Genomic DNA, 52,403 nt, shown 5'->3' on the forward strand with positions numbered 1-52,403 from the left:
GGATGCCCGCCACACTTCCGCGTGGCGGGCATCCGCCGCCGGTCCGATCGCGCAGGATCCGACGCGTGCGTCCGACGTCTATCCGGCGACTAGGGAACGACGACGAGGACGTCGCACTTCGACTTGCGGAGCACCTGGACGGAGACGGCTCCGAAGATGCGGCCGAACAGCGAATCGACGCCTTTGGATCCGACGATGACGAGGTCCGCCTCGGTCTCCAAGGCGACGAGGGTGACGGCATCGACCGCCGTGCCCTCGACGACGACGCCCTGGGCGAGGGCGACGCCGCGCTCAACGGCGGTATCACGCGCCTTCTCGACGACGGCGTAGGCCTGGTCCTCGGTGAGCCCGACCCGCACATCGGCGACGGGGGCGGACTCGTTGATGCGAGCCTTGTCCCGCGCCGAGACGGGGTCGAAGCCGGCGACGAGGAGAAGAGCGGCGTCGCACAGGAGAGCCATCTCGCAGGCGCGATCGATGACGTGGGTGTTCGCCTCGACATCGCCGACTCCGGCGACAATGGTGGTATAGGTCACGGATGACATCCTTTCGTGGGGCACCCGGTCAGGCCACGGCAGTCTCAGTGGCGGACACGGCGGCGGCGCGCACCCGCGGGTCCGCGTCCTTGACGGTGTCGATCCACTCGATGAGCAGACCGGCGATGATGAGGAAGACTGCGACGAAGAGCAGGGCGTTGACCGGGTGATCGCCGAGCAGGTGCTTGTAAATGGGACCGAAGGTGAGGGTCTGGATGAACTGGGGGATGACGATCATCATATTGATAACGCCCATGTAGACGCCTCGGCGCTCCTTGCGGATCATCTCAATGGCCATGATGTAGGGTACGCCCGTAATAGAAGCCCAGGCCACACCAATGCCGATCATGGGCAGGTAGAGGACCACGGTGTGGCCGGGGCTGCCGATGCGGGTGAGCAGGACCAGGCAGACGGCGGCGAGGCACAGCGCCGCGGTGTGGACGTGCTTGGGGCCGATGCGGTTGGACAGTCGCGCCAGGAAGAGGGCGACGACCGTGCAGGAGACGTAGTAGACGACCATGAGCCCGGTGGCGAAGCCGGAGGCGTTGTTGAAGGCCTCGGTCTTGGCGTACCCCGGGTCGGACAGGTTCACGCCGAAGTAGGTGACGGCGCACATGAGGCCCAGGTACTGCCAGAAGACGTTCATGGCGTACCACTGGAAGAGGTAGACCAGGGCCATCTTCTTCAGGCCGCGGGGCATCTCGACGATGGCGACGCCGATGTCCTTGACGAAGCCGAAGGGGCCCTCCTCCCGCTTCTTGCGCTCGAGCTCGACCAAGCCCTCCGGCGTGGGCGGCAGCTCCTTGGTGGAGAGCACCGAGATGAGCACCGAGCCGATGGAGCACACCGAGCCCACCATGAAGGCGCCGAAGACCCAGTAGGGGATGCCGGCGGCGGTGGCGCCCGCCAGGGTCTTCTCCAGAACGACGAGGGTCCCGGCGGCCAGAGCCGAGCCGGCGCCGATGAACAGGGACTGGGCGAGGAAGCCCTTGGCGAGCTGCTTGGAGGGCAGGCGGTCGCCGATGAAGGCCCGGTAGGGCTCCATGGCCGTGTTGTTCGAGGCGTCCAGCAGCCACAGGCACAGCACCGCCATCCACACGGCGGTGACGAAGGGCATGAGGAACAGGAACACGGAGCAGCCGACGGCCCCGATCAGGAAGAAGGGCTTACGGCGTCCCCACTTCTCGCTCCAGGTCCGGTCCGAGAGCGCCCCGATGAGCGGTTGGATGAGCAGGCCGGTGACGGGTCCGGCCAGATTGAGGATGGGGATCTCGTCAGCGGAAGCCCCGAGGAACTGGTAGATGGGCGACATGGCGTTCTGCTGCATGCCGAAGGAGTACTGGATGCCGAAGAATCCGACGTTCATCAGCAGGATCTGAGCAGTGCTCATCATGGGCTTGTGCGCGATGTCCGCCGCGCTATTCTGGGAAGTCTGTGCCATAGGTCATCCTTGTCCTGGGCCCTGTGGAACTCTGTCGACGCCGCCCGAGACGGACGCCGCACTTCCTGCCCGAGAGAACGCTGTACGGGACGGCGGGGATCTCAGGAAGTCAAGCAGGTCAATGATCCACCCAACATGACTAACGTTTGACAGGTCTTTAGTCCCATTATCGGATCTCGCACGAGCCGGACCGGGTCATGACTCAGGCACGCAGGGCAATCATCCCACGATGCGCGCTGAGGCGCACCTCCAGAGCCAGCGCCTCACCGTCCGGGTCCCCGGTGGGCCCCGGTGACCTGAGGCCCGCCGGGAGACGCACGGTGCCGCCTCCCTCCTCGCCGAGCGCGACGGCGGCCACTCCGCCCTCGAACTCGCGCACCCAGGCGCCCGAGGTCCTCCGGGGCCGTCCCAGCGGGCGCCCCAGGTCGGCGTCGAGGGCGGGGAACCAGGGAGTGCGCGAGTAGTCGTCGTGACCGGTGGCCGTGTAGGCGCCCTCCCCTCCCCCGAAGACCCAGAAGGCCGCCAGCCCGTAGAGGCCGGGGGACGTGCGGGCACCGGACATGGAGCCGCCGCCCCCGCCGTCGGGCGTGCGCACGATGGACAGGCCCGGCCCTCGCAGCTCGTGAATCTGGGCCAGGGCCGTGGCCTCATCGAAGAGGTGATGGTCCCCCCAGCCCAGCCAGCACTCGTCGAAGCCACCACCCCAGGCCGAGTGGCGCTCCCAGCGGCCGGGTTCCCGGCGGGCCTCGGCCACGTTCGGGATGAGGATCTTGCCGACGCCGTTGAGGCCGGCACCGGCCTGGTCCACGAAGATGTTCAGCTCGGCGCGCAGGGCGGCGGTGTCAGCGATTCCGTCCAGGGGGAGGTCCAGGCCGTAGTAGTCGTCGAAGACGTCGTTGTCCGCCATGACGCCGTCGAAGGCGGTCTCAGCGGTGGCCTGGCAGACCTCCTCCACCCAGCGGGCGCGGTAGTCGGGGTCCCACACACGGGCCTGGAAGTGGCCGGGGTAGGTGTTCCACTCGACCAGGTCGCCGTTGTCACGCCTGGCGAGCCAACCGCGGCGGAGGGCCTCGCGGTAGGACAGCCCGGAGGCGCGCATGGAGTCCGGCTCGAAGTCTCGCGTGGAGGACAGGCACCGGTAGGCCAGGACCGTCATGTCCGGTCGCGCCTCCTTGAGGCGGGCTGCTGCCTCGGTCTCCCAGGGCTGGAGGATCGCGGCCCGGTAGTGGGCGATCGCGAAGTCCAGCTCCCCGGGCTCGAGCGGGTTTCCGTAACGGATCCAGGCGCCGACGCCGCCGGTGCTGCTCCTCATGCTCCTCCTCGGTCGGCGCGGGTACCGGTCTGCTCGCCGGCACCGCCCTGACGGTAGATCTTGTTGTAGGAGGCGTTGACCTTGACCAGGTCGTAGGCCGCCTCCACGCGGCCGCGGGCGTTGAGGCTCAGGCGCTCGTAGAGATCGACGTCGCTGATGACCTCCTGGACCTTGTCCGCCATGACGGCGGGGTCACCGGGCTCGATGATGATGCCGCAGGGGTCCCAGGTCTCCCCCTCGTCGGTGACGATCAAGTCCTCGACGACGGAGCGCACGGCGCCGACGTCGGTGCTCACCGTGGGGATGCCGGCCCCCATGGTCTCCAGGGAGACGACCGGCAGGCCCTCGTTGTAGCTGGGCAGGACGAACAGGTCGAACTCAGGCAGGAGCTCACGGACCTTGACGGTCCCGCGGATGGTGATGACGCTCTCCAGGCCCTGCTCGACGATGCTGGTGAGGCACTGCTCGAAGTAGGAGGGCATGTGCTCGGTGGGCCCACACACGTCCAGGTGGATGTTCAGGCCCCGGTCCACCATGAGGCGCACCGAGTCGATCATGTCCAGCAGCCCCTTGATGGGCACGACACGGGCGATGTATACCAGCTTCCACAGGTGCTTGTCCGCGCCCTCCTTCTTGATCTCCTCGATGGCGGCCAGGCGCGCGGCGTAGGAGGCATCGAACTCCTTGGTGACGATGCCGTTGGGGATGACGATGGCGCGCCCGGAGTCGCCGCCGAGCTCATTGGCCTCGGTGATGGCCCGCGGGTAGAGGTAGGTGGAGGCGTAGGCGTAGGGGTAGCACAGGCGCCCCATCTCCAGCCACCAGGCCATCCACATGCGCTCGCGGCCGGTGACGTCGAAGGTGCGGTAGTCGGTGAGCCTGATGTTGAGGTCCAGCCGGCGTTCCAGGAGGGTGTTGACGGTGTCGCGCACGTAGAGGTTGTGCTCGGTCAGCAGCACCTTGGTGCCGTGCTCGCGGGCGGCGTTGACGCCCAGGAGCATGGCGTAGCCGGTGGTGTGGGCGTGGTAGACCTGGGCGCGCGGGACCGGTTCGGCCAGGACCGCGTAGGCCAGGGAGAAGAAGTCGCGCAGGCACCAGAAGATGTCGGTCATCGACATCCCCAGGTCCGGCATCATGTCGTGGTAGGCCTCCATGAACTCGCGCGTGCCCAGGATCGCCCAGACCGGGTAGCGGCGCGAGGCGCTCAGGCCCTCGCTGATGAGGTCCCACAGCGGCTCGGTCTGACCGTCCTGGGCCAGGGCGAGCAGGGCCCCCAGGATGCGCCGGGACAGCTCGCGGCGCTGGCGGCGGTTCATGCGCAGGTCGCGCGGGCGGGCGCGCAGGAAGTCCTCCTGGTGCTCCTCCATGGACAGGTAGAGGACCTTCACCCAGGCGACGTTGTCCGGCATGCCGTACAGATCCTTGAGGGGCGAGTGGGAGTCCCAGGTGATGTGGATGATCCCGAAGGTGAGGTCCGGGTTGCCGGTGATGATGTCGTGGACCACCGCGGAGACCCCGCCCTTGAGGTAGGGGTAGGTGGACTCCATGACGATGGCGACGTCGACGTCCACGTACACGCCGTCCTCGGGGACGCCGTCGGGCAGGACCTGCTCATCGGCCTCGGGCTCAGGCTCCTCGGGGGGCGGGAGCAGCTCGGCCGCGCCGGCGGGGGCCTCCTCGTCCTCGGTCTCCTCCTGGGCCGCCTGCTGCTGGGACAGGGGGATGGCGGCGGCGTGAGAGGCGGCCGAGGCCACGGACTCCCAGGCGATGGCGGTGGGTGCGGGGGGCTGCTGGGGATGCTGGGGCTCGGGCTGGTCGGGCTGTGGGAGGACGGACTCCTGCGGGGCAGGCCCAGCGGGGGCTGAGGGCTCCGGCCGGTCCGACTCCTGCCGGGCCGGCTCGGCGACAGCCGAGGGCCCGCCGTGCACCGGGGGCACGGAGGGCTCAGAGGAGTCGGAGGGCTCAGAGGTCGCTCCGGCTGCAGCGGCGCCGGAGGCCAAGGCGGAGGGGGCGGCGGGGACGGAAGGGGCTTCGGCGTCAACGAGTGGCTCCGACGCGGTGGAGCGGGGGGCGGCCGGCTCCACTGGTGAGGAGGCCGAGGCGCCCGAGGCAGCCGGTGCAGCAGAGCTCACGGCGCCGAAGATCGGGGAGTCCAGAGCCTCGGGGCTCTGCGGGGAGGTCGGCTCCGGGCTCTTGGGGCGGGGCTGGACCACTCCGTAGCCGGCCGGCGCCGGGGTCTGGACGACGCCGTAGATCGGCACGGCCGGGATCTCAGGAGCCGGGATCTCAGGAGTGGAGGCCGAGGCCGCGGCCGGCTCGGCGACCGGTTCGGTGGCGGGCGGGTCAGTGGATGGGACGGCGGGCGAGCCTGCGGAGGGGGTGGCGGCCGAGGGCCCGCTCAGGGCGCCGCCGGTGGTGACGACGACGCCGTATCCGTCGGGGCCGACCTTGATCCTGGGGCCGGCCTCCTCGCCCCGGTCGCCGATGCCAGGGGCGTCGTCAGGACTGGGCATCGGGGCGTAGCCGCCGGCGGGAGCCGAGTAGCGCAGCGGAAGGCTCTCCAGGCGGGCGCGGAAGGAGGATGACGAGCTCACCAGGACATGGCCTTTCCCCAGAAGAACGAGTACTCGGGTGCGGCCCACCGCTTGCGGTAGAGCAGCAGCCCCAGCGCGCACAGCAGCAGGTCGACGCCGGCCAGCGGCAGGTAGGCGGCGGCGTCGGCCACCTTGAGCAGCAGGGCCGCGGCGATCGCCACGTGGATGCCGGACAGGAGCAGGGCGGTGGTCGAGTCGCCGATGTGGTCGATCTCGTAGCTCAGGAGCGTCAGCACCGTGAACAGGGTCGAGGCGAGGCACACCTCGAGGACCAGCGGGACCTGCTCGGTGGACATGAGCGCCATGGAGCACACGACGACGATGACGCCGGCGACCCCCACGATGCAGGCGCGGATGAGGCTGGCGTCCAGCAGCCGACGCAGCGTGCGTCCGCGCTCGCGCAGACTGGCCATGCCCTCACGCTTGAGAACCGTCTGGAACAGGGCGATCTCGGTGTTGACCCGGGGTGCGGTGACCGCGAAGTAGTAGCAGTAGGCGACGACGGCGGGCTGGAGGCACAGGTAGACCAGCGCCACGTCGAAGTCACGACCGGCGCCCAGGAAGAGGAAGAACTTGTCCGACCACAGCACTCCTCCCAGGATCGCACCGCGCAGCATGTCCTGCACGAGGATGCCGGTGGCGACCCCGCGGGGCCGCAGGATCTTTCCCAGAGAGCGCCCCATGGACAGGAGCTGACTGAGGGCTCCCACCAGCGGGGGCAGGTACCACCAGGTCGGCTCGGCGACGAGTGCGACGGCGTAGCAGAGCCAGCCCACCGACCACAGGCGGCGGCGTCCGGCGACGTCGGCGACGATGAGCGACTGGACGAAGACGACGTGCAGGAGGAGCAGGGCAGTGTGGACGCCCAGGACGTGCAGGTTCCAACCGGTCACGGCGGCCACGACGAGGATCTCCAGCGCCGTGGGCAGGAGCGCCCACAGGAACAGCGCCGGCCAGATGGAGCAGTAGCGCTCCAGGACCGCCCGCGGGCCGCGGCCGAGGGAGTCGCCCAGGAGCCGGTAGACGGGGGTGCCGATGATCTGGCTGAGCCAGGGCACGGCCACTGACACGCTCAGGACGATGACCGGCAGGCCGATGCCGCTCACCGTGCTGGCAGCCATCTTCTGGGACACGACGGGGAAGCTCAGGCCCAGCAGGATCGCCGGGGACATGCCCAGGAGCATTGCCGCCCCCCAGTGCCAGCGGGCCCCCGGGGCGATGCCGCCGCGCTTGAGCGCACGGGTGGGCGGCGCCGTGACCAGCCCCAGGCCGATGAGGACCGTGAGGACCAGAACGCCGACGGTGACCTGCTTCGGCCACCCGACCCAGGGCAGCACCGCCGCCACCACGCCGAGGACGCTCAGGGTCGCAGCAGCGTTAGCGGTCCGCAGACGCGGAAAACGGTGCTGGTGGAAATGTCGCGGTTCGTATCTGAGTTGGGTCATGGGAGTAGCGGCACCAAGAATGCGTGAGCACGCACGGGCGATCCGAGCCGGACATTCCGGTGCCGCGACCGAGGGGTGTCGCGGCAGTCTGAATGAGGGCGGACAGGTACGGACAGTGAGGACGAGTAGGGGCGATAGCGGTTGAGACGGCCCCGCGCGGGGCGGGGTGACGACACCGATCGACCATGTCCGAGGGACGACTTTCGACGGATCGTCACTCCACTGTATCGGGCAGAGGACTGACATGAGACGGTCAAGCCAAACTCTCAGAATGTTCTCTTACTGTATTCAGGCGTCATTCACATTTCATGTGCTTGCTTCGCAGTTCATGCGACTATGAGGCCCGTGCATATTCGCAGCCGTGAACTTCACCCCGCACACTCCTGCGTCCACGATCATGGTCGCCACCTGGAAAAATGAGCACAGGGGCAAGGCAACCCCACCACCACCTCCGCGGTTCGTGCCAACGCGTCTTGCAGTCTGAGGGCTCCCATGCGCGGCGACGACGATGGGCCGCAACCCCAGCGGGGTTGCGGCCCATCGTATGGAACTGATAAGGGAACTTGACCGGGCGGGACCCGGCGAGGTCAGCGCCCGGGCTCGGCGGCCGGCGAGGCGCCGCCGCCGCGACTGATGGGCGGAGTGGAGATGCGCAGCGGGCTGGAGGCCCCACCCCCACCACCGGCCGCGGCGTCCTCGGCCTCACGCAGTGCGGCGACCTCGGCCTCGCCCTGCTCCCAGGGCTCGCCGCGGAAGATGAACTCACCCAGGATGGACTCGCCCTCGGCGTCGACGATGACCTTCTGGCCCCGCTCGAGCTCGCCGAAGAGGATCTTCTCGCTCAGGGCGTCCTCGATGTCGCGCTGGATGGCGCGGCGCAGCGGACGGGCGCCGAGCACCGGGTCGAAGCCGCGCTCGGCCAGGAGGTCCTTGGCGGCCTCGGTCAGCTCGATGGTCATCTGCTGCTCGGCCAGGCGCTTGTCGAGGCGCACGATCATGAGGTCGACGATCTGGCGCACCTCCTCCTTGGTCAGCTGCGGGAAGACGATGAGGTCATCGACGCGGTTGAGGAACTCGGGCCGGAACTGCTGCTTGAGCTCGCGGTTGACGTGGGCCTTCATCTCCTCGTAGTCCATGGCGCCGGACTCGGTGGACTGGAAGCCGGTGGCCACCGACTTGCCGATGTCCTTGGAGCCGAGGTTGGTGGTCATGATGATGACGGTGTTCTTGAAGTCGACCACGCGGCCCTGGGCGTCGGAGAGGTGACCGTCCTCCAGGATCTGCAGCAGGGAGTTGAAGATGTCCGGGTGGGCCTTCTCAACCTCGTCGAACAGGACCACGGAGAAGGGCCGGCGGCGCACCTTCTCGGTGAGCTGGCCGCCCTCGTCGTAGCCGACGTAGCCGGGAGGGGCGCCGAAGAGCCGCGAGACCGTGTGCTTCTCGGCGAACTCGGACATGTCGAGCTGGATGAGGGCGTCCTCGTCGTCGAACAGGAACTCCGCCAGGGCCTTGGCCAGCTCGGTCTTTCCGACGCCGGTGGGGCCGGCGAAGATGAAGGAGCCGCCGGGGCGCTTGGGGTCCTTCAGGCCGGCGCGCGTGCGGCGGATCGACTTCGACAGGGCCTCGATGGCCTTGTTCTGGCCGATGATGCGCTTGTGGAGCTCGGCCTCCATGTTGAGGAGCTTGGCGGACTCGGCCTCGGTCAGCTTGACCACCGGGATGCCGGTGGACATGGCCAGGACCTCGGCGATGAGCGCCTCGTCGACCTCGGCGACCTGGTCGAGGTCGCCGGACTTCCAGGCCTTCTCCTTGGCGGCGCGCTCGTCGGCCAGGCGGCGCTCGTCGTCGCGCAGGGAGGCGGCGCGCTCGAAGTCCTGGTCGTCGATGGCCGACTCCTTCTCCCGCTTGACCTGGGCGATCTGCTCGTCGATCTCGCGCAGCTCGGGCGGAGCCGTCATGCGGCGGATGCGCAGGCGGGCGCCGGCCTCGTCGACCAGGTCGATGGCCTTGTCCGGCAGGAAGCGGTCGTTGATGTAGCGGTCGGCGAGCTTGGCGGCGGCCTCGATGGCCTCGTCGGTGATGACGATGCGGTGGAAGGCCTCGTAGCGGTCGCGCAGGCCAGTGAGGATCCCGATGGTCTCCTCGATGCTGGGCTGGTCGACGGTCACCGGCTGGAAGCGGCGCTCCAGGGCTGCGTCCTTCTCGATCTTGCGGTACTCGTCCAGGGTGGTGGCCCCGATGGTCTGGAGCTCGCCGCGGGCCAGCATGGGCTTGAGGATGGAGGCGGCGTCGACGGCGCCCTCGGCGGCACCGGCACCGACGAGGGTGTGGATCTCATCGATGAACAGGACGATGTCGCCGCGAGTGCGCACCTCCTTGAGGACCTTCTTGAGGCGCTCCTCGAAGTCACCGCGGTAGCGCGAGCCGGCCACGAGCGAGCCCATGTCCAGGGAGTAGAGCTGCTTGTCGCGCAGGGTCTCAGGGACGTCGCCGTGGACGATGGCCTGGCTCAGCCCCTCGACGACGGCGGTCTTGCCCACGCCCGGCTCCCCGATGAGGACGGGGTTGTTCTTGGTGCGCCGGGAGAGGACCTGCATGACCCTCTCCATCTCCTTCTTGCGGCCGATGACCGGGTCCAGCTTGCCCTCGCGAGCGGCGGCGGTGAGGTTGCGGCCGAACTGGTCCAGGATGGCGCTGCCCGAGGGCGTGCCCTCCTTGGAGGGGCCGCCGGCGTTGACGGTCTCCTTGCCCTCGTAGCCCGAGAGCATCTGCATGACGGTCTGGCGCACGCTGGACAGGTCCCCGCCGAGGTTGGTCAGGACCTGGGCGGCCACTCCCTCGCCTTCGCGCAGGAGGCCGAGGAGCAGGTGCTCGGTGCCGATGTAGTTGTGGCCGAGCTGGAGGGCCTCGCGCATGGAGAGCTCGAAGACCTTCTTGCCGCGCGGCGTGAAGGGGATGTGGCCGGTGGGGGCGGACTGCCCCTCGCCGATGATCTCAATGACCTGGCTGCGCACGGCGTCCAGGGAGATATCCATGGACTCCAGGGCCTTGGCGGCCACTCCCTCGCCCTCGTGGATGAGGCCGAGAAGGAGGTGCTCGGTGCCGATGTAGTTGTGGTTCAGGGCCCGCGCCTCGTCCTGCGCGAGCACGACGACGCGTCGGGCGCGGTCGGTAAAGCGTTCAAACATCAGTAATTCCTCCTCGGCACGCGCTCAGTGCGGGACCGCTCGTCCGGTGGTGGCGAGGGATGTCGCAGCGCCGCGGAGAGATGGCGCTGAGAGCACGTGCTGACAAGGCTAACCAGGCCGACGCCCCGGCCATGCCCCTGTTCGCGGTAGGCGTGAGTAAGCCTTGAGTCGGGTCGGCTCAAGATGAGGAGCTGCAGGGTCGGCCCGCCTCCCGCCTGGCACCCCGCACCCGTCATTCCACGCCTGGCGCCCCACCTCTGCCGCCCCACCCCACCGGCCGCGGTCGTAGGTTAGGTCGCGCGATCGCCCCCTGAACCCTCGGCCGCGCGACATAAGGTACGACCGCGGCGACGGGGACGGCGTCGGTGTATTCACGCGGCGCAGGACGAGCTGCCTCACGAATTCTGCCGCACAATTCGGATCCGCCCATCACAATGGGGGCCATGCCTCCCGTGCCTTCTCCCGCCGACGACGGCCATCCCCACACCGAGAACCTCGAGCAGTTCTCCACCAAGTGACGCCCAAGCCGGCCCACAACGAAAGACCCCACGCCATGCCACGCGCCGCCGACGTCGACCATCCCATCGACGACTCCCCCTCCGCTTCCGGCCACAGCGCCGACCAGGCCGATGCGGCCCTCAACCGGCGCAGACGTCGCCATCAGCGCATCATCGCGGCCCTGACGTCGCTGCGCTTCGGCTGCTTCCTCGGCATGGTGGCCGCGGCCGCCCTCTGCGTCATCTACGGCAGCGGGATCGCCAAGGTGCTGCTCAAGCTCCCCCTGCTGTCCTGGAAGGGTCTGGCACTGGCCGTATTCCTGTGGGTGTGCGGGGTCGTCCTCTGGCCCGAGCCGCGCCATGACATCCGCAGCACGCGCAGCAGGATCCTGACCGCGGCCCGCTCAGCACTCATGCTCCTACCCGCTGTTCTGGTCCCGGCCGCTGCCGTGTACGCCGTCCTCCCGATCATCAGGCTCTGGAAGTTCGTGCTCTCCACCTACGCGGTCAACCTCGGCGATGCCCTGGCCTACATCATGGGGATCGCCGCCTTCGCCCTCTTGCTGTCCACAGACGTTCTTCTGCGGGCCTCACGTGCTCTGTTCGAGCCCTATGCCGACAAATCGCTGTACGAACCCAATCCGATCTCGGCGCGGATACACGACCTGCGCGATCAGCTGCGGGGACCGTGGCGATCCTCCCTCCGGGCCCTGGGGCCTCGCGCCCTGCTCGCCCTCGTTCCCGTCGTAGCGCTCGTCGCCTCCTTCGCCGTCCCCTACCGCGGCCACCCGACGGCGTCCAACCGGCCCACCATCACCCAGGCCACTGGCCCGTCGGTGAACGCCGACCAGCTGCCGGCATACCCCACCGGCTTCGCCTCGCAGGAGACGTGGACCAAGAACCTGGCGAGCGGACAGGACGTGATCGCAGGAGCCGCCGGCCCCATCGTTCTCACCTCCGACGGAGTCACCGGGCTCGACCCCCGTGACGGCTCGAACCGCTGGAGCTACCAGCGCAAGGGCTCAACAGCGGGAGAAGTCATCCGCAGTCCCGACGGCCGCTACATGGCGTTGAGATTCGATGATCCGGTCGTCTACACATCCTTGACCAACACTGACGGAGAGCTCGACTCCTCGACGCCGAAGACCACCGTCGTCCTGGACACCATCACCGGAGCCGCGGTTTTCGACTGGCGCGGCGACAGTCCCCTCCAGATGACCGACTCGGCAGTCCTCTACGGCACCACCGCCTACTCGCTGAAGGACCGGTCGACCATGTGGGACCTTCGAAAGCTCAGCGTTGACGGAGCCTCAGGTCCTCAGCCCGCCCAGGCCGCCTACTTCGGCGCGGCTGGTCACTCGGCCTTCGTCCTCAGTCTCCCCTCGAGGGACCGTGACGTCGTCGTATCGCAGAAGGATCCCACCATCACGCATGAGCTTCCTGACCTCACCCCGCAGTCATCCTCACCGACCACCGGCGGGTCCGACGTCGACGACAGCCCCGTTGTCATCGACGGCTGGGTGGTCATTGACAAGCCCGCCGGGAAACAGGTCAAGCCTGCATGGTCCGAGAAGGGCCTACAGGATAGGGAGGTCCAAGCCGTCAGCCTCGACGGCCTGGCCGGTATCCCCGGAGCAGACACTCGGGCCTACGATCTCGGCATGACCTCCGAGGTCAACTCGGTCGCCTCCAGGAAATCGCAGACCCTCGTGACCCTCCCGCCCCTCCCAGCGGAGAAACCAGAGAATGACGTCGACTCGGACCTTCTCCTGTGGGAGGCCTCCGGCACTGTCGGCTCCGTCTTCAACCCTCGGACCCTGGCGGTGACGACGGCGTCACAGACACCGGGGCTGGCCGCCGCCTCCGTCGGCATCACCCAGGCCGCAGTGGGTGAAGCCGTCGAGGGACGGATCACCGTCAAGCCCGCGGACGGGTCGTCGGGCGTATCAATCCCTCTGGCACCGGGGACAACATTCGCTCCGCCGGGAGACAAGCTCTACAACCCTCAGCTCAAGGATCTGGCACTGGCCGACGTGAAGCCGGAAGAGAATCTAGTGAGCGCCATCAGTACTCCCGGCGTCACCATCATCATGGTTCGGACAGGCACACGGTATTCCGGCACCTCTCGCATCTACGCCGTGGGAGGAGAAGCCCGATGATGCGCCACACGACACACGCGACGAAGCCCGCCCCCATGCCCTCGATGCGCCGTCACCGCACCGGTTCGGCGGCGAACCGCGCCGCCCGTGCCCTAGTGGCAGCGTTCCTGATCTCACTGCCACTGTCCGGCTGCGGCTCCTCAACCCCGAAGACAGCAGCGACCACGCCGTCGGCGGGAGTCTCCGTCAGCCCGCTCAGTGCACATCAGGTGGAGTCCGAACGGAAGCACTTCGACGTCATTGACGTTGGCGACCTGCCTACCCGCTATGGGACCGTCAGGGTGGATAACTCGCAGGTCTCATCCGGTGCCAAGTTGGAACGCGCAGGAGTCGTCACCAGCTACAAACCGGGTAGCACGGGGTACAAACCGGATATCAAGGGCATGCAGTGGGCCAGCCGCATCGAACCTGCGGTATTCGATCACGAATACCAGGACAGCAGTGATGACTGGTCAACCACTCAAAAGAACACATTCCATCTTCTCGAGCAGGAGTCCTCCGGCGTGGGCGTCGTCAGTCCCGACGGGAAGCACATCTCACTCATTCTCCAACCGCACCGGACGGCTCAGGACGACGACTTCTCAGCCCAGCGCACCTACGTCGTCGTCCTCAGTGCCGAGACGGGGAAGCTCGAGGGCTCGGTGGAGGTCTCCGGACTGATCCTGGGGCGGGTCCTCACCAATGACAGCCTGGCCATCCAGACCGCCCAGAACTACTACCCGGGAGCCGAGGGTCAGGGAGTCATCTCCGTCTACCCGCTGAGCAACCTTGCGGGTAAACCGTCCACCATCCCCAGTGACCACTGGCTCATCGGCGCCTCCCGGGACTCACTCCTCCTGTCCCCGTACTCCCCCACCGCCAGCAACGATGGGAGCACCCGGTTCCGCCCGTTCACGGTGACTCAGATGGGTACGGACGGCACAGTGCGCAGAACCATCACCGGTGTCAACCGGCTCTACCCCGGCGGATGGCTTCAACGCTTCAGCGATCCTGCCGCCGCGGCCACACTCGCCGCCAGCACCGCAGGGAAGGACGATGACCAGACGCGAGCCGCTTGGAACGCCTTGCCGACCCAGATCGTCGACCTGAACTCGGGAAGCACGCACGACCTCACGGGAGGAAAGGCCGAATCGGTTGGTGTCCCCACCGGCCCCGGCCTGCTCATCCGCCATGAGGCCGCCGACGGCAACGGCAACCCCCAGCAGTTCTGGCTCAGCGCCTCCGACGACGGACACCCCCACACCGAGAACCTCGAACAGTTCACGGACGACTGAAGCGGGGGCCAGCGGGCCGGCCTCCTGTCACCGCCCCCCGCCCCGAGGCTCGTCACCATTCCGCGGAGGGTGCGGGCCGCCTCGGCTCTCTTACCCGCTCGTCGAGCCGCGCTTATCCGAAGTGCCGCTCGACTGCGGCGATATCCCCGTAGGAGGCCTGCGCCCCCACCGAGGTCGTCGCGAAGGCGGAGACGGCCGAGGCCGCACCTGCCGCCTCCTTGAGTCCCGCCCCTGCGGCGAGCGCCGCCAGCAGCGTGCCCAGGAAGGAGTCTCCGGCACCGGTGGTGTCCACGACGTCAGCCGGGAAGGGATCGACCGGGGTGATCTCCTCCCCCTCGATCACCATCGACCCGCGTCCCCCCAGAGTCACCACCGCGGAGGGGATGCCCATCGCGGCCAGCCTCTTCGCGCAATCGCCCCAGTCCGTGGCGTCGTCGGCCCGGTCACCCTCCGGCTCGACCGCAGTGTCACTCGCACCCGGCTTCAGCATGTCGGCGAGCTCATGCTCGTTGACGACCAAGACATCGATCGCCTCCAGGAGCCCGGCGGACAGGACCGGGTGGAACGGAGAGTTGTTGAAGACCACGCGGGTGCCGGCGTCGTGGGCGATACGGGCCGCGGCCTCCACCGCGTCGGGGCTCACCTCCATGCACAGCCCCAGCACACGGGCCTCGCCGATGACGCCCTGGTGCCGCCGCGCCGTCGAGACATCCACTGTCCCGTTCGCACCGGGAGACACCACGATGGTGTTGTCCCCCGCGGAGTCCACGGTGATGATGGCGGTGCCGGTGGCCACGTCCTCGCGCTGAACCGCGGAGGTGTCCACGCCGGCACGCTGGAGGGACTCGATGAGCAGGTCGCCGTGACCGTCCGCCCCGACTGCCCCGATCATCCTCACGTGAGCGCCGAGAAGACCGGCCTGAACCGCCTGGTTCGCGGACTTGCCTCCCGGCAGGATCACCAGGTCCTCCCCGCTGATCGTCTCACCGACCTTGGGAAAGCGCTCGGTTCGGACCGTCAGGTCAGCATTGAGGGACCCGAAGACGGCAACCTCGCCGGATACGTCACCCAGAACAGCTCGCACACACGTACGCATCAGATATCTCCCTTTCATGTGGCATCGATTCACGGACGGGGACCGCGGGTGGACTCACGCAGGCTGAGCGAGGCCTCGTGAATCACCTGCTGGACAGCCCCATCGGGGTTCTCGATCCGCTGCAGCAGTAGCCGAACCGTCTCGGCCGCCATGCGTGGAATGTCGTTCGATATGGACGTCAGTGCCGGACTCATCAGATCAAACCACGGAAGATCATCGAATGTGGCCACTCCGACGTCGGCACCGACTCCGACCCCCAGCCGCTTCATCGCGCGCAGCGCACCGAGCGTGATGACGTTGCCTCCGCAGATGAGGACATCCGGCCGGCAGTCGGCGAAGAGGCGCTCCGCACGCTCCTGAGCCTGCGAGGCGTCATGTGCGGACGACAGTACCGGGAAGCCTGACCATCCGGCAGCCTCCAGCTCCTCGGAGACCACCCGAGCGCGTCCGGCGCCCGTACTGGTGGCGTCCGGCCCTGAGATCACGGCCGGACGCTGGTAGCCCGCGTCGCGCAGGTGCCCGGCCAGCTCGCGTACTGCCCCTCGGGGATCCACCAAGACCGAGTCGATGCCCGCCCCGGGCAGGAGCCGGTCCACGGCGACAGTCGGGGTCTGCGCCACCAGCTCCTGCAACCCGCTCGTGGGAGGCCCCACCGGCACCAGGATCATGCCGTCGACCCGCTGCTCGAGCATCGACAGCGCCACCTGCTCCTGGGCCGCCGGGTCCTCCTGACCATTGGCGATCATCAACAGCAGCCCCAGGCGATTCGCCTGCGTCTCCACGTGGTGGGCCAGCTCAGCGAAGAAGGGATTGTCGATGGCTCCGACGACAAGGCTGATCGTCCCCGAGCGGCCGGTCCGCAGGGAGGCGGCATGCGCATCCCTGCGGTACCCCAGCCGCTCAGCGGCCTGACGGACGCGCTCCTTGGTCGCCTCAGGGATACCGGGCACGTCGCTCAGGGACCTGGAGACGGTCGACACCGCCACTCCCAGCTCGCGAGCAATATCCCTCTGAGTAACCATCGTCTCCCACCTCGTGGCGAGTCCCGGCGCCGACCGCGGCCGGCCGGGCTCTCAGCTCCCCGCGGGCCCGGCCGGTGCCTCGCCGTCGGCCGCCGCCCGGGGGATCAGCAGCGAAGCGAGGAACGCCAGCGCAAGCAGCACCACACCGGCGATGATCGAGGCCACGTAGGCTCCTCGTCCCACGTCTCCCGCAGCGGTCTTCACCGCGTACAGGATCGCGAAGGAGATCCCGGCGCCCAGGTTGAAGGCCCCGGCGTTGAGGCCAGGAAGGTAGCCGGGGTTGTCCTTCGGGGAGAGCTCGATGCCGAGCCCGTTGAGCATGATGTTGCCCATGCCCGCATAGGTGACGCCGACGAGGATCGAGATGACCAGCAGCAGCCACGGCTGCGGACTCGCCACCCCGAGGAGGAGAAGGCCGAGCCCCGCCACCGTGCCGATGAGGCCGATCCGAAGGACCCGGTGGTACCCCATGCGACCGGCGAGGGTGCCCGCAACCGGCCCCATGACCAGTCCCGCCAGGGCGTAGGGCGTCAGCGTCCAGAACGAGACGACGTCGGCCCCCAGTGCGGCACCGAAGTCCGCGTCCTGCCCGAGGGCGGGAACGATGCCGTTCATGATGGCGAAGACCCCGGTCATCGTCAGCATGGTGGTGAGCAGAAGCGCCCAGGTGGAGCGCGACCTCAGGTAGGTGGTGGTCACCAGGGGGTGGCGGCTCGCCGACTCCTGGCGCCAGAAGGCGACGAAAGCCACGCCGGCAACCACCAGGAGAACCAGGACGAGCACCCAGTTGGCCTGGGCGAGCTTGCCGGCCTGGTCGATCGCGATGAGGGCCGAGCCGACCGCCACCACCAGGAGGCTGGTCCCCAGCCAGTCCATCGGCGTCGGGTTGTCGATCCGGGACTCGTCGGTGAGCAGGGCAACGGCGAGGGCCGCGGCGACGGCGGCCGCCGTCATCACCCAGAACACCGAGGCGAAGCCGTACCGACCGGCGAGGAACCCGCCGGCCAGGGCATCGATCCCGGCGATACCGCCGTTGACGGCCGTGACGACCCCCAGCAGCGTCCCGTACCGCTTCGGATCCGGCACGGCCTGCTTGAGAATGATGAGGCACAGCGGCACCGTCGGCCCTACCACGCCCTGGACGATGCGGCCGGCGAAGAGCAGCGCGACCGAGCCAAGCACTCCCGACAGCGCCGAGATCACGCAGCCCACGGCGGTCAGGACCATCATCCAGGTCAGCAGCCTGCGCCGACCGATCATGTCCCCCAGGCGGGGAAGGAAGAGCGCGAAGAGCGCCGCCGCCGTGAAGAAGGCCGTCTGCGACGTCGCGATGACAGTCCCGGTGGTCCTGAGCTCCTTCTCCATGGTCACCAGCGCCGGGCTCAGCATGGAGGCGTTGAGCTGGAAGGCGAAGCAGGCGACCAGGAGGGCCGTCATGACGGCGCCGACGGACTTCTTCGCCGCCGCCCCGGAGGCTCTCACCTCTGCCGTTGCCGGGCTCATGCGTCGACCACCTTCTGGATCCGGTCGATCGCGTCAACCACGAGGCCCCAGAATCGTGGGGCGTCCAGGCGCGTGGCAACCTTGGTGTGGCAGTCCCCGGGAGCCGGCGCCCGGAAGTCCGCGACCGTCATGCCGGTCGTCAGCGAGCCGTTGAGCTCGACGTCGAGAGGAACCTTGACGGTCTCGACGATCGTGGGGTCGATGAGGTAGGCGAGCGTGCACGGGTCGTGAACCGGTGGGAACTCGAAGCCCTGAGCGTCCTGGTAGGCCTTGCGGAAGAAGGTGAACAGGCCGAGCGTGAACTGCGAGACGCTGCCGGGGACGGCCGCGATGCGCTCGGCCACCTCGTCTGTCGCCAGGGCCTGGTGGGTCAGGTCGAGCCCCACCATGACGATCGGCCACTTCTCGTTGAAGACGATGTGGGCCGCCTCGGGGTCGACCTTGATGTTGAACTCGGCCACCGGCGACCAGTTCCCCACGTGGTAGCCCCCACCCATGAGGACAACCTCCTGGGCGCGCTCGACGATACGGGGCTCCTTGCGGGCAGCCATGGCGATATTCGTCAGCGGGCCGGTCGGGACGAGAGTCACCGTGCCCGGCTCGTTGCTCATGATCGTCTCAATGATGAGATCCACTCCGTGGCGCGGATCGAGCTCCACGGCAGGCTCCGGCAGCTCGACGCCGTCCAGGCCGCTGTCGCCGTGCACGTCCGGGGCGATCTCGACGGGGCGGACCAGGGGGAGCCGGCAGCCGGCGGCGATGGGGACGTCGTGCATGCCCACGACCGTGGCCACGCTGAGCGCGTTGCGAGTCACCTTGTCCAGGGTCTGGTTCCCACCCACGGTGGTGACACCGAGCAGCTCGATCGAGGGATTGCCCCAGGCGAGCATCATGGCGACCGCATCATCGTGCCCCGGGTCGCAGTCGAGCAGAATCTTTCGTTGCATCATTGCCTTCCTTCACCGCTGAGCGCCTCGCTGCGCAAACGATTGCGTGACTCGACTTTAACACTGTGACCCACGTCAATCAATGCTTGGCACCGTCATGCTCAGGAGGGCGAGTCAGGGTGCCACTGCCGCAGCCTTGACCACGGGGCGGCGCAGGCTCGTGCGGCGAGCCGCTGTCCGGCAGGCCTCCACCAGGACGTCGATGGCCAGCGGGCGGGGCTGCTCGGCGCGGGTGACCACCTCGACGCGCCGCTGCTCGCGGGCCAGGGGCCGCACCTGAACCCCCTCGTGCCGGTAGGCGCTCAGCGCCATCCCGGGCAGCAGGGCCGCCCCCACTCCGGCGGCGACGAGCGCCTGCACGGCCACGTAGTCGTCGGAGGCGTAGGCGGTCTCGGGCGTGAAGCCGTTGGCCCGCCCCACGGCGAGGAGCTCCTCACGGCAGCGAGCGCAGCCGGTCACCCACCGGCACTGGGCGCCGTCGGCGATGCGCGTGATGCCGCCGGGGTGGGTGACGAGATAGAGGACGTCGTGGAGAAGGTGCTCGGCCTGAAGGCCCTCGCCGGCGTCGTCGTCGACGTAGGAGAAGGACAGGGCCGCGTCCACCCGCCCGCGCCGCAGCGCGTCGAGGGCCTCGGGCGGCTCGGCGTCGACGAGCTCGACCTCCAGGCCCGGGTACTGCCGGCCGACGACGTCGAGCACCTCCGGCACCAGGGAGGCCACCGCGGAGGGGAAGGCGGCCAGGCGCACGCGCCCCGCCTCCGCGCAGGCCATGGCGACGACCTCGCGCTCGGTGCGATCCAGCAGGTCGAGGACCTCCTGACCCCGCACCGCCAGCGCCCGGCCCTCCTCGGTGAGCCGCACGCCGCGCCCGGCCCGCGTCAGCAGGACCGCGCCGGTCGCGCGCGACAGGGCGGCGAGCTGGTGGGAGACGGTGGACTGGCTGAAGCCCAGGGACTCGGCGGCGGCCGAGACGGTGCCGAGGCGGGAGAGCTCCACGAGGGCCCGCAGCTGCTGCACATCGATCACGCCACCAAGTATGTTCCATATCGATGGGTATTCGTCAAAAGATTCATTGGACCGATACTCCGGCCACCCGCATCATGAAGCCATGACCGTCACCGACACCCTGCCCCAGGCTCCCGCCGCCACCCAGTCCTGCCTCGACTTCGACGCCGTCCTGCGCACCTACGAGGCCGTCTCGCGCGTCCTGCCCGAGACTCCCGCCTGGTCCTACCCGCTGCTCAACGCCGAGGCCGGGGTGGAGGTCACGGTCAAGCACGAGAACGTCCAGCCCACCGGCGCCTTCAAGGTCCGCGGCGGGGTGGCGCTCATTGCGGCGCTCAGCCCCGAGGAGCGGCGCCGCGGCGTCGTGACCGCCTCCACCGGCAACCACGCCCAGTCCCTGGCCTGGGCCGGCGCCCGCAGCGAGGTCCCCGTGACCGTCGTCGTCCCGGTGGGCGCGCCGGCCCGCAAGGTGGCCGCGGTGCGCGCGCTGGGGGCTCGGGTCGTCGTCGAGGGGGAGACGATGTGCGAGTCGCTGGCCCACGCCGAGGCCCTCGCCCTGCGTGAGGGGATGCGCATGGTTTCCCCCGGGGACGAGCCGGCCATCGTGCTCGGGCACGCCACCGTCTACCTCGAGCTGTTCCGTCGCCACCCGGGCCTGGAGTCGGTCTACGCGCCGGTCGGCTCGGGCTCCGGGGCGGCCGGCGCCTGCCTCGTGCGCGACGCCCTGGCCCCCGGGTGCCGGATCATCGGCGTCCAGTCCAGCGCCGCGCCGGCCGCGCACCGCGCCTGGACCTCCGGGGAGCCGGCCGCCGTCCACAGCCGCACGCGCGTGGCGGGGCTGGCGGTTGGGGCGAGCTTCGCCCTCACCCAGTCGGTGCTGGGGCGCAGCCTCAACGACTTCATCCTGGTCGACGACGACGCGATCCAGGGCGCCGTCGGCCTCATGGCCACTCACGCCCACACCCTGGCCGAGGGCGCCGGGGCCGCAAGCCTGGCCGGGCTCATGGCCGATCCCACCCGCCAGGGACCCTGCGCGATCGTCTGCACCGGCGGCAACGCCGACGACCACGAGCTCGCCAGCATCTCCACCGGTTCCGTCGTCGGCACCGACGCGACCCTCAACTGCTGAACCGGGCCGCTACCCATCGGAAGGTTTGGGGAACACTCCCCGTTGAGCCGAGGCGGCCGCCCGGGTGACACTCAAGTGAGGGCCGGGAAGCGCAGTCGGGGGCGCATACCCGGCCCTCTCCTCTGCCCCGGCGGCGCCGACCGCCCGACCGGGGGCGCGCCGCCACAAGCGCTCTTGCGTCACCCCACCACGGCCCCTCCCGCGGCCACGAGTGTCCACAGAAATGACATTAGCCCGCACAAGCCACCCGCCCACCACCTAGAACCGCGGAATCACGCGGTTTTCAAGCCAGCACCAACCTTGTCGGGCATCCAATGTCATTTCTGTGGACGTCAAGCAGGAGACGCGGCTCGTCCACGCCGGAAGTTATCCACAGGGACCAGCCACTTCCTAGCGCCTCAGCTCCGGCAGTCCAAGAATTGTCTCATGGACGACAATGTGCTGACCCGCATCGGCGACGCGCTTGGCGCCGTTGCACAGGCTGATCTACATCTGAACCGTACCGGGCGCCGCCGCCTCCAGGCCCTGGTAGACGCGGGCGAGCTCAAACGGTACCCGCACGGAATCGTAGCGCTGCCCGGCACCGACCGACGCATCCTCATCGCCCGCCTCCACCGAGGTCTTATCACCTGCGAGCATGCAGCCGCCTACTACGGCCTTCCGCTCCCTTCTCCACCGCGCAGTGTCCATGTTCTGACTCCGCAAGGACGTCGATTACCTCCGTTATGGGGTGAGCACAGACACGAGACTCGTGGGCGTTCCGTCCTTCGGCTGGAAGACTTCCCGGTTGTCTCCCTCGCCCGCTGCATCGCCGATCTCCTGTGCTGCGCAGAAGAGTGGACGGCTCTGGTCGCCGCCGACGCAGCCCTGCATCGGGGCAGAACGACTCGCCAGCAGGTATCCGCATATCTGCGCGGTCCTCGCCGTGTTCTTGGCCGGAATCGCCTGAAGCGCACCAGCGATCGCGCTCGCAGCCCACTGGAGACCCTGGCCAGAGTTCAGCTGCAGGACGCTGGAATAGATGTTTCCGACGGCATGGTCATCTCAGACGTTGGAGAAGTGGATCTGGTGGTGGCCGGGTGGCTTGTCATCGAGCTGGACGGCTACGATTTCCATTCCGACCGTTGGTCCTTCCACCACGACCGGGAACGCGATCGCGAACTGGTCCGGCAGGGTTATACACCCATCCGCTTTACGTCCAACAATGTGCGTTCAGGGAGGATCGTCACCGATGTCCAACGGATTCTCTCCACCCACCCATAGGCGATGCATGGAATCGACCTACCTCGCCCGGCCACGCCCGATGTCCACAGAAATGACATTGGATGCCCGACAAGGTTGGTGCTGGCTTGAAAACCGCGTGATTCCGCGGTTCTAGGTGGTGGGCGGGTGGCTTGTGCGGGCTAGTGTCATTTCTGTGGACACCCGCCGCGATTGTCAGCGCCCATTTGGGCCCGCGTGCACGGCGGGCTCGATCGCCACGGGCCGGCTCCAGCGCAGGTAGGCGACCGTCGCGGCCAGCACCAGGATCCCGCCCACCCAGAAGTGAGGCATCCACAGAACCAGGCGCCACCAGCCATAGCGGGAGAGCGGCTCCCCCGACAAGATCGTCGGGATCGCCGGCACCGAGCCGGCAATCCCGTAGGCGATGAGCATGGCTCCCGAGACCCAGCCGAAGGCCAGGCGCATCCAGCGCGGCACCCTGATGACGTCCGGGCGCAGGAGGGAGAAGCCGAAGACGACGAACCCCAGCTTCACCAGCCCGGAGACGAGGACGACCACGACGAACCAGGTGGGTCGCTCATGGGCAAGCCGCAGCCCCTCACCCTGAAGGACCGTGTCGACCAGCCACGGGGAGCCCAGCGCCCAGGACACGCTGATACAGCCGAAGACAGCCCACCACAGCATCATGGCGACCACCACCGCCCGCGAGCGCCCCGTCATCTCAGCGTCTCCTTCTGCGGCGTCCTCGGCTTACTCGGCCTACTCAGCCTCGATGAGGATCGTCACCGGGCCGTCGGCCTCCATGTCGATCTTCATGTCGGCGCCGAAGCGGCCGGTGGCCACCTCCAGGCCGCGCCCGCGCAGGTCCTCCGCCACGGCCTCCACCAGGGGCTCGGCCACCTCGCCGGGGGCCGCCTTGTTCCAGGTGGGGCGCCGGCCCTTGCGGGTGTCGGCGTACAGGGTGAACTGGGAGACGACGAGCACCGGCGCTCCGGCGTCGGTCACCGAAAGCTCACCCTCCAGGAGCCGCAGGTCCGCGATCTTGCGGGCCACCGTGGCCACCTGCGCGGGGCCGTCGTCGTGCGTGGCGCCCACGAGGACCATGAGGCCGGGGCGGGTGATCTCGCCGACCACCTCGCCGTCGACCCGGACCGCCGCGCGGTTGACTCGCTGGATGACGGCGCGCATCAGCGACCAGCGCTCCTGCCGCGCCCATCGCGCCCCGGCCGGCGCTGGGAGGCCCGCCCCGGGATGCGGATCGAGGAGCGCACCCGCACCGGTGCCAGCGCCTGCAGGGCGGGGCGAACATCCACCAGGTAGACGGCACTGGCCACGACGCCCAGCAGGCCGAACATCGAGGCAGCCCCGAGCAGGCCGACCACCACCGTGCCCACCGCGTTGACCAGGTTCCAGAATCGCTTGGTGTTCTTACCGGCCGCCGCGTAGTGCTCCGCGGGCCGCATCAGGGAGTCGATCAGCGCCCAGACCCCCATAACGAGGGAGATGAACTGGGCGGCCAACCAGCTCCACCTGACCGCCTCGGAGAGAAAGAATGACACAGCATAAAGGACGCTCACGCGCCCCAGGCTACCGGTCGCCGGTCAACGATCCCAGAGAGGCGGCCACGCCCAGCGAGAAAAGTGGTGGCCTCACGTGGCGGCCGACAGTCGTTCCATCAGCCACGGGCCGTCAGAGACTGGCCTCATCGGGTGACAGCACCCCGGACCGTCACCGAGTAGACGTCGGGCTCGGGCCCCAGAGCAGCCAGGCTCGGGGCATCAGGAACCAGTCGGGCGCAGACGGCTCAGAGTCGCAGGCCCTTGCGCAGCTCCGCACCGGGACGCTCGGCCGGACTGGCCTGAGCGCGCCCCTCGGGGGAGACCAGCACCTCCTGGGCGGCGTCGACCCTCCCGACCGGGATGGTCTCGCCGGTGGCCTCATCGACCTCGGTGATCTCCACGGTCAGCTGCTCGCCCGCGGGCACGGCGCGGCGCAGCAGGGCCAGGGCGATGGGGCCGAGCTCGTGGTGGCGTGCCACGGAGGTCACGGCGCCCACGGCCCGCTCCCCCATGCGCACGCTCGCCCCCGGCTGGGGCAGATCGCCGACGAGTCCGTCGAGCTGCAGCACGGTGAGGCGGCGCGGAGGCCGGCCCAGGTTGAGGGTGCGCGCGATCGTCTCCTGGCCCGGGTAGCAGCCCTTCGTCAGGTGCACGGCCGTGCGCAGCCAGTCCAGCTCATGGGGGATCGCGCGGGCGTCGGCCTCGCGGGCCCAGCGGGGGCGGCCGGCCTCAATGCGCAGCGCCTCCCAGGCCAGGGCGCCGGCCAGGCGCCGCCCCTCCCCGGCGGCGAGGAAGGTGCTCACCACAGCATTCACGCTCTGTGCGGGCACGAGGACAAAACCGCCCCGGTAGGTCTCGCCGGGATGGGGCCGGTCCGCTCCGACGTCGTAGCTCGTGCCGCCTTCGACGACGCCCGGCCACGGGTCGCGGCACAGGCCGATGAGTGAGCCCTGAGGCTCGGCATCACCGGCCTCGGCCGGTGAATCGGAGGCGTCCGGCGCGGTGTCGCGCGCCGCCTGGACCAGGGCCTCGAGGCCCTCCCCCAGGGCGCCCAGCGCCATAACGTCGGGGCGCTCAGTCACCTCGACGCGCAGCATGAAGCGCATGGAGTCCAGGAAGGTCGCCAGCGCCTCGCCGCGGCCGGCCTCCGTGACGAGCCAGAGCGTGCGGCCGTCGTCGAGGGCCGCGAGCGCGTGGGTGATGTGGCCCTGGGCGTCGAGGAGCAGCGTCTCCGCGCCGCCGTCACCGGGCTTCAGGCCGGTGAGCACCTGGCTGGACAGCGTGGTCAGCCAGCTCAGGCGGTCCGGCCCGGCGACGGTGACGACATCGCGCGCCAGGGCACAGACCGCGCGCCCCTCGGCCAGGGCGGCCTGCTCGCGGCCGGGGTCGCCGAGGTGGGCGGGAACAGCGCCGTCGGGGTCCTCCGGGGCGGAGGCGACGGCGCCGGGGCGGTTCAGCAGCGGGGAGGTGCGCATCAGACGGTCGGCTCGGCGTCGTCGGAGGTGGGAGAGGAGGAGGTGGAGGACTCGCCCTCCGGCTCAGCCGGGTCGAGGGCGGAGCCGGGCTGGGCGGCGGGGTCATCTAAGTCGTCGACGCGGCCGAGGCGGCCGGAGGCGTAAGTAGTCACCTCGCTCTGGCCGAAGGCGGCCATGTCCTGGGTCCACATGAGGTCGCCGCCCACGAGCCCGAACATGCGGGTCATCTCCTCCACGGGGACAGCGGTGCGGGCCCGGCCCACGGCCTGGGTACCGACCTGGGCGCGCGGCCCCTGGATCCAGCCCTCCCAGACGGCGACGTGGCCGGCGGGGTCGGCCGAGACGAGCTCGAGCTGGGTGACGGGGACGAGCGGACCGCCGGAGCCCTTGGTGTCGGCGTCGTCCTCGGCGGGCTCAGTGGTCTCGGCGCCATCGGGTTGCTCCTGGCCGACGGGCCGCCAGTAGGTGGTCTCGGTGGACCAGATCTGGGCGGGGGCCAGGAGGGAGGCGCCCTGGAGGCCGGGCATCTCGAAGTCGAGGTTCTTGGAGCGGGTGGCGTCCACCGTCCAGATGGTGGTGGTCTGGCGCAGGTAAGGGCCGCCGTCGTGGTCGAAGGTCATCTCCTGGTAGACGGCCTGCTCAGGCACGGTCTCGCCATAGGTGAGGATGCCGTAGCCGCGCCAGGTGCCGGCCAGCCAGGCCAGCGGGTAGAGCTCGGGAGCCAGGTCGTCAGGAAGCGTGAATGCCATGCCCGCAGCCTACGACGTCCCCCGGGCCGCATCACGCGCGCCGGTCCGTCCCGACCGCGCGGATCCGCCGGGCCCTGAGCCTCCGGCGCGATCTGGAGCCGCAGATCCGGGCAGGATCGGCACTGTCGTGTCCAAATCGGACACAAAGGCGGTGAGGAGCACTGAGTGCGCCAGATGAAACCGCATGATTCTAGGGTTCCTTCGCGTGACCGCTGGGCCTCGGAGTCTCTTTGTATCCGATTTGGACATCCGGCCGCCGTGACGTGGCGTTCTCAGGACCTCGCGGGCCCGGTCGGCCGCCCTCAGCCGGCGATGAAGCCGCCCAGAAGGCGGGCGATGGCGTAGACCGGCACGCCGACCGACAGGATCGGCACGAGCGCGGAGGCCACTGCCGCCCGCCCGCCGGGCACCCACCGGTGGGTCCACAGGACACGGTTGCCCGAGGCCATGAGGACCCCCGCCACGAAGCCGACGGCCACGCAGGCCACGGCGCTCTGCAGGGCCGCGGTCGCACTGATGTGGGACAGGCCGAAGAAGCCGGCCGAGGCCAGCACGTAGCCGGCGCAGCCGGCGAACAGGGCCGGCACCGTGACGGTGAGGGCCTCCAACATCCGGGCGCGCACGTTGAGGACGGTCAGGACGGCGCCGACGAACAGCGCCAGGCAGGTGGGCACGACAATGGCCGGGTCGGCCAGTCCCGGTTCCAGGGCGCACCAGGCCGAGCCAGAGACCGCCACGAGGCAGCCAGCCACCGTTGAGGACAGGTCCTCGACCAGGTTGTGCCGGCCGTCGCGGCGCAGCATCTGGCCGACGAAGGCCAGCAGGATCGAGAAGGCCATGATCAGGCCGGCCACCCCCATGTCGTCGAGGAGGTAGACGCTGACGGCGGCCGACAGTCCGCTGATCGTCATGACGATCGTGCCGCCCAGGTCGTGCCGGGCGCGCACGAGCGCGGGCCAGCCCTGCGCGGCGGCCGGCACCAGGACGGCCACAAGGGCCAGCCTCACCCAGCCGGGCAGCACTGAGCCGACCGCCAGCAGCAGCGGCACCACGCCCGCGAAGGCGAGCCGGGTCCAGGCCGGGTCCACCAGGCCCGGCTCCTTGGGGCGGTTGGAGGCGCGACGGGTGGCGTATCCCAGGTCCTCGGCGAGGTCGGCAGTGTCACCTGAGTCCGCTGAGCGGGCCGCCTCTGGAACGTCGGAGGAGGCGGCCGTCTCGCCGGAGGCACCCGAGCCGGCCAGGGCCGCGGCTGCCTCCGACCCGGTGGGCCCGGCCGAGGCGTGGGAGTCGCCCGCGCCGATGACGCTGGCCCAGTCCGACGCGCCACCGGCGGCCGTCGGAACGGCTGCGGCATGGGAGTCATGGCGCGAGCCGCGGGAGGCTCTGCGGGTGCGCGCGGCCGGTTGGGCTCGTCGGTGGTGGGTAGTCACAGCACGCATCGTCCCACACCCGGGCGGCCGCAGGGCCCACTGCGACCTCACTGCGGCCCCGCCCCGCACTCCTCGCGGACGGTCACTATCCGGACAGTCGTTGCCCCAGGAGATTCCGCCTGCGACCAGGTGTGGTTGACTTGTCCCAACAGTATCGCCGCTGCTCAGTTCGACTGCGCCGGCGGTTCCTGGTCGCGAGCCACGGAAGGAGCAGCCATGCGGATCATCATGTTCACTCGTGAGAGTGACGCCACTGATGTCCTGCCGGCGACTGCCTTCCTCGACTCCCCGGTGGAGTGTCTCCCCCCGATGCCCTCCTCCTACGCGGAGGTGGACAGCGCTGACGTCGTCATGATCGACGCCCGCGGGGACCTGACCCGCGCTCGCGCCCTGTGCCAGCTCTTCACCGGTCCCATGGACTGCCCGCCCATCATCCTCATCGTGGAGGAGGGCGGCGCCGCCGCGGTGCAGATCGACTGGGGCGCCGCCGACTTCGTCATGGCAGGCGCCAAGCCCGCCGAGCTGTCGGCCCGGCTGCGGCTGCTGCGCGCCCACGTCCCGGTCGTGGACGAGACCGACGACGACCGCATCGACGTGGGTGACCTCGTCATTGACGTCACCGCCTACACGGCCCGACTGCGCGGCACGATCCTGGACCTGACCTACAAGGAGTTCGAGCTGCTGAAGTTCCTGGCCGCCAACCGGGGGCGGGTCCTGACCCGAGACGCGCTCCTGCACGAGGTGTGGGGCGAGGACTACATCGGCGGCTCGCGCACGGTGGACGTGCACATCCGTCGCCTGCGCGCCAAGCTGGGCACCGAGCACGACAACCTCATCGGCACGGTGCGCAACGTCGGCTACCGCCTGGACGCCCCCGAGGACACCTGAGCTCGCCGGCCCCGGGGAGCCTGAGAAGCCCCGGGCCGGCCCACCCAAGGGGCAAACGCCTGCCCGACCGCCGGGTGGATTCACTGGGTGGACACCGCCGCGGCCCGGAGCCCGGGCCTGTAGACTCGTGGACGGCGTCGGGCCGTGACGGGCCCCGGGCTCCAACTCAAGCCGCCGCGAGCGGCATTCGCGCCGACTGGCGCTCTCCGGCCCGACGTCCTTCCTCTCTCCCCAGCGGCCTGTCGCCCGCTTCCCCCTGTGTCGCACCGCCGTGTCACGCACGGCGCCCAGAAGTGTCACTCCGGGCGACTTTTACCTGCGCAGCACCAGTTCCCGGATCAACGTGTCACGCGCTGACCTGCGGGGACGTGAATCAGGGGACGCTCGGACCGGCCTCAGGCGGCCTGAAAAGTCGCCATTCGTGACACCTGGCCCCTCGATCCTCAGCCGAAGCGGCCGGAGATGTAGTCCTCGGTGGCTTGCTGACTGGGGGCGGAGAAGATCTTGTCCGTGGAGTCGTACTCGACGAGGTGGCCCGGCTTACCGGTGGCCTCCAGGTTGAAGAAGCCGGTCATGTCGCTCACGCGCGAGGCCTGCTGCATGTTGTGGGTGACGATGACGATCGTGTAGTCCGTCTTGAGCTCGGAGATGAGGTCCTCGATGGCGAGCGTGGAGATGGGGTCCAGGGCGGAGCAGGGCTCGTCCATGAGCAGGACGGCGGGCTTGACCGCGATGGCGCGGGCGATGCACAGGCGCTGCTGCTGGCCGCCGGACAGTCCCAGGCCCGGCCGGTCCAGACGATCCTTGACCTCGTCCCACAGGTTGGCCCCGCGCAGGGAGGCCTCCACCAGGTCGTCCGCGTCGGACTTCTTGATGCGCCGGTTGTTGAGGCGCACGCCGGCCAGGACGTTCTCGGCGATGGACATGGTGGGGAAGGGGTTGGGCCGCTGGAAGACCATGCCGATGGCGCGGCGCACCTGGACGGCATCGACGCCGGGACCGTAGAGGTTGACGCCATCGACGATGACCTGGCCCTCGACGCGGGCGCCGGGGATGGTCTCGTGCATGCGGTTGAGGGTGCGCAGGAAGGTGGACTTCCCGCAGCCGGAGGGGCCGATGAGGGCGGTGACGGACTTGGGCTCGATGACGACGTTGACGTCCTTCACGGCCAGGAAGTCGCCGTAGTAGATGTTCTCGCCGATGACGTCGATGCGCTTGGACACGTCGGTTCCTTTACCTGAGGTGGACTGCTGAGGGCTCTGGGGTCGCTGGGGTCGATGCGGGCACAGTGGTCCCGGCGGCTCCGGCCGGGCTAGCGCCGGCCGCCCTTGGGGCTGAAGTACTTAGAGATGAGGCGGGCCGCGAGGTTGAGCAGCATGACCAGGATGATGAGGGTCAGCGCCCCGGCCCAGGCCCGCTCCATGGCGGCGGCCTCCCCGCGGGAGTACTGGTCGTAGACGAGCACCGGCAGGGTGGACATGGAGCCGTCCAGCGGGTTGGTGTTGGTGCGGATCGTCAGACCCACGGTGATGAGCAGCGGGGCGGTCTCGCCAATGACGCGGGCGATGGCGATCATGACGGAGGTGGTGATGCCGGCCACCGCGGTGCGCAGCACGACCTTGACGATGGTGAGCCACTTGGGCACGCCCAGCGCGTAGGAGGCCTCGCGCAGGTGGGAGGGGACGAGCTTGAGCATCTCCTCCACACCTCGGATGACCACCGGCGTCATGAGGACGCTTAAGGCCACGGCCCCGATGATGCCGGCCTGGTAGCGGGGACCGGCCGCGATGAGGAAGATCGAGTAGGCGAACAGCCCGGCCACGATCGAGGGGATGCCGGTCATGACGTCGACGAGGAAGGTGATGACCCGGGCGATCCAGCCGCCGTTGTACTCCACGAGGAAGACGGCGGTGAACAGCCCCAGGGGCACCGAGATGAGGGTAGCGATCCCGGTGATCTGGAGGGTGCCGACGATGCCGTGGTAGAAGCCGCCGTTGGAGGCGTTGGCGCCGCGCATGTTGGTGGTCAGGAAGTCGTAGCCAAAGCGGGCCGAGCCGCCCGACAGGACCATCCACACCAGGGAGACCAGCGGCACCATGACGACGGCGAAGGACAGGTAGATGAGGAGGGTCACCAAGGTGTTGCGGCCCCAGCGCTCGCCCTCGCGCACCCAGGAGACAGCGGTGGCGCCCACCACCCACACCAGGGCGGTCAGGGCGACGACGGCGGCGATGCTCCATCCGGCCAGCAGGCCGATCCCGCCGACGACGACGAAGGCGGCTCCCAGCGCCGCCCAGATGAACCAGTCGGGCAGGCGATAGGAGGTCAGGGGCACGCCCTCGATGGTGGGCGGGTCGGCCAGGGGGTCGACGGGGGCGGCCGGGGCCTCGGCGGCCGCGAGCGCGGCCTTGAGGGACTTGGGCGCGGGGGCGCCCTCGGTGGCCGAGTCGGACCTGCGGCCGGACGGGGGCTCGGGGGTGTTCGTGGGCGTCATGTCAGCTGGCTCCTGAGAACTCGGAGCGGCGCGCGATGATCCACCGCGCCAGGGAGTTGACCGCGAAGGTGATGATGAACAGGACCAGGCCGGTGGCGATGAGCACGTTGACGCTCAATCCGTAGGCCTCGCGGAACTGCGAGGCGATGTTGGCGGCGATGGTCTGGTGCTGGCCGGCCTGGAGGATACGCAGGTTCAGCCCCATGCCGGGCGAGAGGATCATGAGGACGGCCATGGTCTCCCCCAGGGCGCGCCCGAGCCCCAGCATGGAGGCGGAGATGATGCCGGAGCGGCCGAAGGGCAGGACGGCCTGGCGGATCATCTCGTAGCGGGTGGCGCCCAGGGCCAGGGAGGCCTCCTCCTGGAGGGTGGGCGTCTGGAGGAAGATCTCGCGGATGGTGGCGGTGATGATCGGCAGGATCATGACGGCCAGGACCAGGGAGGCGGTGGTGATGTTCTTGGCCGGGGCCGTGTAGTCGGCGAACAGCGGGATGAAGCCGAGGTGCTCGCTCAGCCAGGTGTTGATGGGGTCGAGCAGCGGCATCAGCCACAGGAAGCCCCACAGGCCGAAGACCACGGAGGGGATCGCGGCCAGCAGGTCCACCATGTAGCCCAGAGCCTGGGCCAGGCGGCGCGGGGCGAAGTGGGAGATGAACAGGGCCACCCCGATGCTCAGCGGCACCGCGACGCCCAGGGCGATGGTCGAGGACAGCAGCGTGCCGAAGACGAGCGGGGCCACGTAGCCCCACAGGCTGCGGTCGCGCATGAAGGAGACCGACTCCAGGGTCTCGCGCGAGGCCGTCAGGGCCGGCAGCGCCTCCCGGATGAGGAAGGCGGCCACGAGGGCGAGGACCACCATGATGAAGGTGCCGGCGCCGAAGGACAGGCCGGTGAAGATGCGGTTGCCGGCCTGCCCGGGGGCCTTGCCGGGCTGGATGATGGCGTCGTCGGCACTGCTGGAGGCGGTCGCGGCTCCCGCTGGGGGCGGCGACGACGGCGGTGCGGTGGTGCTGGCCACGGCTGACCCTCCTCGGGGTGTCTGGGGCGGCGGCTGGGCGGGTGGGTGCTGGCTGGTCATGTGGTTGCGTGCGGCGTCGGGCCTGGCGGCCTCAGGCGGCGATCTTGTCGATGGCGGCGTTGATCTTCTCGCGCATCTGGCGGGTGATGGGGGCGCAGCCGGTGGCCTTGGTGGAGGCGTCCTGCCCCCGGGTGGAGGCGGCGAAGCGCAGGTAGGCCTTGACGACGGCGGCGATCCGGGCGTCGTCGTAGCGCAGGCGGGCGGCGAGGTAGGAGACCAGGACGATGGGGTAGGCACCCTCGGCGTCGTGGCTGGGCTGGTAGAGCAGGCGGGTCTCGTCGGCCTCGGAGCCCAGGGTGGCGGCATCGAGGGCGGCGGCCGCGGCCTTGGCGGAGACGGGCACGTAGGCCCCGTTGGAGCCGACGGCGACGGTGCCCAGGGTGGCGGGGACCTTGGAGGCGTCGGCGTAGCCGATGGTGCCGGTGGCCGCGGAGACGGTCTGGATCATGCCGGCGGTGCCATCGCCGGACTGGCCGCCGCGCAGCGGCCAGGTCTCCTCGGGCTCGTGGGGCCAGGCCTTGGGGGCGACGGTGGCCAGGTAGGTGGTCAGGGCCTTGGTGGTGCCGGAGTCGTCGGAGCGGCCCACGACGATGATTCGCAGGTCGGGCAGGGCGGCGCCTGGGTTGAGGGCGGCCAGGGCCGGGTCGTTCCAGCGGGTGATGGCCCCGGAGAGGACCTTGGCGAGGACCTCGCCGGTCATGTTGACGTGGGACTCGCCGGTGAAGCCGGGCAGGTTGTAGGCCACGGCGATGGGCGAGATGTAGAGGGGCAGCTCGACGGCGCCGCCGATCCGGCCGATCTCGTCGGCGGTCATGGGGGTGTCGGTGCCGGCGAAGTCGACGGCGCCTTCGACGAGCTTGGTGCGCCCGGCCCCGGAGCCACCGCCGGCGTAGTCGACGGTGGCGCGCAGGTTGGCGCCCATGAAGGTGTTCATCCAGGCGTCCTGCGCGTCGGACTGGGAGGTGGCGCCCGCGCCGCGGATTTCCCCCACCAGGTCGCTGGAGGCGTTGGGGTCGGCGGCGCCGGCGTCGCGCCCGCAGGCGGTCAGCGCAGTCAGGGTGGCCACGCTCAGGGCGCCCAGGGCGCCGCGACGGGTCAGGAGCACGGGCTCTCCTCGCTCAGTCAGAGGGGGTCGGGGGTCCAGTCGGATACCGGGTGATTGTCAGGCAGCGGTCACGATAGGCGCCCCGGATGAAGGTTCCGGGTGACCGGGGTAAACGGTTGGTAAACACTCCCTATGAGGACCGTCACTGTGAGGCCCCGTGCGCAGGGCAGTGGTCCGGTCAGCGGCCCTCGGACAGGACGGGGCGCTGCTTCTCGATGGCGACGGCGCGGATCTTGCCGCGGGGGCGGCGGGCCATGTGGACCACGAGGATCTCGCCGGTCTTGAGCCAGGGGTCCCGGTCGGGCACGGAGCGCAGGAGCTTTCCGGGGGCGTACTGGGAGACGACCTCCATGATGGTGGGCAGGACGGGCCGATGGGTGCACAGCGCCGTCGGCTCCTCGCGCACGCGCAGGACCTTCTTGACCACGGAGCGCACGCCCTTGGGGCTCTCGGCGTGGGCCATCTCGGTCAGCGCCCCGGCCGTCTCCAGGTCCAGGCCCGCAGCCGCGGCGTAGGGGGCGACCGTGTCCACGCAGCGCTTCCAGGGGCTGGTGAGGACGCGCCCCACCCCGTAGGCGGCCAGGATCGGGACGAGGGCGCGGGCCCGGGTCTCGCCCTGGTCGTGGGTCAGGGGGCGGGTGGCCTCGTCGGTCTCCTTGTCCCGTTCCTTGGGGCGGTTCCACACGGAGCGCTTGACGGCGCGGCCGTGGCGCACGAGGACCAGGGTCCAGGTGTCGAGCTTGCCGTCCTCCCACAGGTCGACGAGCTCGCCGAGCAGGTCCCGATCGTAGGAGTAGGTCAGGCGCTTGCGGGCCTGCCCCACGCGCAGCCACTCGACGGCGTCGATCTCCTTGGCCGAGGCGGGCTTGACGGTGCAGCGGGCGGCGACGGCGGCCGAGGCCTCGGGGGCGACGCGGGCGGCCCAGTAGTGGACCTCCTTGCGCGAGCCGTCGGCGATCTTGTAGTGCACGCGGCTGAGGGGCTGGCCCAGGACGACCTGGACGCCGGTCTCCTCAGCGACCTCGCGCACGGCGCAGGTGCGCACCGACTCGCAGGGCTCGACCTTGCCCTTGGGGATGGACCAGTCGTCGTAGCGGGGGCGGTGGACCAGGAGCACCTCGAGGTGCTTGCCGTTCTCACGCCACACGAGGGCACCGGCGGCCTTCACGGTCTCGCGCGACCGGTTCTTCTTGCTGGACGGGCTCATGGCACGGCCGTCTCAGTGCCGGCCCTTGACGCGCGAGCGCGCCCGGGCCATGAGGCTGTCCTGGATGTCCTCGAGGCGGTTGCCCTCGGCGTCGAGGAGACGACGCTTCCAGGAGCCGTCGGGCTGGAGGTGCCAGGAGGCGACGTCGTCGGAGGCGCAGTGGGTGACCAGCCACTCGAGGTCCTCGACCATGGCGGGGTCGGTGATGCGCACGAGGGCCTCGACGCGGCGGTCGAGGTTGCGGTGCATGAGGTCGGCCGAGCCGATGAACAGCTCGGTCTGGCCGCCGCCGGCGAAGGCGTAGATGCGCGAGTGCTCCAGGAAGCGCCCCAGGATCGAGCGCACGCGGATGTTCTCGCTGAGGCCCTCGACGCCGGCGCGCAGGCCGCAGATGCCGCGCACGACGATATCGACAGGCACCCCGGCGCGCGAGGCGCGGTAGAGGGCGTCGATGACGGTCTCGTCGACGATGGAGTTGACCTTGATGCGGATCCAGGCGGGCAGGCCGGCCTTACGGTTGGCGATCTCCTGCTCAATGTGCTCCACGAGCCCGTCGCGCAGGCCACGGGGGGCCACGAGCAGGCGGCGGAAGCGGGCGCGCGGGGCGTAGCCGGAGAGCTGGTTGAACAGGGTGGTCAGGTCCTGGGCGACGTCGCGGTCGCAGGTCAGCAGCCCCAGGTCCTCGTAGCCGCGGGCGGTCTTGGGGTGGTAGTTGCCGGTGCCGACGTGGCAGTAGCGGCGCAGGCCGTCGGACTCCTGGCGCACGACGAGCAGCAACTTGCAGTGCGTCTTGAGGCCGACCATGCCGTAGACGACGTGGACGCCGGCGCGCTCGAGCTTACGGGCCCAGGAGATGTTGGCCTCCTCATCGAAGCGGGCCTTGATCTCCACGATGGCCACGACCTGCTTGCCGGCATCGGCGGCCTCGATGAGGGCGTCCACGATCGGGGAATCGCCGGAGGTGCGGTAGAGGGTCTGCTTGATGGCCAGGACCTTGGGGTCGGCGGCGGCCTGGGCCACGAACTCCTGGACGGAGGTGGAGAAGGAGTCGTAGGGGTGGTGCAGCAGGACGTCGTGCTCACGCATGGCGGCGAAGACGTCCGGCGCGGAGGAGGACTCGTAGGCGGCCAGGCCCGCGGCCGTCACCGGCACGAAGCGCGGGTACTTCAGATCGGGGATGTCCAGGTCGTGGAGCTGGTTGAGGCAGGTCAGGTCCAGGGGGGCGGGGAGCTCGAAGACGTCGTCGCCCTTGAGGCCCAGGGCGCGCACCAGGTAGCGGCGGGTGAAGGAGGAGATGGTGTCCTCCACCTCCAGGCGCACGCAGTCGCCGAAGCGGCGCCGCTCGAGCTCCTTCTCCATGGCCTTGAGGAGGTTCTCGGCGTCGTCCTCCTCGACCTCGAGGTCCTCGTTGCGGGTGACCCGGAAGAGGTGGTGCTCCAGGATGTCCATGCCCGGGAAGAGGTGGTCGAGGTGCTGGCCGATGACGATCTCGATGGGGATGACGGCGCAGCCGGCGGCCTTGTCCGCGGCGTCGAGCTCGCGGCCGGGGACCTGGATGAGGCGCGGCAGGGAGTCGGGCACCTTGATGCGGGCGAAGTGCTCCTTGCCGCTGCGCGGGTTGCGCAGGATGACGGCGAGGTTGAGGGACAGGCCCGAGATGTAGGGGAAGGGGTGGGAGGGGTCGACCGCCAGCGGGGTGAGGACCGGGTAGATCTGGTGGCGGAAGTAGCGGGTCAGGCGCTCCTGCTGGTCGGAGTTGAGCTCGTCCCAGCCCAGGATCTTCACGTTGTGCTCGGCCAGGGCCGGGCGGATGTCCTCCTGGAAGAGGGCGGCCTGGCGGGCGGTGAGCTCCTTGGTGCGGCTGGTGACCTGGGCCAAGACCTGGTGGGCGTCCAGGCCGGAGGCGCGCACCGGGGTGATGCCGGCCTTGATGCGGCGCATGAGCCCGGCGACGCGCACCATGTAGAACTCGTCCAGGTTGGAGGAGAAGATCGACAGGAACCAGGCGCGCTCCAGCAGGGGCAGGGTGTGGTCCTCGGCCTGCTCCAGGACGCGCTCGTTGAAGTCCAGCCAGGTCAGCTCCCGGTCGATGAAGCGGTTCTTGAAGGACTCCAGGGGCGGCAGGAGGTCCTCGGGGTCCACCTGGGCGGTGTCGGCGGAAGCGGCTGAGGCCGCGGCGTCGGCAGCGCTGGCACCGGCCACACCGGCCGCGCTCAGTGAGGAGGTTGCGGAGGGGGCGCTGGCGGAGCCGGCGGCGGGGCCCGCACTGGGGGCGCTGCCGGGAGCGGGCAGACCCGGGTCCCCCGGCGCCACGGCAGCCGGCGCCGCCTGGGCCTCGGCGGCAGACGGGGCCGAGTGCGAGCTGGCGGAGGTGATGGAGGATGGGGCGATGGCGGGGGTCGCGATGCCGATAGGGCCGGGGGCGGGGGCCGCCTCGCCGTCGACGATGTCGTCGAAGTCCTCATCCTCGTACTGGGGGCCGGAGTCATCGGCGAAGTCGCGCGGGTCGGCGACCTCGATGACGTGCTCCTCCTCAACCGTCTCCTCGGCGCCCTCGGGGTCGTCGGGGTTGGTGGAGTCGGCCGGGCCGCCTGATTCTTCCGGGGCCTCGGCGCGCTCGGGGACCTCCTGCCCCGCGGGGGTCTCGCCACCGGTGGAGGAGTCGCCGGGGGCGGTCGGGGTGGCGTCGGGCTCGCCCTGGGCGTCGGGACCGGGGACCTCGGCGGAGACGGCCGGTCCGTCGGTGCTCGCAGCCTCGGGCGAGACCGCCGACTCGGCGGCCTCAGTGGCTTCCGCGGCTTCAACAGTTTCGGCAGCCTCGGTCGCCTCGGCGTCGTCGGGCACCTGCTCGGGCTCCTGGGGGCTGGGGTGACGCATCCACCCGCCCAGGAAGCGGGAGAGCGGGGTGGGGGCGGAGTGGGGGGCGTCGTTGGTCATGGCCACATGGTCCCACGTCCGGGCGGCCTTGTGGGGCGGGGGTCTGCCCCAGTTCGGCGAATATGCGAGGCGCCGCCGCTCACGCCCACTCTTTGGGACTCACGGGTGGTAGGCGCCCCCGCTGCGCGCTCCCCCACGTCTCGTCCAACGAAGCGCGCATGATCTCGCCAATGGTGCCGATCGTGTCCAAATCGGAGACAAAGGAGCTTGCGCACTCTTCACGCCATCAACAGAACCGCGGAATCATGCGGTTCTGATCCGCCTACGCGCGCTTACTTCGGGCCTTTGTATCCGATTTGGACATCTCGCGCCCGGATCGCCCCTGCGCAAGGCCCTCTCAGTCGAGGAGTCCGGCGGAAGCGCGGCGGGCGGCGTCGGTGAGCTCGTCGGCGGTGGCCAGGAGGGCGGAGTCGCGGCGGGTGACGCGGTCGGCGAGTTCGTCGGTGTCGTCCTCGATCCACACGGGGTTGGAGCCGGCCGCCAGGGCGCGCAGGAATCCGGCGGTGGCGCTCAGCAGCGGGGCGATCTCGGTAACGGAGCCCTCGACGCTGCCGGCCAGGACGGCGTCGAGACGCTCGCGCAGGTCGGTCGGGGAGGGCGCGGGGCGCGCCTCGCCGAGGGCGGACTCGAGGCGGGCGTTGGTGGCGTCGTCAGCCTCGGTGAGGTCGATGACGGTGGCGTAGCGGCGGGCGACGAGCTCGGGGTCGCGGCGGATCCACTCGCGTACGAGGAAGAGGCGCCACAGGGTGCCGGGCAGGGTGGTGGCCGGGGAGTCGGCCCACAGCTCGGCGATGTCGTCGATGCCGTTGGTGGCGACCGCGGCGACGATGCCGGAGCGGGTGATGGGGTCGTCCTCGGTCTCGGTGCCGGGGAAGCCGCCGATGAGGGCCTGGGCGGCGCGGTGGGCGAGCTCGGAGGCGACGGCGGTGTCGGTGCTGCCCTCGATCTGTTCGGCGGCCTCGGGGTCGAGTCGGGCGGGGCGGTGGAACTGGCGGGCCATGGGGACTCCTCACGCGGTGCGGGCGCGCCGGCGACGACGCACGGCCCCATTGTCTCGCGGGAGCGTGGGCGCTCCCCCATGGGTTCACTTCCGGCCGACGGCGAGGCCGGTTCGACACCGCGGTCGGTTGTCCGGCTATGCTGGCCCCTGCCGATGGCGTCTGGACTCTGCTTCCGGCCGTCGGCACGCCCCCTTAGCTCAGTTGGTCAGAGCTGCGGACTTTTAATCCGAAGGTCGTGGGTTCGAGCCCCACAGGGGGTACCGCACCGGCCTCGGCCCCGGAAGAGACCGGGGCCTTCTTCATACCCGGGGCTGAGGACCGCACCTTGCGGATCGCAGACCGCTCCGGAGACTCACCACCCAGCCTCCGCGGCAGCTTGGTCATTTTCCGCTTGCGGCGGCGTCGAGCACGCGACCGACGTAGCTGCCGAACTTCTCGGTGACGCTGCCGTGATCGTCGTCGGGCCATTCGCTCCAGATATGGCCGAAGCCCGCCGAGCGGTAGTAGGCCAGGCTGTTGCGGGCATGCCCGCCGCCATCGAATCCTTCGAGGCTGTTGGCAGGCACGTCGCGTGTCCCAGTCACCCAGTTCAACCAGAGCCGTTCCTTGGTGCCTGAGGAGAAGGCCATCTTCCCCTCGGGCGCGTCGCCGCCCCCGAAGAGCAGGAAGCCCCCGCCCGCCATGCGCTCGGCGTAGGCCGGGAAGAACCACTGGCTGATGAACTCCGAGCCGCCGGAGTAGCCCACGAGCCAGACCCGATCCATGGTGGCGCCGCACTCGGCGACCACGTAGTCGAGCGCCTGCTCCAGGTAGCGGACCTTACCGTCCTGATCCTCCAGCCACCAGGTCCCGTCGTCTCCGGGAGCGCGCACCGAGACCACGTCGTACCCGCGAGCGCTCGCCGCCTCGACGACTCCCCCGGCGCCGGCCAGGCCACCGCGGGACCTCTCGTCCTGGCCCTGGTTCCCTTCACTGTGGAAGGACTGCCCGTCACCGTCGAGGTAGACGACCAGTCCGACCGGAGCTCCCGTAGTCGCGTAGAAGATGCAGTCGGAGGTCTCGTCCTCGTCATCGGTGTAGGAGAACGCAGCGGGAACCGACAGGTCACCCGACGTCGGCCGCAGACTCGGCGCAGCACCGTCCCCGCGCGAGCGCAGGTACGGCGGCGGAGTCGAGTGCGTTGCCGCTCGCTGCGGACCCCGAGAGGCGCAGCCGGCCAGGATGAGGCCCGCCATCGTACCGGTCAGGGCTCGCCGCGAAAGGTGCGCCGCCACGCTCTCCACCCACCTTCCCGATCACCGTCAGCCACTCGACGGTAGCACCGGCATCCCGGTTCCGCTCGGCCGGAGCGAGGGCTGAACCACCGTGCCACCGGCGCCGCTCACCAAGGCGGGTAGGGGCTCAGCGCGGGAGCGCGGCACCTTCAACACCCAAGAGCGCGCGCCGAATGCTGCCTCACGCGACGCCTCAGGCGGGAGTGCCCTGACTGCCCTGACCTCCCTTGTCCCCGCGACCGCGGCCTCCACGTCCACGGGAGCCGCCGCTGCGGCCGCCCCGGCCGGAGGGCTGCCCAGCGCCCTGATCGCTGCTTCCGCCACGTCGCTTCGCACTGCGCCCGCCTTGCCCAGCATTCCCGCCGCGCCCACCGCGCGCTCCCCCGCTGCGGCCACCCCGGCCGCCCTGACCACCCTTGGCCCCGCGACCGGACCGGCCGCGCGCCGCTTCTCCGTGGCCGTGCCCCGGACGCCCGGTGGAGGCCCGACCGCTGGGGCTGCCGCCCTTGATGGCCACACCCTCGGGCATGTCCTCCAGCGCGACGGCCTCGGCGACCTGCCCCACGAGGGCGGACACGGCGTCGTCGTCGGGACGGATGCGCTCGATGTCCGCGCGGATCCGCGCCTTCTTGAGCAGAACCTGAACATCGTGCTTCTGCTCAGGCAGGACCAGGGTGATGACGCTGCCGGCGGCCCCGGCGCGCGCGGTGCGGCCCGAGCGGTGCAGGTAGGCCTTGTGCTCGGCGGGCGGGTCGACGTGGACCACGAGCTCGACACCGGAGACGTCGATGCCCCGGGCGGCGATGTCGGTGGCGACCATGACGTGCACCTGCCCCGTGGAGAAGGCCCGCATGGCGCGCTCGCGCGCGTTCTGGCTCATGTTGCCCTGCAGCTCGACGGCCGGAATCCCGGCCTGGACGAGCTTGCGGGCCAGGCGCCGGGCGAGGTGCTTGGTGCGGGTGAACAGGATGCGCTGTCCCTCCCCCGAGGCCAGGCGCCGCACGATGCCGTCCTTGGCGGTCTTGTCCGCGACCATCCACACACGGTGGGTCATGGCGCCCACGGGCGAGGTCGAGGGGTCCACGGAGTGCTGCAGCGGGTCGTGGAGGAACTCCTTGACCAGGGTGTCCACGCCGTTGTCCAGGGTGGCGGAGAACAGCAGGCGCTGGCCGCGCTGCGGGGTGGCGCGCAGGATGCGGCGGACGTTAGGCAGGAAGCCGAGGTCGGCCATGTGGTCGGCCTCGTCCAGGACGGTGATCTCGACCTCGTCGAGGCTGACGAGTCCCTGCCCCATGAGGTCCAGGAGCCGGCCGGGGCAGGCGACGACGACGTCGACCCCCGCCTTGAGGGCCTTCTCCTGGGGCTTGGCGGAGACCCCGCCGAAGATGGTGGTGACGTCCATGTCGACGACGCGGGCCAGGGGCTCGATGACCTCGGCGATCTGGAGGGCGAGCTCACGGGTGGGGGCCAGGACCAGGCCGATGGGGTGGCCGGGGCGGGCCTTGTCCTGCTGCGCCAGACGCTGGACCAGCGGCAGGCTGAAGGCCAGGGTCTTGCCCGAGCCGGTGCGGCCGCGGCCGAGCACGTCACGCCCGGCGAGGGTGTCGGGCAGGGTGGCGGCCTGGATGGGGAAGGGCGTGGTAAAGCCGCGGGCGTCGAGGTCGGCGGCGAGGTCTGAGTCCACGCCGAGGTCGGCGAAGGTGGGCTCACCCGCGGCCGGGGTCTTCCCGGAGGCGAAGCGGTGTGAGGCGGAGGTGCGGTGTGCGGCCACGAGGATCCTGTCGTTTGGGACCGCGGGCACGCCGGCGCGTGTCGCTGGCAGCGTGCGCGTCGGTGCGTGAGGTGCCGGCGTACGCGGCTCAACGGCGCGGGGCGTCAGGTGAGTCGACGCGCGCCGGGGCCGGGGCACCAGCCAGGTCGGGCGGCGCCCGGACCAGGGGGCCATCCTGCCCGAGATCCCGCAATGTGTCACTACGGGCGACTATTCACTGTGCAGGCATTCGATGCGGCGACCCGCGAAACGCTGTGACCAGCGGTTTTACGGCACGCCCGAGAAACAGCGGCCACAGAACCAGCGGAAAAGTCGCCATTCGTGACACCTGAGGGCCCCTCAGAAGACTCCCAGGGCGAGCGCGAGGAGGCTGATCGTGGCCATCGCGACGACGGACAGGATCGTCTCCATCAGCGACCAGGTCTTGAAGGTCTGCCCCACAGTCATCCCGAAGTACTCCTTGACCAGCCAGAAGCCGGCGTCGTTGACGTGAGAGAGGAAGACGGAGCCGGCACCGATCGCGAGGACGAGGAGGGCGACGCCGGTCTGCGGCATGTGGCTGGCCAGCGGAGCCATGATCCCGGCCGCGGTGATGGTGGCCACCGTCGCCGATCCGGTGGCTAGGCGCACGGCGACGGCGACGAGCCATCCGGCTAGGAGGGCGGGCACGGCCGCCTGCTGGATCCATGCGGCGATGATGCCGGCGATCCCTGAGTCGACGAGGGTCTGCTTGAACCCTCCTCCAGCCCCGACGATGAGCAGGATCCCGGCAATGGGCCCGAGCGAGGCCCCGACCCGTCCGCTGACGTCGTCGGCACCCAGGCCCAGACGGGTCCCGAAGAGGTACATGGCGACCAGGACCGTCATCAGCAAGGCGACGATCGGCTTGCCCACGAACAGGGCCGCGTGGACTGCCGGATTGTCGCTGTCCTCAGGGACGAGGGTCTCGACGACGGTGCGCAGAAGCATGAGTCCCACGGGCAGCAGGACCACCATGATCGACGTCGCGAAGGAGGGACGCGGCCCGTCGTGCTCCTGGTCCGAAGTCCCCAGAGGCTCGGGGGCCTCAATCGGCACCCACCTGGCCATGAAGCGAGCCGCAACGGGCCCGGAGATGATGACCGTGGGCACGGCGACCAGGAGCCCCAGTCCGAGGGTGAGCCCCAGGTCGGCCTTGACGGCGTTGATGGCGATGAGCGGTCCGGGGTGCGGCGGCACGAGGCCGTGGAGCGCGGACAGACCGGCCAGGGCGGGCACGCCCAGCAGGATGAGGGACTGGCGGGCCCGCCGGGCGACGATCATGACCACGGGGATGAGCAGAACGATGCCGACCTCGAAGAACAGTGGGATGCCGACGACGAAGGCGATGAACGCCATCGCCCAGGGAAGGCGGGGGCCGGGAGTGCGAGCCAGGACGGTGTCGACGATCTGGTCGGCACCACCGGAGTCGATAAGGAGACGGCCGATGATCGCCCCGAAGGCGATGAGGGTGCCCACGTCGCCGATGGTGGAGCCCATTCCCTTGGTGAAGGCGGTGAAGGTATCGGCCAGCGGGATGCCGGCGACGACGGCCAGGACCGCCGAGCCCAGCGTCAGCGCGAGGAAGGGGTGCATCTTGCGCCAGACGATGAGCACGATGATCGAGGCGATGCCGAGCAGGGCGGCCGCGATGAGCTGGGCGTGATTGTCCGTGTGACTCACGGTGTCCGCGGCCGGCAACGCAACCGGTTGAGCTGGAAGAGTGAACGTCATTGTTGTCTCCGTTGTCAGTGGGAGGAGGTGGGGTGAGGGCGGGATGTATGTGCGCCGGGCTCAGCGCGCCGGGGAGCCGCGTACCGCGCGCTCCGGTTGGGTTGGCATGGGCGCCGGCGATCATCAGCGAGGAACAGTGCTCACACGGCGCTGGACGAAGCCCGTTCAAGTGCGGCGAGGATCGCCTCGAAGGTCTCCTCCGGCGTCGCCTGCGAGACCACGGTGACCCCATCCTCGTCATCGGACAGGGGCTCGAGGGCGGCGAACTGGGAGGGCAGCAGGCTCGGGGGCATGAAATGCCCCTCACGATGAGCCATGCGCTCCTGGAGCTCATCGGCCTGGGCAAGCAGATGAATGAAGAAGACTCGCCCCTGCGCGCCGGAGAGCAGGTCGCGATAGGAGCGCTTGAGCGCGGAACAGGTGACGATCGTCTTGACGCCGTCGGCGGCGCGCTCGCTCATCCAGTCGCGCATGGACTCCAGCCAGGGCCAGCGGTCCTCGTCGGTCAGGGCGACGCCGCGGCTCATCTTGTCGATGTTGACCTTGGGGTGGAAGTCGTCGGCCTCGGCGACAGGCCACCCCAGTGCGTTGTGAAGGTTGAGCGCGGCCGTGGTCTTGCCGCAGCCGGACACTCCCATGAGGACGAGGTGCTCAACGGATCGGCTCATATCTGCTCCTTGATGACGCCGTTGTCGTGAACTGATACGACGAATCTACCTCAAACGTAGTACTTTTAAAAGGGTCGGATAGCATCTCCCACAGACATCTCGCACCACCCTCCGGGAGCACATCCATGTCCCCCACCGACCGACGTCGCGACGTCCTCGACTCCCTCGGGCGCGCCATCGTGACCGGGGAGATGACTCCGGGCCAGAGCCTGACGCTGGAGGCGATCCAGTCCCGCTACGGCGTCTCCCGAACCCTGGCGCGCGACTGCGTCCACGCCCTGGAGTCCGTCGGCGTTGTCACCTCACGACGTCGGGTGGGCATTGTGGTCCTACCACGCGAGCACTGGTCAGCTCTGGCGCCTCAGCTCGTGCGCTGGCAGCTCGAGGCCGATCCGCGCGGCCCCACACTCGGAGCCCTAACCGAGCTGCGCGCCGCCATCGAGCCGGTCGCCGCCGCGGCGGCCGCCCGCCGAGCCACCGAGGAACAGCGCTCCGGCCTGCTGGCACTGGCTGCCACGATCCGCACCAAGGGAACCACCGGAAACGTCGCCTCCTATCTCGACGACGACATCGCCTTCCACCGGCTCATCCTGGAAGCCAGCCACAACGACACCTTCAAGGCACTGACCGAGGTCGTCGCGGAGGTGCTCTCCGGACGGGCCAGACTCACCGGCCAGGTACAGATACCTCAGCCAGAGGCGCTCGAGCTCCACGAGCGAGTTGCCGGCGCGATCGCGACCGGGGACGCCGCAGCGGCGGAGTCCTCCATGCGGGATCTTGTCGCCGAGGTGCGCGGCGCCCTGCTCGAACGCGGGCTGCGCGGCTTCCTCGAGGCCTGACCCCCGCCAGCGCACACCCGCATCGGCCCATGTGTCACTCCCGGCGACTATTCACTGTGCAGGTACTCGATGCGGCGACCCGCGAAACGCTATGACCAGCGGCTTGACGGCGCGCCCCGGAAACGACGGCCGCAGAACAGGCGGAAAAGTCGCCATTCGTGACACTTAAGGCCCCAAACCCGGCCCCGAAGGCCACGTCATTCAGCCACGTGATGAGGCGGGCTACCTGCCCAGACGGCGCTCCCGGCTGGCGAAGTCACGCAGCGCCCGCAGGAAGTCCACGCGCCGGAAGGCCGGCCAGTTGACCTCACAGAAGTAGTACTCGGAGTGCACCGACTGCCACAGCAGGAACCCGGAGAGCCGCTGCTCACCCGAGGTGCGGATGACCAGGTCGGGATCGGGCTGACCCTTGGTGTAGAGGTGCTCGGTGATGTCCTCCTCGCTGAGTGAGGCGGCCACCTCCTCCAGGCTCACCCCGGCGGCGGCCCGCTCGCGCAGCAGCTCGCGCACAGCATCGGCGATCTCCTGCCGGCCCCCGTAGCCGACGGCGATGTTGACCTGCATGCGCCGGTCCTCGGCCTGGGCAACCTTGGCAGCCTCGCCCGCCGGCCCGCCCTGCTCGGAGGCCTCCGCGCTCGCCGGCCGGGAGCGGGCGACGGCGGCGCGCAGGCGCTCGGCCAGCGGCTCGGGCAGGAGGTCGACGGCGCCCACGAGGCGCAGGCTCCAGCGGCCGGTCTCGGCGAGCTCGTCGACGGCGTGGGCGATGATATCCAGCAGGGGCGAGAGCTCGGCCGGGTCGCGGGAGAGGTTGTCGGTGCTCAGTAGCCACAGGGTGACGACCTGGACCCCCATCTGTTCGGCCCACCCGAGGAACTCCTCGATCTTGTCAGCGCCGCGCTTGTGGCCCTGCGCGGCCCCGAAGCCCATGGACTTGGCCCAGCGGCGGTTGCCATCGAGGATGACACCCACGTGGTGGGGCACCGTGGCCGGGTCGATGCGCGCAGCCAGCCGGCGCTCGTAGATGTCGTAGAGGAGGTTGTCGCCTGCCATGCCGTATTCCTCGGGGCTCCTCGGTGGGGTTGCTGGGGGACGGGGCCCGACGGCTCGGGGCCACCTCCAACGCTATCGTGCGAGACCCCTCCCGCGCTGGACGAGCCGGCTAACAGCCGGGTCAAATCCGGCCATCAGGTTCACTCAGGGTTGCCGAGGCACAACGGAGGTGTGCCAGGCGGCCGGGCCGCACCGACCCTGGCCACGGCGGCCGCGGAAGCTGCCGACGCACTCCACCATGCCTGCCGCGTCACATCGCTGTCCGGATCGCTACCACCGCAACCTACGCTCACGTAACCTACGGAGTCGTAAGGTTCAGCATCGACCCGTTCCCACCCCACACCACCCAGAAGGACGCTCACGCCCATGTCACCGACATCGCCCTCGACGTCGCAGGCCCCGAGCCGCTCCGCGTCCATGAGCGCCAAGGGCGTCATCGCCTCCGTCAAGCCCAGGCTGCGCGGATGGATCCACGCCGGTACCGCACCGCTGGCCCTGGCGGCCTGCATCGTGCTGACGGTGCTGGCGCCAGGAGCGGGCCTGAAGTGGGCCTGCGCCGTCTACCTGACGTGCTCGCTGCTGCTGTTCGCCAACTCCGGCGTCTACCACATCGGCACCGGGCACTGGCCGGCGAAGGTCGCGGCCACCCTGCGGCGGATCGACCACGCGAACATCTATCTGCTCATCGCCGGCACCTACACGCCCCTGTCGGCGGCACTGCTACCGACGCGCACGGCCACCCTGGTCCTGGGGATCGTGTGGGCGGGAGCGGCGATCGGCACGGCCACGAACCTACTGTGGATGCACGCCCCACGCTGGTTCACCACCGCCCTCTACATCATTCTGGGCTGGGTGGCGATCTGGTTCCTGCCGCAGTTCTGGCGGGCGGGCGGCCCGGCGATCGTGTGGCTGCTGGTGGCCGGCGGCGTGACCTACACGCTGGGCGCCGTCGTCTACGCCCGCAAGACCCCCGACCCCTCGCCGCGCTGGTTCGGCTTCCACGAGATCTTCCACCTGTGCACCGTGGCCGCGTGGGCCTGCCAGTGCGTGGCCTGCTTCCTGGCGGTTCTGCGCTAACGGGGACGGCCTGCCGGGCCGACCGAGAGGCGGTCACCGCGGCTGCTGGGCCCGGTGGGCGGCCCACCACGCCGTCGAGCCGACTGCTTTGTCCGTCTCTCTCCCCCACCCCCTGCGACGACGTCGATCAGGCGGTCCGGCACGGATTCGCCCGCCTCGCCGCCCGCCCTCAGCCCCGGAATATTCCAGCACCTTTCGTCAACCGCACAGCATTCCCTCAGGCTGCGGCGTAGACTCGCGCTTCAAACCCGGTCGGCCCTGAGAGGAGCCACCGGGTGTCGTCGTCGCCAGGCAACCCAACCGGCTGCCGAGCGACCAACACCAGTCATCCAAGGAGGACCCATGTCCGAGCAGTCACAGGGCACCTGGCTCACCCAGGAGGCCTACGACCGGCTGGCCGCCGAACTCGAGCACCGCAAGACGACCGAGCGCAAGGAGATCGCCCAGCGCGTGGAGGCGGCCCGCCAGGAGGGTGACCTGCGGGAGAACGCCGGCTACCACGCCGCCCGCGAGGAGGCGGGACTCAACGAGGCGCGCATCATCCAGCTCGAGGAGACCCTGGAGAACGCCCAGATCGGCGAGGCGGCCGACGACGGCTCGGTCTCGGCCGGCACCATCGTCACCGCGAAGGTGGCCGGTAAGGAGCAGGTCTTCGCCCTGGGCGGCCAGGAGATCACCGAGGACGTGCCCGACGGCGTCAAGGTCTTCTCCCCCGACGCCCCGCTGGGGCAGGCCCTCATGGGGCACCGCGCGGGCGACACCGTCTCCTATGAGGCCCCCAACGGCCGGAAGATCCAGGCCGAGATCGTCAAGGTCGAGCGGGTCTGACCCCCTTTTCCGCTCCCCTTTCCACCGAGCCGGGCATTCTTCGCGCAGCCCCACCGAATTTCCGTTGGGCGCCGCGAGAAATGCCCGGCTCGACGTCTCCCCCGGCTGCTCCTCGCGGTCAGTGAAGCGCGGGTGGGAATAGGGGCCGGGCGCAGTACCGTGTCCTCATGTTCAACGCCCTTCGTCACTCGCTCAGCGGATCGGCGCCGGCCGGCCGCGAGACGCCGGTCCTGCCCAACCCCGGAGAGCACCCAGTGCTGGGGACTGCCCTGGACGGGCCGTGGCCCGAGGGCAGTCAGGTCATCTACCTGGCGGCCGGCTGCTTCTGGGGGGTGGAGCGGATCCTGTGGCGCCAGGACGGCGTCGTCTCGACGTCAGTGGGCTACATGGGCGGTCAGACGCCCAACCCCACCTACCAGGAGGTGTGCACCGGGGCGACCGGTCACGCCGAGACGGTGCGCGTCGTCTATGACCCGGCCGTGTGCGGCGAGGGCGGGGAGACCCTGCTGCGGACTTTCTGGGAGAACCACGACTCCACGCACCTGAACCGCCACGGCAACGACGTCGGCACCCAGTACCGCTCGGCGGTGTGGACGACGACGCCGGCACAGCGCGAGGCGGCTGCGCGGATCCGCGACGCCTTCCAGAGCGAGCTGACGCGCCTGGGGCTGGGAACCTGCGTCACCACCATTGAGGACGCCGCGGACGCGCCGGCTCAGTTCGGCGGCCCCTACTACCTGGCCGAGGACTACCACCAGGCCTATCTGCACAAGAACCCCGGCGGCTACTGCAACCACGGACCCAACGGGGTGACCTGCCCGGTCGGCCTCACGGACCTTCCCGCCCAGACCGACATCCTGGCCCCCGACGACGCCCCGGCCTGAAACGGATCCACCCGGCGCCCGCAGCGCTGAGACCGCGGTTAGCCGCCAGCACCTGCGGCCTCCTCGCAGCACCGTCAGGCCCGGCCGTACTCATGCGCTGATCGGTGTGCCCGACCTCGGGGGTCGGTTACGCGGACCGCGCGGAGAAGGTGACGTCCCACAGGGGTGAGTTCTCGAGCTTGCCCTGCTCGGCGGTGGCATACAGCGTCCAGCCGCTGGTCTCAGTGTCCCCGAGCCAGAGCCCCAGAGCACTCAGCGGCAGATCCGATCCGTCCGAAGCTGGGACAGAGGTATCCCAGGTGATGACGTAGGCCTCCTTCATGTGAGGCCATGTCTCCTTCGTTCGGAACACATTGGTCCGACGCTCAGAGACCAGGAGCACCTCCTGCGCATGGGTCTCATCGACGATGGAACGCCCGAAGGACTCCACACGCCGGACTCTGACGCGCGGGATGCCGTCGTGCGCTCCAGGCATGAGGATCTCCGTGGCCGGATTGCCCTCGGAGTTGCTCACCTCGCTGACGGTGGCGTCAGCAGGGGCCGTGAGCGTCAGACCGTGGACCTCAACCGGGTCACCCGACGGAGACGTCGGCTGCACGTTGCGCGGCTGCGTATCGGGCACGACCGGGATATCTGACACCGGCCGCCACGTGGATGTTTCACCAGGGCTGGGAGAAGGCCTTACTGACGATGCCGCCCCAGCGGCTTGACCGCCGCGCCCCGAGCAGCCTGCGAGGCAGGAAACCAAGCCAGCAGCACCCAACGGGATCAGAACCGCCCTACGAGGCAGTATTAACGACATCAGCAGCCCTCCCAGCGATTCCACTTTCCGCCAGAGTAGTACTGCCCATTGGAGAACTCAATGGTCTCATCAACGTACCCTAACCCTGCACTGGCTACCGCCTCGTACTCAAAAGTCGCCCTTGCCCCATACTTTGAGGATCTCTTCGATACGTCTTGCCGAGTCAGCACCCCTCGATCCACCGCAGCATTAACGAAGGTGGCTGTAGCCTGATTAAGCTCTTGAAGCGAGTCCTTACCGGAGTTGAATCCGGGAACTTTGGCAGCAGCTAGAAAGTTGCGAGTCATTTGAGATACTTCCTTGGAACTCAGATCAACCGAGGCCGTCCACACCTGCCCAGACTCAAGCGGGGCCGGGTTATCGACCCCCAACGGCGTTGTTGCACCAATTTGGGCATCATAAGAGCCGGTAACAGACACATTCAAAACCTTATCTGGGTCATTATTATCGGCCGTCACAGCAACAACTATCTCCCCAGATGCCTCACCTTCTCCCCCAGCACCCGCAGCACCGGCACGACCAGATGCCTGCGCATTCACCTTATAGTACGTAGTAACCGTGCCTTTTTCGAGATTTACCTTACCCCCGATAGCAACAGCCGCGCCAATCTCTGCTTTAGCACCCGTAATACCCTCGGTGGCAGCAGCCTCTGCACTTCCTTCTGCACCAACCTGATAGTATATTTCTTTTGGTTTTGGGGGTTCATAGTGAGTGGCGCCATCGATCATCCCGTTTACCCACCCACCAAAAATGCCAGTGGAACGGTCAACCACCTTCTTTCTAAGAAGATAGTTCTTCAGGCCATCCTTTGCTTGCTCAGAGTCGACTTCATAGGTCACCCCGCGCTCTTCGGCAAGTTTAGCAGCAGCTTCCGCAGAGGCGCGAGACCCATAGGTCTGATTATCAACCGTAAACTCGACACCGCCACCATATCCGGCACTGACTCCAACCTTGTCCCCACGCTTGTCGGTTACCCTGTAGTGCCCATTGGACAGTTTTTCCGTAACAATACCCTCATTGACCTCAACGTCAACTACCACACCAAGGCCGGCATTGAAATTTTGAGAATGTTGATGGGTGGTACAAGGATCAGTCGGCTTATGCTTATCCTCTTCGGCTTTATTATCAGTGCCACCGCACTGCATCTCCCCAGCCCCAATGGCTTCACTGATCTTGGAGAGAATGCTGCATGAGATGTCGCGTCCATGACTTGGAGCAACAGCAATCACCCCACCAATGATGACCGCCACGACGATAGCCATTCCTGCAAACTCAACGAGTGCTGCGCCGCGTTCACGACCTCTCCGGAATCCACAATCACGAACACCCCGCTTTAACCACAAGAGAAACACAGTCTTCCCCACCTTCACCATTCACTCCAGAACATCAGGATTCAACAATCCAACACAACAGCCAGAGAATCGAGCTCTCCGTCGCGCCACACCACTTCCTGCAATCAGAAATAGTCATCCCGACGCAGCAGGAGAGCGTATACCAAGGATGCAACAACCGATGCGACGATCGCAAAACTGATAACCACGAGAACCGACAACCAACCCCGCATCGCATATGTGGGAACAATGTTGACGGCACTGACTACGGCCGCCGGAACCACAGAATGCACGACAAGCATGGCTACCGATCGAAGGCGCCGCCTCACGATAAACATCGCCAGAAGACTGGCAACAAAAGAGGAGAGTCCATTCATCCAGGCAACAGTTCCAACGACAGACTGCGCGGACTCAAGGGCGCCAAGCGTCAACTCAGGAATGGACAGCATCACCAAGAATGCCACGATCAGCAACACCACTTGAAGCGCGGTTCCAACGACGAGCAATAGCGGCGACCACGCCATCTTGTCGCGGTATGGCACATCACGACCCAAACCAGCCATCGTTCTCGACCTTTCTCGCTGCGCACCCATGCACGCACACAACAACCAACGCCCGACCTCAGGACGGTCGGGACATAGCTCGCGCTTCATGCTCGGTAAACCACCGTAGTTCCACGGCGTTTTGCAGCAACAGGGCCGTCCGCCCCCATTCCGCCCCTACTAAAAAGGGCGGGAACTTCACGGCAATGTCCGTGGTAATGCGCGATGTACATCTCCACTTCGATTCGCCGCCGAGCCAGCCGACTTTCCTCCCGGTTCGGACTCCACCCACATCGCCAGCAGCAACAACACCGTCCACCGGGGCACCCCAGTGCCGCTCCCACTACCCCGCCGCCCACTCCAGCCTTTGAAGCGTCAATCACCAGCGTTCTCACACGTTGTCTTGAGATGCTGACCGCTGGCCGCCGGCCAGCACTCCCAGCTGCGAGCGCCCGCGACTTCCTGACCTGTTTCCCTGCGCACCACAGGAGGCTCAACCCCTATGAGCAGCCAGCAGACTCGCACCCCGTCGGACCGGTCTCCGGCGGGGGCGGAGCCGGAGACCCACTGGTCTGAGGACACAGACTTCCAGTGGCGCGCCGCGACCGAGCTGCTCATCGCCATGGGGGTCCCGCGCTCCACCGCCCGCCTCACCAGCGACCTGCGCACCTCCATCGCGCACCTGGAGGAGGTCGACGCGCACCTGCCCCGCGATGGCAAGCCCTTGCCGGAAGCTGACCGTCTCACTCGCAACAACGCCGTCGACGCCGTCGCCCGCGCCATCCTGCCGCTGGCGCACGCCGCTCTGGAGCGGATCCGGGCCGAGGAGCTGCGCACCGAGGTCGTCGGCGTCGATTACGACGCCCTGTGCGACGCCGTTAAGCAGCTCGAGGCCACCTACCGCGCCGGCTGGTGGCGCGCGGCCGAGAGAGAGGGCGCCGACTTCTTCCTGCGCGAGGTCGAGGCCCTCAACCGTCTCAACGTTCCGGCGGTGCGTGCCAACTGGCGTGACGCCGGCAAGATCGCGGGCATCCTGCGCAAGATGCCAGTCTCGACGCTGCGGCGCGTGGCTCGCACGAGCAACCCCATGGTGCTGCGGCTCATGGTGCTGTTCAATCTCCAGGCCGGCTACCGCGACGGCAGCTTCGACAAGACCATCTCCATCCCCCGTCTCATCCACACCCGCACCAGCGAGTACCGCGCCGAGTACCGAGCCGGCTCAGCCGCTTAGCGCGAGCCGCGCAGCCGCCACCGGCCCACTCACTTCGACCGAATCTTCAGAATCGACGC

42 protein-coding genes and 1 tRNA gene are annotated in these 52,403 nt (G+C 69.1%); 11 read left to right on the top strand and 32 right to left on the bottom strand.

What is annotated here, in order from left to right:
* Nucleotides 1-89: 89 nt before the first annotated feature.
* The 6 genes from HMPREF3165_RS12150 to HMPREF3165_RS12175 form a co-directional block, all read right to left on the bottom strand.
* Nucleotides 90-536, bottom strand: coding sequence for a universal stress protein (locus HMPREF3165_RS12150; protein WP_070513891.1), 447 nt, complete (start codon nucleotides 534-536; stop codon nucleotides 90-92).
* Between the two features lie 28 nt (nucleotides 537-564).
* Entirely contained in the window at nucleotides 565-1,977 is a 1,413-nt protein-coding gene (locus HMPREF3165_RS12155; RefSeq protein WP_070513893.1) for an MFS transporter, read from the bottom strand.
* Nucleotides 1,978-2,179: 202 nt separating this feature from the next.
* On the bottom strand, nucleotides 2,180-3,289 hold the full coding sequence (locus tag HMPREF3165_RS12160; RefSeq protein ID WP_003785357.1) for a putative glycoside hydrolase: 1,110 nt from the start codon (nucleotides 3,287-3,289) through the stop codon (nucleotides 2,180-2,182).
* The gene (pelF, locus tag HMPREF3165_RS12165) at nucleotides 3,286-5,883 is read right to left on the bottom strand and encodes a GT4 family glycosyltransferase PelF (protein WP_070513895.1); all 2,598 of its coding nucleotides are present in this window, start codon (nucleotides 5,881-5,883) and stop codon (nucleotides 3,286-3,288) included. The genes HMPREF3165_RS12160 and pelF overlap by 4 nt, the downstream gene beginning before the upstream one ends.
* The gene (locus HMPREF3165_RS12170; RefSeq protein WP_070513898.1) at nucleotides 5,880-7,328 is read right to left on the bottom strand and encodes a hypothetical protein; all 1,449 of its coding nucleotides are present in this window, start codon (nucleotides 7,326-7,328) and stop codon (nucleotides 5,880-5,882) included. The genes pelF and HMPREF3165_RS12170 overlap by 4 nt, the downstream gene beginning before the upstream one ends.
* A 587-nt stretch (nucleotides 7,329-7,915) precedes the next feature.
* Nucleotides 7,916-10,516, bottom strand: coding sequence for an ATP-dependent Clp protease ATP-binding subunit (locus HMPREF3165_RS12175; protein ID WP_003787373.1), 2,601 nt, complete (start codon nucleotides 10,514-10,516; stop codon nucleotides 7,916-7,918).
* A gap of 553 nt (nucleotides 10,517-11,069) precedes the next feature.
* On the opposite strand from HMPREF3165_RS12175, the gene HMPREF3165_RS12180 reads away from it, so the two are divergent.
* Together HMPREF3165_RS12180 and HMPREF3165_RS12185 are read left to right on the top strand one after the other, a co-directional pair.
* Nucleotides 11,070-13,172 (top strand): hypothetical protein, encoded by a 2,103-nt coding sequence (locus HMPREF3165_RS12180; RefSeq protein ID WP_070513900.1) that lies wholly within the window; start codon nucleotides 11,070-11,072, stop codon nucleotides 13,170-13,172.
* Nucleotides 13,172-14,446, top strand: coding sequence for a hypothetical protein (locus tag HMPREF3165_RS12185; protein ID WP_256275309.1), 1,275 nt, complete (start codon nucleotides 13,172-13,174; stop codon nucleotides 14,444-14,446). The genes HMPREF3165_RS12180 and HMPREF3165_RS12185 overlap by 1 nt, the downstream gene beginning before the upstream one ends.
* A 112-nt stretch (nucleotides 14,447-14,558) precedes the next feature.
* On the opposite strand, the gene HMPREF3165_RS12190 is transcribed toward HMPREF3165_RS12185, so the two are convergent.
* The 5 genes from HMPREF3165_RS12190 to HMPREF3165_RS12210 form a co-directional block, all read right to left on the bottom strand.
* Entirely contained in the window at nucleotides 14,559-15,542 is a 984-nt protein-coding gene (locus HMPREF3165_RS12190) for a ribokinase (protein WP_070513903.1), read from the bottom strand.
* A gap of 29 nt (nucleotides 15,543-15,571) precedes the next feature.
* Complete coding sequence (locus tag HMPREF3165_RS12195) at nucleotides 15,572-16,564, bottom strand: LacI family DNA-binding transcriptional regulator (RefSeq protein ID WP_070513904.1); 993 nt, start codon at nucleotides 16,562-16,564, stop codon at nucleotides 15,572-15,574.
* A 51-nt stretch (nucleotides 16,565-16,615) separates the two neighbouring features.
* Nucleotides 16,616-18,067 (bottom strand): uridine transporter UriT, encoded by a 1,452-nt coding sequence (locus HMPREF3165_RS12200; protein WP_070513906.1) that lies wholly within the window; start codon nucleotides 18,065-18,067, stop codon nucleotides 16,616-16,618.
* Nucleotides 18,064-19,014 (bottom strand): uridine-preferring nucleoside hydrolase UriH, encoded by a 951-nt coding sequence (locus tag HMPREF3165_RS12205; RefSeq protein ID WP_070513999.1) that lies wholly within the window; start codon nucleotides 19,012-19,014, stop codon nucleotides 18,064-18,066. Before HMPREF3165_RS12205 ends, HMPREF3165_RS12200 begins: the two co-directional genes overlap by 4 nt.
* Nucleotides 19,015-19,128: 114 nt before the next feature.
* Nucleotides 19,129-20,040 (bottom strand): LysR family transcriptional regulator, encoded by a 912-nt coding sequence (locus HMPREF3165_RS12210; protein ID WP_070513908.1) that lies wholly within the window; start codon nucleotides 20,038-20,040, stop codon nucleotides 19,129-19,131.
* Nucleotides 20,041-20,122: 82 nt separating this feature from the next.
* On the opposite strand from HMPREF3165_RS12210, the gene HMPREF3165_RS12215 reads away from it, so the two are divergent.
* Both HMPREF3165_RS12215 and HMPREF3165_RS12220 read left to right on the top strand, forming a co-directional pair.
* Nucleotides 20,123-21,148: a threonine ammonia-lyase gene (locus tag HMPREF3165_RS12215; RefSeq protein ID WP_070513910.1), complete on the top strand. Its 1,026-nt coding sequence runs from the start codon at nucleotides 20,123-20,125 to the stop codon at nucleotides 21,146-21,148.
* A 426-nt stretch (nucleotides 21,149-21,574) separates the two neighbouring features.
* Nucleotides 21,575-22,411 carry a DUF559 domain-containing protein gene (locus HMPREF3165_RS12220; RefSeq protein WP_065361943.1) on the top strand — a complete coding sequence of 279 codons (837 nt, stop codon included), beginning with the start codon at nucleotides 21,575-21,577 and terminating at the stop codon, nucleotides 22,409-22,411.
* 174 nt (nucleotides 22,412-22,585) lie between these two features.
* On the opposite strand, the gene HMPREF3165_RS12225 is transcribed toward HMPREF3165_RS12220, so the two are convergent.
* The 6 genes from HMPREF3165_RS12225 to HMPREF3165_RS12250 all read right to left on the bottom strand — a co-directional run bounded on the left by HMPREF3165_RS12225 (nucleotide 22,586) and on the right by HMPREF3165_RS12250 (nucleotide 27,594).
* Complete coding sequence (locus HMPREF3165_RS12225; protein WP_070513912.1) at nucleotides 22,586-23,092, bottom strand: DUF3995 domain-containing protein; 507 nt, start codon at nucleotides 23,090-23,092, stop codon at nucleotides 22,586-22,588.
* A 39-nt stretch (nucleotides 23,093-23,131) separates the two neighbouring features.
* Nucleotides 23,132-23,560, bottom strand: coding sequence for a D-aminoacyl-tRNA deacylase (dtd, locus tag HMPREF3165_RS12230; RefSeq protein ID WP_009747827.1), 429 nt, complete (start codon nucleotides 23,558-23,560; stop codon nucleotides 23,132-23,134).
* Nucleotides 23,560-23,949 carry a DUF2516 family protein gene (locus tag HMPREF3165_RS12235; RefSeq protein WP_060957317.1) on the bottom strand — a complete coding sequence of 130 codons (390 nt, stop codon included), beginning with the start codon at nucleotides 23,947-23,949 and terminating at the stop codon, nucleotides 23,560-23,562. The genes dtd and HMPREF3165_RS12235 overlap by 1 nt, the downstream gene beginning before the upstream one ends.
* A 227-nt stretch (nucleotides 23,950-24,176) precedes the next feature.
* Nucleotides 24,177-25,406 carry a CAF17-like 4Fe-4S cluster assembly/insertion protein YgfZ gene (locus HMPREF3165_RS12240; RefSeq protein WP_070513914.1) on the bottom strand — a complete coding sequence of 410 codons (1,230 nt, stop codon included), beginning with the start codon at nucleotides 25,404-25,406 and terminating at the stop codon, nucleotides 24,177-24,179.
* Nucleotides 25,406-26,155: a heme-binding beta-barrel domain-containing protein gene (locus HMPREF3165_RS12245; RefSeq protein ID WP_070513915.1), complete on the bottom strand. Its 750-nt coding sequence runs from the start codon at nucleotides 26,153-26,155 to the stop codon at nucleotides 25,406-25,408. The genes HMPREF3165_RS12240 and HMPREF3165_RS12245 overlap by 1 nt, the downstream gene beginning before the upstream one ends.
* A 302-nt stretch (nucleotides 26,156-26,457) precedes the next feature.
* Nucleotides 26,458-27,594 (bottom strand): hypothetical protein, encoded by a 1,137-nt coding sequence (locus HMPREF3165_RS12250; protein WP_070513917.1) that lies wholly within the window; start codon nucleotides 27,592-27,594, stop codon nucleotides 26,458-26,460.
* Between the two features lie 207 nt (nucleotides 27,595-27,801).
* On the opposite strand from HMPREF3165_RS12250, the gene HMPREF3165_RS12255 reads away from it, so the two are divergent.
* Entirely contained in the window at nucleotides 27,802-28,473 is a 672-nt protein-coding gene (locus HMPREF3165_RS12255) for a winged helix-turn-helix domain-containing protein (RefSeq protein ID WP_065361824.1), read from the top strand.
* 443 nt (nucleotides 28,474-28,916) lie between these two features.
* On the opposite strand, the gene pstB is transcribed toward HMPREF3165_RS12255, so the two are convergent.
* The 7 genes from pstB to HMPREF3165_RS12290 all read right to left on the bottom strand — a co-directional run bounded on the left by pstB (nucleotide 28,917) and on the right by HMPREF3165_RS12290 (nucleotide 38,294).
* Nucleotides 28,917-29,696, bottom strand: a complete 780-nt coding sequence (gene pstB, locus HMPREF3165_RS12260) for a phosphate ABC transporter ATP-binding protein PstB (protein ID WP_003781705.1) — start codon at nucleotides 29,694-29,696, stop codon at nucleotides 28,917-28,919.
* Nucleotides 29,697-29,785: 89 nt separating this feature from the next.
* Entirely contained in the window at nucleotides 29,786-30,967 is a 1,182-nt protein-coding gene (gene pstA, locus HMPREF3165_RS12265) for a phosphate ABC transporter permease PstA (protein ID WP_176747061.1), read from the bottom strand.
* Nucleotide 30,968: 1 nt separating this feature from the next.
* Complete coding sequence (pstC, locus tag HMPREF3165_RS12270) at nucleotides 30,969-31,985, bottom strand: phosphate ABC transporter permease subunit PstC (protein ID WP_070513918.1); 1,017 nt, start codon at nucleotides 31,983-31,985, stop codon at nucleotides 30,969-30,971.
* Nucleotides 31,986-32,076: 91 nt separating this feature from the next.
* Nucleotides 32,077-33,150: a phosphate ABC transporter substrate-binding protein PstS gene (gene pstS, locus HMPREF3165_RS12275; RefSeq protein WP_070513920.1), complete on the bottom strand. Its 1,074-nt coding sequence runs from the start codon at nucleotides 33,148-33,150 to the stop codon at nucleotides 32,077-32,079.
* Between the two features lie 178 nt (nucleotides 33,151-33,328).
* Nucleotides 33,329-34,357, bottom strand: coding sequence for an NUDIX hydrolase (locus HMPREF3165_RS12280; protein ID WP_070513921.1), 1,029 nt, complete (start codon nucleotides 34,355-34,357; stop codon nucleotides 33,329-33,331).
* A 12-nt stretch (nucleotides 34,358-34,369) separates the two neighbouring features.
* The gene (locus HMPREF3165_RS12285; RefSeq protein WP_070513923.1) at nucleotides 34,370-37,294 is read right to left on the bottom strand and encodes an RNA degradosome polyphosphate kinase; all 2,925 of its coding nucleotides are present in this window, start codon (nucleotides 37,292-37,294) and stop codon (nucleotides 34,370-34,372) included.
* A 337-nt stretch (nucleotides 37,295-37,631) separates the two neighbouring features.
* Nucleotides 37,632-38,294 carry a hypothetical protein gene (locus HMPREF3165_RS12290; RefSeq protein WP_070513925.1) on the bottom strand — a complete coding sequence of 221 codons (663 nt, stop codon included), beginning with the start codon at nucleotides 38,292-38,294 and terminating at the stop codon, nucleotides 37,632-37,634.
* Between the two features lie 187 nt (nucleotides 38,295-38,481).
* Here HMPREF3165_RS12290 and HMPREF3165_RS12295 point away from each other — a divergent pair.
* Nucleotides 38,482-38,555: transfer RNA gene (locus HMPREF3165_RS12295), tRNA-Lys, on the top strand.
* Between the two features lie 120 nt (nucleotides 38,556-38,675).
* Here the strand turns inward: HMPREF3165_RS12295 and HMPREF3165_RS12300 are convergent.
* From HMPREF3165_RS12300 to HMPREF3165_RS12315, 4 genes are all read right to left on the bottom strand, one after another.
* Nucleotides 38,676-39,530 carry an alpha/beta hydrolase gene (locus tag HMPREF3165_RS12300; RefSeq protein ID WP_070513928.1) on the bottom strand — a complete coding sequence of 285 codons (855 nt, stop codon included), beginning with the start codon at nucleotides 39,528-39,530 and terminating at the stop codon, nucleotides 38,676-38,678.
* A 232-nt stretch (nucleotides 39,531-39,762) separates the two neighbouring features.
* The gene (locus HMPREF3165_RS12305) at nucleotides 39,763-41,340 is read right to left on the bottom strand and encodes a DEAD/DEAH box helicase (protein WP_070513930.1); all 1,578 of its coding nucleotides are present in this window, start codon (nucleotides 41,338-41,340) and stop codon (nucleotides 39,763-39,765) included.
* 339 nt (nucleotides 41,341-41,679) lie between these two features.
* Entirely contained in the window at nucleotides 41,680-43,092 is a 1,413-nt protein-coding gene (locus HMPREF3165_RS12310) for a GntP family permease (RefSeq protein ID WP_070513932.1), read from the bottom strand.
* A gap of 140 nt (nucleotides 43,093-43,232) precedes the next feature.
* On the bottom strand, nucleotides 43,233-43,760 hold the full coding sequence (locus HMPREF3165_RS12315; RefSeq protein ID WP_070513934.1) for a gluconokinase: 528 nt from the start codon (nucleotides 43,758-43,760) through the stop codon (nucleotides 43,233-43,235).
* A gap of 125 nt (nucleotides 43,761-43,885) precedes the next feature.
* Here HMPREF3165_RS12315 and HMPREF3165_RS12320 point away from each other — a divergent pair, with 125 nt between their 5' ends.
* Nucleotides 43,886-44,599 carry a FadR/GntR family transcriptional regulator gene (locus HMPREF3165_RS12320; RefSeq protein WP_070513936.1) on the top strand — a complete coding sequence of 238 codons (714 nt, stop codon included), beginning with the start codon at nucleotides 43,886-43,888 and terminating at the stop codon, nucleotides 44,597-44,599.
* A gap of 222 nt (nucleotides 44,600-44,821) precedes the next feature.
* Here the strand turns inward: HMPREF3165_RS12320 and HMPREF3165_RS12325 are convergent, their stop codons facing one another.
* Nucleotides 44,822-45,649 carry an undecaprenyl diphosphate synthase family protein gene (locus HMPREF3165_RS12325; RefSeq protein ID WP_070513937.1) on the bottom strand — a complete coding sequence of 276 codons (828 nt, stop codon included), beginning with the start codon at nucleotides 45,647-45,649 and terminating at the stop codon, nucleotides 44,822-44,824.
* 366 nt (nucleotides 45,650-46,015) lie between these two features.
* Here HMPREF3165_RS12325 and HMPREF3165_RS12330 point away from each other — a divergent pair, with 366 nt between their 5' ends.
* The 3 genes from HMPREF3165_RS12330 (at nucleotide 46,016) to msrA (ending at nucleotide 48,438) form a co-directional block, all read left to right on the top strand.
* Nucleotides 46,016-46,726: a PAQR family membrane homeostasis protein TrhA gene (locus HMPREF3165_RS12330; RefSeq protein ID WP_070513939.1), complete on the top strand. Its 711-nt coding sequence runs from the start codon at nucleotides 46,016-46,018 to the stop codon at nucleotides 46,724-46,726.
* 342 nt (nucleotides 46,727-47,068) lie between these two features.
* Nucleotides 47,069-47,554: a GreA/GreB family elongation factor gene (locus HMPREF3165_RS12335; protein ID WP_003787454.1), complete on the top strand. Its 486-nt coding sequence runs from the start codon at nucleotides 47,069-47,071 to the stop codon at nucleotides 47,552-47,554.
* Nucleotides 47,555-47,721: 167 nt separating this feature from the next.
* Nucleotides 47,722-48,438, top strand: a complete 717-nt coding sequence (gene msrA, locus HMPREF3165_RS12340; protein WP_070513940.1) for a peptide-methionine (S)-S-oxide reductase MsrA — start codon at nucleotides 47,722-47,724, stop codon at nucleotides 48,436-48,438.
* 127 nt (nucleotides 48,439-48,565) lie between these two features.
* Here the strand turns inward: msrA and HMPREF3165_RS12345 are convergent, their stop codons facing one another.
* The 3 genes from HMPREF3165_RS12345 to HMPREF3165_RS12350 form a co-directional block, all read right to left on the bottom strand.
* The gene (locus HMPREF3165_RS12345) at nucleotides 48,566-49,060 is read right to left on the bottom strand and encodes a hypothetical protein (protein ID WP_141745060.1); all 495 of its coding nucleotides are present in this window, start codon (nucleotides 49,058-49,060) and stop codon (nucleotides 48,566-48,568) included.
* Between the two features lie 179 nt (nucleotides 49,061-49,239).
* On the bottom strand, nucleotides 49,240-50,502 hold the full coding sequence (locus tag HMPREF3165_RS13350) for a hypothetical protein (protein ID WP_141745061.1): 1,263 nt from the start codon (nucleotides 50,500-50,502) through the stop codon (nucleotides 49,240-49,242).
* A gap of 194 nt (nucleotides 50,503-50,696) precedes the next feature.
* Nucleotides 50,697-51,134, bottom strand: a complete 438-nt coding sequence (locus tag HMPREF3165_RS12350) for a hypothetical protein (RefSeq protein WP_070513944.1) — start codon at nucleotides 51,132-51,134, stop codon at nucleotides 50,697-50,699.
* 481 nt (nucleotides 51,135-51,615) lie between these two features.
* Between HMPREF3165_RS12350 and HMPREF3165_RS12355 the strand changes: the two genes are divergently transcribed.
* Nucleotides 51,616-52,344 (top strand): hypothetical protein, encoded by a 729-nt coding sequence (locus HMPREF3165_RS12355; protein WP_070513946.1) that lies wholly within the window; start codon nucleotides 51,616-51,618, stop codon nucleotides 52,342-52,344.
* The last annotated feature ends 59 nt before the right edge of the window (nucleotides 52,345-52,403 follow it).

The organism is Actinomyces sp. HMSC08A09, assembly GCF_001807465.1.
Lineage (GTDB): Bacteria > Actinomycetota > Actinomycetes > Actinomycetales > Actinomycetaceae > Actinomyces > Actinomyces oris.

Excerpts from the sequence above, each read along its gene's own strand:
- HMPREF3165_RS12155 (WP_070513893.1), bottom strand. The coding sequence starts at position 1,977 with ATGGCACAGACTTCCCAGAATAGCGCGGCGGACATCGCGCACAAGCCC.
- HMPREF3165_RS12160 (WP_003785357.1), bottom strand. The coding sequence starts at position 3,289 with ATGAGGAGCAGCACCGGCGGCGTCGGCGCCTGGATCCGTTACGGAAAC.
- HMPREF3165_RS12170 (WP_070513898.1), bottom strand. The coding sequence starts at position 7,328 with ATGACCCAACTCAGATACGAACCGCGACATTTCCACCAGCACCGTTTT.
- HMPREF3165_RS12175 (WP_003787373.1), bottom strand. The coding sequence starts at position 10,516 with ATGTTTGAACGCTTTACCGACCGCGCCCGACGCGTCGTCGTGCTCGCG.
- HMPREF3165_RS12180 (WP_070513900.1), top strand. The coding sequence starts at position 11,070 with ATGCCACGCGCCGCCGACGTCGACCATCCCATCGACGACTCCCCCTCC.
- HMPREF3165_RS12185 (WP_256275309.1), top strand. The coding sequence starts at position 13,172 with ATGCGCCACACGACACACGCGACGAAGCCCGCCCCCATGCCCTCGATG.
- HMPREF3165_RS12190 (WP_070513903.1), bottom strand. The coding sequence starts at position 15,542 with ATGCGTACGTGTGTGCGAGCTGTTCTGGGTGACGTATCCGGCGAGGTT.
- HMPREF3165_RS12195 (WP_070513904.1), bottom strand. The coding sequence starts at position 16,564 with ATGGTTACTCAGAGGGATATTGCTCGCGAGCTGGGAGTGGCGGTGTCG.
- HMPREF3165_RS12200 (WP_070513906.1), bottom strand. The coding sequence starts at position 18,067 with ATGAGCCCGGCAACGGCAGAGGTGAGAGCCTCCGGGGCGGCGGCGAAG.
- HMPREF3165_RS12205 (WP_070513999.1), bottom strand. The coding sequence starts at position 19,014 with ATGCAACGAAAGATTCTGCTCGACTGCGACCCGGGGCACGATGATGCG.
- HMPREF3165_RS12215 (WP_070513910.1), top strand. The coding sequence starts at position 20,123 with ATGACCGTCACCGACACCCTGCCCCAGGCTCCCGCCGCCACCCAGTCC.
- HMPREF3165_RS12220 (WP_065361943.1), top strand. The coding sequence starts at position 21,575 with ATGGACGACAATGTGCTGACCCGCATCGGCGACGCGCTTGGCGCCGTT.
- HMPREF3165_RS12225 (WP_070513912.1), bottom strand. The coding sequence starts at position 23,092 with ATGACGGGGCGCTCGCGGGCGGTGGTGGTCGCCATGATGCTGTGGTGG.
- dtd (WP_009747827.1), bottom strand. The coding sequence starts at position 23,560 with ATGCGCGCCGTCATCCAGCGAGTCAACCGCGCGGCGGTCCGGGTCGAC.
- HMPREF3165_RS12240 (WP_070513914.1), bottom strand. The coding sequence starts at position 25,406 with ATGCGCACCTCCCCGCTGCTGAACCGCCCCGGCGCCGTCGCCTCCGCC.
- HMPREF3165_RS12245 (WP_070513915.1), bottom strand. The coding sequence starts at position 26,155 with ATGGCATTCACGCTTCCTGACGACCTGGCTCCCGAGCTCTACCCGCTG.
- HMPREF3165_RS12250 (WP_070513917.1), bottom strand. The coding sequence starts at position 27,594 with ATGCGTGCTGTGACTACCCACCACCGACGAGCCCAACCGGCCGCGCGC.
- HMPREF3165_RS12255 (WP_065361824.1), top strand. The coding sequence starts at position 27,802 with ATGCGGATCATCATGTTCACTCGTGAGAGTGACGCCACTGATGTCCTG.
- pstA (WP_176747061.1), bottom strand. The coding sequence starts at position 30,967 with ATGACGCCCACGAACACCCCCGAGCCCCCGTCCGGCCGCAGGTCCGAC.
- HMPREF3165_RS12280 (WP_070513921.1), bottom strand. The coding sequence starts at position 34,357 with ATGAGCCCGTCCAGCAAGAAGAACCGGTCGCGCGAGACCGTGAAGGCC.
- HMPREF3165_RS12285 (WP_070513923.1), bottom strand. The coding sequence starts at position 37,294 with ATGACCAACGACGCCCCCCACTCCGCCCCCACCCCGCTCTCCCGCTTC.
- HMPREF3165_RS12290 (WP_070513925.1), bottom strand. The coding sequence starts at position 38,294 with ATGGCCCGCCAGTTCCACCGCCCCGCCCGACTCGACCCCGAGGCCGCC.
- HMPREF3165_RS12300 (WP_070513928.1), bottom strand. The coding sequence starts at position 39,530 with ATGGCGGGCCTCATCCTGGCCGGCTGCGCCTCTCGGGGTCCGCAGCGA.
- HMPREF3165_RS12310 (WP_070513932.1), bottom strand. The coding sequence starts at position 43,092 with ATGACGTTCACTCTTCCAGCTCAACCGGTTGCGTTGCCGGCCGCGGAC.
- HMPREF3165_RS12315 (WP_070513934.1), bottom strand. The coding sequence starts at position 43,760 with ATGAGCCGATCCGTTGAGCACCTCGTCCTCATGGGAGTGTCCGGCTGC.
- HMPREF3165_RS12320 (WP_070513936.1), top strand. The coding sequence starts at position 43,886 with ATGTCCCCCACCGACCGACGTCGCGACGTCCTCGACTCCCTCGGGCGC.
- HMPREF3165_RS12325 (WP_070513937.1), bottom strand. The coding sequence starts at position 45,649 with ATGGCAGGCGACAACCTCCTCTACGACATCTACGAGCGCCGGCTGGCT.
- HMPREF3165_RS12330 (WP_070513939.1), top strand. The coding sequence starts at position 46,016 with ATGTCACCGACATCGCCCTCGACGTCGCAGGCCCCGAGCCGCTCCGCG.
- HMPREF3165_RS12335 (WP_003787454.1), top strand. The coding sequence starts at position 47,069 with ATGTCCGAGCAGTCACAGGGCACCTGGCTCACCCAGGAGGCCTACGAC.
- msrA (WP_070513940.1), top strand. The coding sequence starts at position 47,722 with ATGTTCAACGCCCTTCGTCACTCGCTCAGCGGATCGGCGCCGGCCGGC.
- HMPREF3165_RS13350 (WP_141745061.1), bottom strand. The coding sequence starts at position 50,502 with ATGGCTATCGTCGTGGCGGTCATCATTGGTGGGGTGATTGCTGTTGCT.
- HMPREF3165_RS12350 (WP_070513944.1), bottom strand. The coding sequence starts at position 51,134 with ATGGCTGGTTTGGGTCGTGATGTGCCATACCGCGACAAGATGGCGTGG.
- HMPREF3165_RS12355 (WP_070513946.1), top strand. The coding sequence starts at position 51,616 with ATGAGCAGCCAGCAGACTCGCACCCCGTCGGACCGGTCTCCGGCGGGG.